Source organism: Trinickia sp. Z7 (genome assembly GCF_056498045.1).
The window spans coordinates 1-56,753 of sequence record NZ_JAUEQW010000023.1; the positions used below are offsets into that span (position 1 = coordinate 1).

The 56,753-nt window shown below is 63.8% G+C and carries 52 protein-coding genes and 1 pseudogene; 30 read left to right on the top strand and 23 right to left on the bottom strand.

What is annotated here, in order from left to right; genetic code table 11:
* Positions 1-317: 317 nt before the first annotated feature.
* On the bottom strand, positions 318-1,607 hold the full coding sequence (locus QQS38_RS24600) for an SGNH/GDSL hydrolase family protein (RefSeq protein WP_479647959.1): 1,290 nt from the start codon (positions 1,605-1,607) through the stop codon (positions 318-320).
* Between the two features lie 184 nt (positions 1,608-1,791).
* Complete coding sequence (locus tag QQS38_RS24605; protein ID WP_479647960.1) at positions 1,792-1,974, bottom strand: hypothetical protein; 183 nt, start codon at positions 1,972-1,974, stop codon at positions 1,792-1,794.
* Between the two features lie 196 nt (positions 1,975-2,170).
* Between QQS38_RS24605 and paaA the strand changes: the two genes are divergently transcribed.
* The 7 genes from paaA to QQS38_RS24640 all read left to right on the top strand — a co-directional run bounded on the left by paaA (position 2,171) and on the right by QQS38_RS24640 (position 7,728).
* The gene (gene paaA / locus QQS38_RS24610; protein WP_479647961.1) at positions 2,171-3,169 is read left to right on the top strand and encodes a 1,2-phenylacetyl-CoA epoxidase subunit PaaA; all 999 of its coding nucleotides are present in this window, start codon (positions 2,171-2,173) and stop codon (positions 3,167-3,169) included.
* Between the two features lie 56 nt (positions 3,170-3,225).
* Positions 3,226-3,510, top strand: a complete 285-nt coding sequence (gene paaB / locus QQS38_RS24615; RefSeq protein ID WP_479647962.1) for a 1,2-phenylacetyl-CoA epoxidase subunit PaaB — start codon at positions 3,226-3,228, stop codon at positions 3,508-3,510.
* A gap of 7 nt (positions 3,511-3,517) precedes the next feature.
* Entirely contained in the window at positions 3,518-4,321 is an 804-nt protein-coding gene (paaC, locus tag QQS38_RS24620) for a 1,2-phenylacetyl-CoA epoxidase subunit PaaC (RefSeq protein ID WP_479647963.1), read from the top strand.
* 39 nt (positions 4,322-4,360) lie between these two features.
* Entirely contained in the window at positions 4,361-4,927 is a 567-nt protein-coding gene (gene paaD, locus QQS38_RS24625; RefSeq protein ID WP_479647964.1) for a 1,2-phenylacetyl-CoA epoxidase subunit PaaD, read from the top strand.
* Between the two features lie 4 nt (positions 4,928-4,931).
* A complete protein-coding gene (gene paaE / locus QQS38_RS24630; RefSeq protein ID WP_479647965.1) occupies positions 4,932-6,020 on the top strand; it encodes a 1,2-phenylacetyl-CoA epoxidase subunit PaaE in 1,089 nt (362 codons plus the stop codon).
* 170 nt (positions 6,021-6,190) lie between these two features.
* Positions 6,191-6,799 carry a TetR/AcrR family transcriptional regulator gene (locus QQS38_RS24635; protein ID WP_479647966.1) on the top strand — a complete coding sequence of 203 codons (609 nt, stop codon included), beginning with the start codon at positions 6,191-6,193 and terminating at the stop codon, positions 6,797-6,799.
* A 257-nt stretch (positions 6,800-7,056) separates the two neighbouring features.
* Complete coding sequence (locus QQS38_RS24640; RefSeq protein WP_479647967.1) at positions 7,057-7,728, top strand: GNAT family N-acetyltransferase; 672 nt, start codon at positions 7,057-7,059, stop codon at positions 7,726-7,728.
* 158 nt (positions 7,729-7,886) lie between these two features.
* On the opposite strand, the gene QQS38_RS24645 is transcribed toward QQS38_RS24640, so the two are convergent.
* Positions 7,887-8,378 carry an Lrp/AsnC family transcriptional regulator gene (locus QQS38_RS24645; protein WP_325339995.1) on the bottom strand — a complete coding sequence of 164 codons (492 nt, stop codon included), beginning with the start codon at positions 8,376-8,378 and terminating at the stop codon, positions 7,887-7,889.
* A gap of 162 nt (positions 8,379-8,540) precedes the next feature.
* Between QQS38_RS24645 and hppD the strand changes: the two genes are divergently transcribed.
* Positions 8,541-9,638 carry a 4-hydroxyphenylpyruvate dioxygenase gene (gene hppD, locus QQS38_RS24650; RefSeq protein WP_479647968.1) on the top strand — a complete coding sequence of 366 codons (1,098 nt, stop codon included), beginning with the start codon at positions 8,541-8,543 and terminating at the stop codon, positions 9,636-9,638.
* A gap of 77 nt (positions 9,639-9,715) precedes the next feature.
* Here the strand turns inward: hppD and QQS38_RS24655 are convergent, their stop codons facing one another.
* A complete protein-coding gene (locus tag QQS38_RS24655) occupies positions 9,716-10,030 on the bottom strand; it encodes a hypothetical protein (protein WP_479647969.1) in 315 nt (104 codons plus the stop codon).
* A gap of 409 nt (positions 10,031-10,439) precedes the next feature.
* Here QQS38_RS24655 and QQS38_RS24660 point away from each other — a divergent pair, with 409 nt between their 5' ends.
* Positions 10,440-14,030 carry an indolepyruvate ferredoxin oxidoreductase family protein gene (locus QQS38_RS24660; protein WP_479647970.1) on the top strand — a complete coding sequence of 1,197 codons (3,591 nt, stop codon included), beginning with the start codon at positions 10,440-10,442 and terminating at the stop codon, positions 14,028-14,030.
* 153 nt (positions 14,031-14,183) lie between these two features.
* Here QQS38_RS24660 and QQS38_RS24665 read toward each other — a convergent pair whose 3' ends face one another.
* Positions 14,184-16,454, bottom strand: coding sequence for an NADP-dependent malic enzyme (locus tag QQS38_RS24665; protein WP_479647971.1), 2,271 nt, complete (start codon positions 16,452-16,454; stop codon positions 14,184-14,186).
* Between the two features lie 307 nt (positions 16,455-16,761).
* Between QQS38_RS24665 and QQS38_RS24670 the strand changes: the two genes are divergently transcribed.
* Positions 16,762-17,448, top strand: coding sequence for an orotate phosphoribosyltransferase (locus QQS38_RS24670; protein ID WP_479647972.1), 687 nt, complete (start codon positions 16,762-16,764; stop codon positions 17,446-17,448).
* A 63-nt stretch (positions 17,449-17,511) separates the two neighbouring features.
* Here QQS38_RS24670 and QQS38_RS24675 read toward each other — a convergent pair whose 3' ends face one another.
* A complete protein-coding gene (locus tag QQS38_RS24675) occupies positions 17,512-18,324 on the bottom strand; it encodes a response regulator (RefSeq protein WP_479647973.1) in 813 nt (270 codons plus the stop codon).
* A 181-nt stretch (positions 18,325-18,505) separates the two neighbouring features.
* Here QQS38_RS24675 and QQS38_RS24680 point away from each other — a divergent pair, with 181 nt between their 5' ends.
* The 5 genes from QQS38_RS24680 to QQS38_RS24700 all read left to right on the top strand — a co-directional run bounded on the left by QQS38_RS24680 (position 18,506) and on the right by QQS38_RS24700 (position 23,143).
* Positions 18,506-19,117 carry a YbhB/YbcL family Raf kinase inhibitor-like protein gene (locus QQS38_RS24680; RefSeq protein ID WP_479647974.1) on the top strand — a complete coding sequence of 204 codons (612 nt, stop codon included), beginning with the start codon at positions 18,506-18,508 and terminating at the stop codon, positions 19,115-19,117.
* Between the two features lie 151 nt (positions 19,118-19,268).
* Positions 19,269-20,216: an N-acetyl-gamma-glutamyl-phosphate reductase gene (gene argC, locus QQS38_RS24685; RefSeq protein ID WP_479647975.1), complete on the top strand. Its 948-nt coding sequence runs from the start codon at positions 19,269-19,271 to the stop codon at positions 20,214-20,216.
* A gap of 442 nt (positions 20,217-20,658) precedes the next feature.
* Positions 20,659-20,838, top strand: coding sequence for a hypothetical protein (locus QQS38_RS24690; RefSeq protein ID WP_479647976.1), 180 nt, complete (start codon positions 20,659-20,661; stop codon positions 20,836-20,838).
* Positions 20,839-20,955: 117 nt separating this feature from the next.
* Positions 20,956-22,185: a DUF2957 domain-containing protein gene (locus tag QQS38_RS24695; RefSeq protein ID WP_479647977.1), complete on the top strand. Its 1,230-nt coding sequence runs from the start codon at positions 20,956-20,958 to the stop codon at positions 22,183-22,185.
* 103 nt (positions 22,186-22,288) lie between these two features.
* A complete protein-coding gene (locus tag QQS38_RS24700; RefSeq protein WP_479647978.1) occupies positions 22,289-23,143 on the top strand; it encodes an OmpW/AlkL family protein in 855 nt (284 codons plus the stop codon).
* 215 nt (positions 23,144-23,358) lie between these two features.
* On the opposite strand, the gene QQS38_RS24705 is transcribed toward QQS38_RS24700, so the two are convergent.
* Positions 23,359-23,802, bottom strand: coding sequence for a response regulator (locus QQS38_RS24705; RefSeq protein ID WP_479647979.1), 444 nt, complete (start codon positions 23,800-23,802; stop codon positions 23,359-23,361).
* Between the two features lie 512 nt (positions 23,803-24,314).
* Here QQS38_RS24705 and QQS38_RS24710 point away from each other — a divergent pair.
* Together QQS38_RS24710 and QQS38_RS24715 are read left to right on the top strand one after the other, a co-directional pair.
* Positions 24,315-24,776: a DUF2844 domain-containing protein gene (locus QQS38_RS24710; protein WP_479647980.1), complete on the top strand. Its 462-nt coding sequence runs from the start codon at positions 24,315-24,317 to the stop codon at positions 24,774-24,776.
* Positions 24,777-24,787: 11 nt separating this feature from the next.
* Entirely contained in the window at positions 24,788-26,038 is a 1,251-nt protein-coding gene (locus QQS38_RS24715; RefSeq protein ID WP_479647981.1) for a DUF3443 domain-containing protein, read from the top strand.
* A gap of 6 nt (positions 26,039-26,044) precedes the next feature.
* On the opposite strand, the gene QQS38_RS24720 is transcribed toward QQS38_RS24715, so the two are convergent.
* Positions 26,045-26,974, bottom strand: a complete 930-nt coding sequence (locus QQS38_RS24720) for a LysR family transcriptional regulator (RefSeq protein ID WP_479647982.1) — start codon at positions 26,972-26,974, stop codon at positions 26,045-26,047.
* A 96-nt stretch (positions 26,975-27,070) separates the two neighbouring features.
* Between QQS38_RS24720 and QQS38_RS24725 the strand changes: the two genes are divergently transcribed.
* Complete coding sequence (locus tag QQS38_RS24725; protein WP_479647983.1) at positions 27,071-28,342, top strand: MFS transporter; 1,272 nt, start codon at positions 27,071-27,073, stop codon at positions 28,340-28,342.
* Between the two features lie 43 nt (positions 28,343-28,385).
* Here QQS38_RS24725 and QQS38_RS24730 read toward each other — a convergent pair whose 3' ends face one another.
* A complete protein-coding gene (locus QQS38_RS24730) occupies positions 28,386-29,030 on the bottom strand; it encodes a LysE family translocator (RefSeq protein WP_479647984.1) in 645 nt (214 codons plus the stop codon).
* A 156-nt stretch (positions 29,031-29,186) separates the two neighbouring features.
* Positions 29,187-30,056 carry an NAD(P)-dependent oxidoreductase gene (locus QQS38_RS24735; RefSeq protein WP_479647985.1) on the bottom strand — a complete coding sequence of 290 codons (870 nt, stop codon included), beginning with the start codon at positions 30,054-30,056 and terminating at the stop codon, positions 29,187-29,189.
* Positions 30,057-30,172: 116 nt separating this feature from the next.
* Between QQS38_RS24735 and QQS38_RS24740 the strand changes: the two genes are divergently transcribed.
* Together QQS38_RS24740 and QQS38_RS24745 are read left to right on the top strand one after the other, a co-directional pair.
* Positions 30,173-30,934, top strand: coding sequence for a Mut7-C RNAse domain-containing protein (locus QQS38_RS24740; RefSeq protein WP_479647986.1), 762 nt, complete (start codon positions 30,173-30,175; stop codon positions 30,932-30,934).
* Positions 30,935-31,522: 588 nt separating this feature from the next.
* A complete protein-coding gene (locus QQS38_RS24745; protein ID WP_479647987.1) occupies positions 31,523-33,178 on the top strand; it encodes an Nramp family divalent metal transporter in 1,656 nt (551 codons plus the stop codon).
* Between the two features lie 95 nt (positions 33,179-33,273).
* Here the strand turns inward: QQS38_RS24745 and QQS38_RS24750 are convergent, their stop codons facing one another.
* Both QQS38_RS24750 and QQS38_RS24755 read right to left on the bottom strand, forming a co-directional pair.
* Positions 33,274-34,296 carry a class I fructose-bisphosphate aldolase gene (locus QQS38_RS24750; protein WP_479647988.1) on the bottom strand — a complete coding sequence of 341 codons (1,023 nt, stop codon included), beginning with the start codon at positions 34,294-34,296 and terminating at the stop codon, positions 33,274-33,276.
* Positions 34,297-34,654: 358 nt separating this feature from the next.
* The gene (locus QQS38_RS24755) at positions 34,655-35,566 is read right to left on the bottom strand and encodes a DMT family transporter (RefSeq protein ID WP_479647989.1); all 912 of its coding nucleotides are present in this window, start codon (positions 35,564-35,566) and stop codon (positions 34,655-34,657) included.
* Positions 35,567-35,755: 189 nt separating this feature from the next.
* Between QQS38_RS24755 and QQS38_RS24760 the strand changes: the two genes are divergently transcribed.
* Positions 35,756-36,727: a helix-turn-helix domain-containing protein gene (locus QQS38_RS24760; RefSeq protein WP_479647990.1), complete on the top strand. Its 972-nt coding sequence runs from the start codon at positions 35,756-35,758 to the stop codon at positions 36,725-36,727.
* Here the strand turns inward: QQS38_RS24760 and QQS38_RS24765 are convergent.
* Complete coding sequence (locus QQS38_RS24765) at positions 36,661-37,569, bottom strand: LysR family transcriptional regulator (protein WP_479647991.1); 909 nt, start codon at positions 37,567-37,569, stop codon at positions 36,661-36,663. The two genes, QQS38_RS24760 and QQS38_RS24765, sit on opposite strands and share 67 nt — an antisense overlap.
* A gap of 125 nt (positions 37,570-37,694) precedes the next feature.
* Between QQS38_RS24765 and QQS38_RS24770 the strand changes: the two genes are divergently transcribed.
* The 3 genes and pseudogenes from QQS38_RS24770 to QQS38_RS24780 all read left to right on the top strand — a co-directional run bounded on the left by QQS38_RS24770 (position 37,695) and on the right by QQS38_RS24780 (position 40,888).
* Positions 37,695-38,339 carry a glutathione S-transferase family protein gene (locus tag QQS38_RS24770; protein WP_479648011.1) on the top strand — a complete coding sequence of 215 codons (645 nt, stop codon included), beginning with the start codon at positions 37,695-37,697 and terminating at the stop codon, positions 38,337-38,339.
* A gap of 44 nt (positions 38,340-38,383) precedes the next feature.
* Positions 38,384-39,388, top strand: a pseudogene (locus QQS38_RS24775) (pyridoxamine 5'-phosphate oxidase family protein); the annotation flags it as partial.
* A gap of 192 nt (positions 39,389-39,580) precedes the next feature.
* Complete coding sequence (locus tag QQS38_RS24780) at positions 39,581-40,888, top strand: Nramp family divalent metal transporter (protein ID WP_479647992.1); 1,308 nt, start codon at positions 39,581-39,583, stop codon at positions 40,886-40,888.
* A gap of 37 nt (positions 40,889-40,925) precedes the next feature.
* On the opposite strand, the gene nirK is transcribed toward QQS38_RS24780, so the two are convergent.
* The 3 genes from nirK to QQS38_RS24795 form a co-directional block, all read right to left on the bottom strand.
* Positions 40,926-42,443: a copper-containing nitrite reductase gene (gene nirK / locus QQS38_RS24785; RefSeq protein WP_479647993.1), complete on the bottom strand. Its 1,518-nt coding sequence runs from the start codon at positions 42,441-42,443 to the stop codon at positions 40,926-40,928.
* Between the two features lie 424 nt (positions 42,444-42,867).
* On the bottom strand, positions 42,868-44,169 hold the full coding sequence (locus QQS38_RS24790) for a DNA topoisomerase IB (protein WP_479647994.1): 1,302 nt from the start codon (positions 44,167-44,169) through the stop codon (positions 42,868-42,870).
* A 102-nt stretch (positions 44,170-44,271) separates the two neighbouring features.
* Positions 44,272-45,051, bottom strand: a complete 780-nt coding sequence (locus QQS38_RS24795) for an SDR family oxidoreductase (protein ID WP_479647995.1) — start codon at positions 45,049-45,051, stop codon at positions 44,272-44,274.
* 129 nt (positions 45,052-45,180) lie between these two features.
* Here QQS38_RS24795 and QQS38_RS24800 point away from each other — a divergent pair, with 129 nt between their 5' ends.
* Positions 45,181-45,585 carry a winged helix-turn-helix transcriptional regulator gene (locus QQS38_RS24800; protein ID WP_479647996.1) on the top strand — a complete coding sequence of 135 codons (405 nt, stop codon included), beginning with the start codon at positions 45,181-45,183 and terminating at the stop codon, positions 45,583-45,585.
* Between the two features lie 42 nt (positions 45,586-45,627).
* Positions 45,628-46,767 (top strand): carboxylesterase family protein, encoded by a 1,140-nt coding sequence (locus QQS38_RS24805; protein ID WP_479647997.1) that lies wholly within the window; start codon positions 45,628-45,630, stop codon positions 46,765-46,767.
* A gap of 22 nt (positions 46,768-46,789) precedes the next feature.
* Here the strand turns inward: QQS38_RS24805 and QQS38_RS24810 are convergent, their stop codons facing one another.
* Both QQS38_RS24810 and QQS38_RS24815 read right to left on the bottom strand, forming a co-directional pair.
* The gene (locus QQS38_RS24810; protein WP_479647998.1) at positions 46,790-47,476 is read right to left on the bottom strand and encodes a glutaminyl-peptide cyclotransferase; all 687 of its coding nucleotides are present in this window, start codon (positions 47,474-47,476) and stop codon (positions 46,790-46,792) included.
* 10 nt (positions 47,477-47,486) lie between these two features.
* On the bottom strand, positions 47,487-48,707 hold the full coding sequence (locus QQS38_RS24815; RefSeq protein ID WP_479647999.1) for a helix-turn-helix domain-containing protein: 1,221 nt from the start codon (positions 48,705-48,707) through the stop codon (positions 47,487-47,489).
* A gap of 155 nt (positions 48,708-48,862) precedes the next feature.
* Here QQS38_RS24815 and QQS38_RS24820 point away from each other — a divergent pair, with 155 nt between their 5' ends.
* From QQS38_RS24820 to mctP, 4 genes are all read left to right on the top strand, one after another.
* Positions 48,863-49,627: a DUF899 domain-containing protein gene (locus QQS38_RS24820; protein ID WP_479648000.1), complete on the top strand. Its 765-nt coding sequence runs from the start codon at positions 48,863-48,865 to the stop codon at positions 49,625-49,627.
* An 8-nt stretch (positions 49,628-49,635) separates the two neighbouring features.
* Positions 49,636-50,265 carry a DUF2182 domain-containing protein gene (locus QQS38_RS24825; protein WP_479648001.1) on the top strand — a complete coding sequence of 210 codons (630 nt, stop codon included), beginning with the start codon at positions 49,636-49,638 and terminating at the stop codon, positions 50,263-50,265.
* A gap of 227 nt (positions 50,266-50,492) precedes the next feature.
* Entirely contained in the window at positions 50,493-50,690 is a 198-nt protein-coding gene (locus QQS38_RS24830) for a DUF3311 domain-containing protein (RefSeq protein WP_325339967.1), read from the top strand.
* Complete coding sequence (gene mctP, locus QQS38_RS24835; protein ID WP_479648002.1) at positions 50,687-52,183, top strand: monocarboxylate uptake permease MctP; 1,497 nt, start codon at positions 50,687-50,689, stop codon at positions 52,181-52,183. The genes QQS38_RS24830 and mctP overlap by 4 nt, the downstream gene beginning before the upstream one ends.
* A gap of 103 nt (positions 52,184-52,286) precedes the next feature.
* On the opposite strand, the gene QQS38_RS24840 is transcribed toward mctP, so the two are convergent.
* The 5 genes from QQS38_RS24840 to glnH all read right to left on the bottom strand — a co-directional run bounded on the left by QQS38_RS24840 (position 52,287) and on the right by glnH (position 56,578).
* Positions 52,287-52,856, bottom strand: coding sequence for a carboxymuconolactone decarboxylase family protein (locus QQS38_RS24840; RefSeq protein WP_479648003.1), 570 nt, complete (start codon positions 52,854-52,856; stop codon positions 52,287-52,289).
* Between the two features lie 38 nt (positions 52,857-52,894).
* A complete protein-coding gene (locus QQS38_RS24845; RefSeq protein ID WP_479648004.1) occupies positions 52,895-54,250 on the bottom strand; it encodes an aspartate aminotransferase family protein in 1,356 nt (451 codons plus the stop codon).
* 105 nt (positions 54,251-54,355) lie between these two features.
* Positions 54,356-55,084, bottom strand: coding sequence for a glutamine ABC transporter ATP-binding protein GlnQ (gene glnQ / locus QQS38_RS24850; protein ID WP_479648005.1), 729 nt, complete (start codon positions 55,082-55,084; stop codon positions 54,356-54,358).
* Complete coding sequence (gene glnP, locus QQS38_RS24855) at positions 55,081-55,737, bottom strand: glutamine ABC transporter permease GlnP (protein ID WP_479648006.1); 657 nt, start codon at positions 55,735-55,737, stop codon at positions 55,081-55,083. Before glnP ends, glnQ begins: the two co-directional genes overlap by 4 nt.
* A 79-nt stretch (positions 55,738-55,816) precedes the next feature.
* Positions 55,817-56,578, bottom strand: a complete 762-nt coding sequence (glnH, locus tag QQS38_RS24860; protein ID WP_479648007.1) for a glutamine ABC transporter substrate-binding protein GlnH — start codon at positions 56,576-56,578, stop codon at positions 55,817-55,819.
* Positions 56,579-56,753: the final 175 nt, after the last annotated feature.

A 56,753-nucleotide genomic window follows, 5' to 3' on the forward strand; every position in this document is an offset into this window, starting at 1 on the left:
CTTATCGGCCAGATCCGAAGACCCAACCTCGCGTTCGCCATCAAGCGCCCACACTTATCGACTGTAAATTTTTAAAGATCGCGTCGCTCAACCAACCAGCACCGAAAGAAGCCTTTCTAGCACCGCCCGTCTTGCGTTGCTGCGTCAGCAGCAGAGAAACGAGATTATGCAGAGTCTTTCACATCGCGTCAACTGTTTTTTAGCACTTCGCTTAAAACTCGTTGCCGCCGGCGCTCGTTTCATCGCCGCCCCTCAGAGGAGGAGGCGAATAGTAGGTCAAACACGGCCCCATGACAAGGGTATGACGCATCTTTTTTCTAACGGCGCGCCGCCGTTGCGAACAGCGCCAACGGGATCGCGGCAGCCATCGCGGAATACCCCTCGTCGCTCGGGTGAATGTGATCTCCGCTGTCGAATCGTCGCTGCAAGCGCTCGGGATGCACGGGGTCGCGCAACGCGGCATCGAAGTCCACCACGCCGTCGAAAGCCCCACTGCCGCGGATCCAACCGTTCACGGCGGTGCGCACCGCTTCGCGCGCCGGCGGCAACGAAGCAGGAAGCAATGTCGCACCGAAAATGCGCACGCCTCTGCGGTGCGCCCGCTCGATCAACCGCAGGTAGCCGTCCGTCAGATCGCGCACGCTGACCGAGGTGTGCGGGAAGTCGCAATCGAGGCCCGCGCGCGGCGGCATCGACGCAAAGTTGATGTCGTTGATGCCGATCAGCACGATGACCGCCGTCACCGCGGCGTGTCCCAGTGCATCGCGCTCGAACCTGCGCTCGAGCGCCTCGCCATAGCACGGCGAATCGCTCAACAGCCGGTTGCCGCTGATCCCCAGATTCAGAACCGCGGTTCGATCGGCGCCGGCTTGCTCGAGCCGGCGCGCGAACGCGTCCGGCCAGCGGCGATTTCGATTCAGGCTCGAGCGCAGCCCGTCGGTGATCGAATCGCCGATCGCAGCAATCGCGCCCGCGCTGGAGGTCTGTACGTCGACGTCGAGGGCGCTCACCCAAGCGGATTCGGTGAATTTGCGCGGGAACGCATCTGGCGCGACGTCCGCCGAATGATCGCCGGGCGTCGACACGTAGTTGATCTGGTTGGCGACGCGATGCCAGGCCGTCATGATCTGCGAGGGTCCTGCGACCAAACTGATCGCGTACGCCTCGCCGGCCGTCAACGTGGTCGAAATCGGGTCGCTGTCGGCTTCCGCTCCGGGCTTCAAGGTGATCGACGGTTTGCCGCCGAAAGTCACGCGCACCGAAGTTCCGGGGCGCGTGGACGCACCGCCCGCCGACTGCGCCAAGGCTACGGCGGAGAGCATGAGCGGCGCCCTACCCAGTGCGTTGCTCAAATGGACGCGCACGCTGCGTCCAGACACCGTCGGATAGACGATCTGCCGGACCGTTCGACCGGCAACGTCCGGGGTGCGGTAGAGCGGCGGCGGATCCGACAAATCGGGGATCGATTGAATCGCGCTCGCCCAAGCGGTCACCCAACCGCCAGAGCGCGGGGCCGCGAGCGCCGAACCGTCAAGGCAAGCGACGATGAGCGCAATCGATGCGATCGCGCGAGCGCGCCACCGTTTCGGACGAGAAGTGAAAGCCATCGAGATCGGATGGAGAAGCGTTGAGGTAGCGCGGATTGTGCCTGAGGGACGAAACCTGCGGTAGGCGCGCGGGTCCTAGCTGAGCAATCGGCGGTCGATGGACGGTCGATGGACCGGCCACGGCATCCCAATGTCGCGCGGCACGAGCGGGCCCCGCCCGCCCGCGCGCTCGCGCAGGACGCCATCACGGCGAATGCCGCGCGATGATTTGATAGCCGGGCTCGGCGTTCTCGTGAGCGGCGCGCTCGGCCTCCTCATAAGAGAGAAAGCGCTCGGCTTCTTCGATTGAAGGCGTAAAGCCGATGTCGCCATCCTCTCCCGGGCCCAAGTACTGCTCGCCGCTTTTCACGAAATAGACGGTGGTCATGGTTGCAATGCAGTCATCACGACGGAGGAAGTGCTTTCAGTTCAGTCTAGCAGCCGCCATGCCCTCCGTCGCGAATCGCCGCCACTCTTCCGAGCAACTCGGCATCCGCATTACCCCTAACGAAATAATTTATTAACCGACCGGTCGGTTGGTTTATACTCGCGTCAACGTACAACTCAGGACGGGACCGTTCCCCATGTATACGCAATCCCTCGACATTCCGGGCAATGTGGCGCCGCTCGATGCGGGCGCGAGCACGCCCGAGCAGCAGCGCTTCGACGCCGTCATCGGCGCCGACGGCAAGATCGAACCGCAGGACTGGATGCCCGACGCCTATCGCAAGACCCTGGTGCGGCAAATCTCGCAGCATGCGCATTCGGAGATCGTCGGCATGCTGCCCGAGGGCAACTGGATCTCGCGCGCGCCCAGTCTGAAGCGCAAGGCCATTTTGCTCGCGAAGGTGCAAGACGAAGGCGGCCACGGGCTTTATCTGTATAGCGCATGCGAAACGCTCGGCGTCTCGCGCGACGAACTCGTCGACGCCCTGCACAGCGGCCGCGCCAAGTATTCGAGCATCTTCAACTACCCGACGCCCACGTGGGCCGATGTCGGCGTCATCGGTTGGCTCGTCGACGGCGCCGCGATCATGAATCAGATTCCGCTGTGCCGCTGCACGTATGGCCCTTACGCCCGGGCAATGATCCGCATTTGCAAGGAAGAGTCGTTCCACCAACGTCAAGGCTACGATGCTTTGCTCGCGATGATGAAAGGCACGAACGCTCAGCGCGACCTCGTGCAGCAAGCGGTCGACCGGTGGTGGTGGCCCGTGCTGATGATGTTCGGCCCGAGCGACAAGGATTCGGTTCACAGCAATCAGTCGGCGAAGTGGGGCATCAAACGCATCTCGAACGACGATCTGCGGCAGAAGTTCGTCGATGCCACGGTCGAGCAAGCCAAAGTGCTCGGCGTCACGCTGCCCGACCCCGACCTCAAGTGGAACGAGGCCCGCGGCCATTACGACTACGGCGAGATCGACTGGGAGGAATTTTGGCGCGTCGTGGGCGGCGACGGCCCCTGCAACAAGGAGCGCCTCGCCACGCGCGTCAAGGCGCACGAGGACGGCGCGTGGGTGCGCGAAGCGGCCCTCGCCCATGCAGACAAAGCCCGCCGCCGCGCGCGACAAGCGGCGGCCTGAGGCGTCGCGCCTCACGGGAAGCGCGTTCGTTCTATCAAGTATCCAGGAGTGAATCCATGAACAAGGAATGGCCGATTTGGGAAGTGTTCGTGCGCAGCAAGCAGGGCCTCGACCATAAGCATTGCGGCAGCCTGCACGCCGCCGACGCGTCGATGGCGCTGCGCATGGCGCGCGATGTCTACACGCGGCGCCAGGAAGGCGTGAGCATCTGGGTCGTGCCGGCCGCTGCAATCACGGCTTCGAACCCGAGCGAAAAGGCCGATCTGTTCGAGCCGGCCGGCGACAAAATCTACCGGCACCCGACGTTCTATACGCTGCCCGACGCAGTCAACCACATGTAAGAGAGTCATGACGACCACGCCCGAACATCTTTCCTACGTGCTGCGGCTCGCCGACAATGCGCTGATCCTCGGTCAGCGCAACGCCGAATGGTGCGGACACGGGCCGGTGCTCGAAGAAGACATCGCGCTCGCCAATATGAGCCTCGATCTCATCGGCCAAGCGCGCATGCTCTACTCGCACGCCGCGACGCTCGAGCACGCGCTCACCGGTTCGAAGAAGACCGAGGACGACTACGCGTACTTTCGCGCCGAACGCGAGTTCGCCAACTACACGTTGGTCGAGCTGCCCCATTGCGGGCCGCTCAGCGGCACGGCCCGCAGCGATCGCGATTACGCGGTGACCATCGTGCGCAATTACCTCTACACCGCCCTGATGGCTCATATCTGGAGCGCGCTGGAACGCTCGAAGGATGCGCAGCTCGCCGCGATTGCATCGAAGTCGATCAAGGAAACGCGCTATCAGCTCGAACATGCCCGCGAATGGCTGATCCGGCTTGGCGACGGCACGGACGAATCGCATCGGCGCGCGCAAGCGGCGCTGGACCATTTGATGCCTTACATGCGCGAGTGCTTCACACCTGACGCGCTGGAAGACGCCGTCGCGGCAACCGGTATCGGCGTGCGCGCCGCCGATTTCGAATCGAACTGGCAGCGCGATGTGCAAGCGGCGTTGGAAGAGGCCACGCTGACGCTACCCGAGCCGGTGCAACACGTGACCACCGGCAAGCACGGCGAGCACTCCGAGCACATGGGATTTCTGCTCGCGGAAATGCAAAGCCTTGCCCGCCAGCATCCCGGCGCGACCTGGTGATCGAGCCCATCCCACATTCGCCCCGTTGAGGTCTGTCCAATGTTACGCAGCCCCGATCACTTCGAACGCGCCGCCTCGAGCCCGCCCCCGAACCAGGACGTAGCCCTTGCTCGCGCTTGGGCGGTGCTCGAATCGGTGCCGGACCCGGAAATTCCGGTCGTATCGATCAGAGAACTGGGCATTTTGCGCCGTGTCGAGCGGGCCGAAGATGGCGCGGTCGAAGTCGTCATTACGCCGACGTACTCGGGATGCCCCGCTATGGCGCACATTGCCGAGGATATCGGGCAAGCGCTCGATCGCGCCGGCTTGACCCCGCATCGGATCAAAACGGTCCTCGCGCCGGCATGGACGACTGACTGGATCACGCACGAGGCGCGCGAGAAACTGCGCGCGTACGGCATCGCGCCTCCCGGCGGCCAGTGCGGGCGCGCGCCTGCCCATGAGCAAGCGGTCCGCTTCGTTCCGCGCCCCGTCACCGCCCCCGCCTGCCCGCGCTGCGGCTCGGCCCACACGGAGCGCTTGGCGCAGTTCGGCTCGACAGCGTGCAAAGCCCTTTACCGCTGCCTCGATTGCCGCGAACCCTTCGATTACTTCAAACCCTACTGAACCCATGTCGACCCCGCAATTTCATTCGCTGCGCATCCGCGAGGTGCGGCCGGAAACCGCCGACGCGGTTTCCGTCTCGTTCGAAGTGCCGCCCGAACTGCGCGAACAATACCGCTTCACGCAGGGGCAATTCGTGACGCTGAAGGCGCACGTCGATGGTGAGGAAACGCGGCGCTCCTATTCGATCTGCGTCGGCGTCACCGACTACGACCGCGACGGCGAATTGCGCATCGGCATCAAGCGCGTGCGTGGCGGCCGCTTTTCCAACTTCGCCTTCGATACGCTGCAAGCGGGTCATACCGTCGAAGTCATGACGCCCGATGGCCGCTTCTTCACGCATCTGAACGCCGAACAAGGCAAGCAGTACGTGGCTTTCGCCGGCGGCTCCGGTATCACACCCGTGCTCGCGATCGTGAAAACGACGCTCGAGGTCGAGCCGCGCAGCACCTTCACGCTGATCTACGGTAACCGCAGCGTTGACTCGATCATGTTCGCGGAAGAGCTCGAGGATCTGAAGAATCGCTACATGAACCGCTTCGTCCTGTACCACGTTCTGTCCGACGACATGCAGGACGTCGAGCTATTCAACGGCGTTCTCGATCAAGCGAAATGCGCCGCGTTTCTCGACACGCTCTTACCCGCGCCCGCCATCGACGAAGCGTTCATCTGCGGCCCCGCACCGATGATGGATGCGGCCGAAGCGGCGCTGAAGGCGGCGGGCGTGGCGCAATCGAAGATTCACGTCGAACGGTTCGGCACGCCACTGCCGCAAGCGGGCGCCCCTGTCGTCGAGATCACGGACGACACGCCGGCCGCCGAGCTCGAGATCGTCATCGACGGCAATCGCCGCAAGATGCGGCTGCCGTATCAAGGGGCGAGCCTGCTCGACGTCGGCTTGCACGCCGGTCTCGCGCTGCCGTATGCCTGCAAGGGCGGCGTGTGCTGCACATGCCGGGCCAAGGTGCTCGAGGGGGAAGTCAAGATGGATAAGAACTACACGCTCGAAGCGCAGGAGCTTCGCGATGGCTTCGTGCTGACGTGCCAGTGCCATCCCGTTAGCGAACGCGTCGTCGTCAGCTTCGACGAGCGTTGAAGTTCGGACCGGCCGCGTGCTTCACTCAGCCGCGTTTCGCTTAAACTAGCGCCGCGGCGGTCCGAGGCCGCGCTAGCGGCGGCTCACCCGCCGCTAGCGTGCAAAGCAACGATCAATACGCTTCCAACGCGACTCTCGCGCCTGGGCCGGCCCCCAACGACCACACAACCATGGCCCGTACCCGAGCACCCGATCACGATACTCAGCGCGAGCAGATTCTCGAACTCGCCGCCAACGCCTTCGCACAAACAAGCTATCCCAGCACGTCGATGGCCGAGCTGGCAGCGGCCAGCGGCACGTCGAAAGCACGGCTTTATCACTACTACGAAAGCAAGGAAGCGATCCTCTTCGATCTGCTCGACCGCTACACCAAGCGGCTGATGCTGATCATCGCCGAGGTGGAAGGGTCGAGCCAACGGCGCGGGCTGTCCGAGCGCGAAACGTTCGCCGAACTCGTGCGGGCGTTTCTGATCGAGTACGAGACCTCGCACAGCCGGCACGTCGCGCTGCTCAACGACGTCAAATACCTGGTGGAAAGCCAGAGGGAAGTCATCCTCGATCGTCAGCGCGACATCGTCGCCGCGTTCGCCCGCCAACTCGCGCGCGCGTACCCCGGCCGCGTCACCAAAGACAACCAGACAGCGCTCACCATGATGGTGTTCGGGATGATCAATTGGACCTTCACTTGGCTCAAGCCGGGCGGGCGCCTAGGCTATCGCGAGTTTGCCGATCAAGTCGTGCAGGTCCTGGAGCACGGCCTCGTTCCCGCAGGCGAGTGACCGGGGTCACGGGGCACACGCGGTCAACGCTGCAGCGCAGCATTAAAATCTTCACATCACATCGGTCAAAATGACGCGACGCGTCGCCGCAACACAGCATTTTATACCTATAATTCAAGGACTTAGGCGGACATTGGCAGCCGGATAGAGGATCGCCTCGGGGTTGCACTCGGGTTTTCCCTAGTGCTACCCATGCGCATCGGGTAGAATTCGCATTGCGTCGCAGCAAGAGACGCACGACGAAAGGAGAATCCACGATGAACCCGCAGCCCTCTACTCGCACCGCCGCGTCGACCGAGCAGCACGAGCGCCGTGCGCATGCGGCGCATCGTGAGAACGTGCTCGTGCGCGAGTTGACGGCAGGCGACCGCGATCAGCTGTTGACGCACTTTCTCGCGCTCAACGCGGACGATCGTCTCCTGCGCTTCGGCCAGGCAGCGCCCGATCATGTGATCGAACACTATGTGCAATCGATCGATTTCACGCGCGACAAGGTCTTCGGCGTCTACGATCGCGGGCTCGCACTCGTGGGCGTGGGCCATCTCGCCTACTTGCCGGCCGAAGGTGAAAATCGCACCGCCGAGTTCGGCGTGTCGGTGCTCGAAAGCTCGCGCGGGATGGGCGTCGGGTCCAAGCTGTTCGCGCGCGCGGCAATGCATGGCCGCAATACGCGCGTCACGACGCTCTATATGTATTGCCTGTCGCGCAACACCACGATGATGCACATCGCCAAGAAGGCCGGGATGAAGATCGAGTATGCATACGGCAGCGCCGATGCTTACCTGACGCTGCCGCCGGCCGATCAAACCAGCATCATCACCGAGATGCTGCAAGAGCAAGCGGCACTATTCGACTATGCGATCAAGCGCCAAGCCCGCAATACGGCGCGCATCATCGAGGCGATGATGCCGGCCGAGGCACTCGCCTAATCGAGCGACTCGCTTCGCCGCTCCCGCTCGAGCTGGTTCGAACCTGTTCCCCCTGCGCACTGCTCTCCCCTGTGCGGTGCGCGCGACGAGGCGGCTTACGCCGCCTCGCCGCCCCTCCCTTCCAAACAGGCACACCCCGGCCAGCCGGCGCCGATCGCTCATAGGATCGGCAAAGCGGTCGTTTCTTTGAACGATTCCAAAGCGAAACTCGTCTTAACGTCGATTACCGACGGATGATGCAGCAGTTGATCCTGCACGAAGCGCGAAAAATGGATCATGTCCTTGACCTGCACGCGCAACAAGTAGTCCATCTCTCCGGTCATCGCATGGCAGGCGACCACTTCCGGCCATGATTGCACGGCCGCTCGAAAGAGCTCGGCGTGCGTCGTGCCGGCATGGCCCGTCGCGCCGCCGCGTTTCTCCAAGCGGACGTTGACGTAAGCGAGCAACCCAAGGCCCAGCTTTTGCGGATCGAGCAGTGCGACGTAGCCGCGTATCACGCCGGCTTCCTCGAGCCGTCGAATACGCCGAAGGCAAGGGCTCGGCGAGAGGTTGACGCGTTCCGCGATGTCTTGGTTGGATGCGCGCCCGTTTTCCTGCAAAAAGGCGAGGATGCGCCTGTCGACGGCATCCAATTCGATCTCAGCCATTTTTTTATTCCTCTTGGGTTTATTGAGACAGAAAGTTGCGCAATCGTAGTCGACGCAGAACGAGTTCGCAAATTTTTGTTCGGACCGTCGCTATACACTTGCGTCTATTCTTCGTGGCCTGCGACGCTAGGCCACACCAAGACCCGAACGACGGAGACAAGCATGCAGGTTCAAACGTGGGATAACCCTGTCGGCACGGACGGCTTCGAATTCATCGAATACACGGCGCCCGATCCGAAGGCGCTCGGCAAGCTGTTCGAACAAATGGGCTTTACGGCAATTGCTCGCCATCGGCACAAAGACGTCACGCTGTACCGACAAGGCGAAATCAATTTCATCATCAACGCAGAGCCCGATTCGTTCGCTCAGCGCTTCGCGCGGCTGCATGGGCCGTCGATCTGCGCCATCGCGTTCCGGGTGCAGGACGCCGCCAAGGCCTATAAGCACGCGCTCGACCTCGGCGCTTGGGGCTTCGACAACAAGACCGGCCCGATGGAGTTGAACATCCCCGCCATCAAAGGAATCGGCGATTCGCTGATCTACTTCGTCGATCGTTGGCGCGGCAAGAACGGTGCGCCGGCCGGCAGCGTCGGCGATATCGACATCTACGACGTCGACTTCGAACCGATTCCGGGCGCGGCGTCGCGTCCGGTCGGCCACGGCCTCACCTACATCGATCACTTGACGCACAACGTCCACCGCGGACGCATGCAGGAATGGGCGGCCTTCTATGAGCGGCTGTTCAATTTCCGCGAAATCCGCTATTTCGACATCGAAGGCAAGGTGACGGGCGTCAAATCCAAAGCGATGACCTCGCCCTGCGGCAAGATCCGCATTCCGATCAACGAGGAAGGATCGGAGACGGCCGGTCAGATTCAGGAGTACCTCGACGCTTATCACGGCGAAGGCATTCAACATATCGCGCTCGGCTCATCCGACATCTATCGCACCGTGGACGGACTGCGCTCCACCGGCATCAAGCTGCTCGATACGATCGATACCTACTACGAACTCGTCGATCGTCGCATCCCGGGCCACGGCGAGCCGCTCGACGAACTCAAGAAGCGCAAGATTTTGATCGACGGGGAAAAAGGCGATCTGCTATTGCAGATCTTCACCGAGAACCAAATCGGCCCGATCTTCTTCGAGATCATCCAGCGCAAGGGCAACCAGGGTTTCGGGGAAGGCAACTTCAAGGCGCTGTTCGAGTCGATCGAACTCGATCAGATCCGCCGCGGGGTCGTGCAGGACAAGGCCTGAGGGGTTGGATGCGCGACGGCGTAACGCCGCCGCGCTCTGGAGGGGATACGCCGCGGCTACACAGCGCGGCAATGCGATCACATCAGGGCGATGGGCATCGTATTCGCGGCAGCGCCCGCGTCTTCACGCTTGGCCGCAGCCGCTTCGACGCTCGAGGCATGCGCGCGGCTAGCCCGCGCAATCGGCCGCGCCGCGAACGGCGTGCGCGACGCCTTCCCCTCGCCGAGCGACGCGGCCCAAGCTTCGGCCGGGCTCGCGCCGATGCCGGCCTGCGCCATCGTGCGCGATACGGCCGCCGCGATCACGCCGGCTTGCGCCTGGCGCACCGGCAAGCTCATCGCGAAAAAAGCCGCGGAAATCATGAGGAAGGTCTGAACATGTCGCTTTTCCATCTGTACTCCTTATATTTAAGGGCGCCATGGCATGCCATCCGCCAAGGACGCCTCGCGCAGCCATCGATCCCAGCGTCGGTCGGAGCGCGTGCCCGCCAATGAGCGGCGGGTGGGGAGATTAGACCAGGTCGGCCAAGCTCGCTCCACCCTTTAAACAACACGTTACCGGCGTTACAGAAGGAAACGCCCGCGTGACACAGCGGCGTCACGCACCATTTTTGAGATATAGGACCACCGGGGAAGTCTTGTCAGATAAGCGGTGGCACTATTTTTGACTACTGCGGCGGGTTTCCACCAGTGCTACCATCGCAAAAAATCCGCCAATATGGCGGCCCCGGCCGAAGCATCCACAAGATGCGCCAGGCTGAGACGTTTTGGTGATCCCAAACAGGGTTGAGGAGTCAACATAATGAATGCCCCGCTGGACGCAGGTCAGCGAGCCTCGCTCGAAGCTGCGCTATCTTCCGTCACGCTCGACGACAAATACACGCTCGAACGCGGCCGCGCCTATATGAGCGGCATCCAGGCGCTAGTGCGTCTGCCCATGCTGCAACGCGCGCGCGATCAAGCCGCCGGACTCAATACGGCCGGGTTCATCTCCGGTTATCGCGGCTCGCCGCTCGGCGGTCTCGACCTCGCCCTGTGGAAGGCCACGCAGCATCTCACTTCCAATCATGTCGTGTTCCAGCCCGGGATCAACGAAGATCTCGCCGCGACGGCCGTCTGGGGCACGCAGCAAGTCAATCTTTACCCCGGCGCGAAATACGACGGGGTGTTCTCGATGTGGTACGGCAAAGGCCCCGGCGTCGATCGCTCCGGCGACGTGCTCAAGCACGGCAACTCGGCCGGATCCTCGCGCCACGGCGGCGTGCTGGTGCTCGCCGGCGACGACCACGCGTGCAAGTCTTCGACGCTCGCACACCAATCCGAACATATCTTCAAAGCGTGCGGCCTACCCGTCCTGTTTCCGTCGAACGTTCAGGAATACCTCGATTTCGGCCTGCATGGATGGGCCATGAGCCGTTACTCGGGCCTGTGGGTGGCGATGAAATGCGTGACGGACGTGGTGGAATCGTCCGCTTCCGTCGATATCGATCCGCATCGCATGCAGATCGTGCTGCCGACCGATTTCATCATGCCCGACGGCGGCCTGAACATCCGCTGGCCCGATCCGCCGCTCGTGCAAGAAGCGCGGCTGCTCGACTACAAGTGGTACGCGGCGCTCGCCTATGTGCGCGCGAACAAGTTAGACCGGGTCGAGATCGACTCGCCGCAGGCGCGCTTCGGCATCATGACGGGCGGCAAAGCGTATCTGGACGTGCGCCAGGCGCTCGTCGACCTTGGCCTGGACGACGAGACCTGTGCCCGCATCGGCATTCGGCTCTATAAGGTGGGCTGCGTCTGGCCGCTCGAAGCCCAAGGCGCGCAAGCCTTCGCACGCGGGCTCGACGAGATTCTGGTCGTCGAAGAGAAGCGCCAGATTCTCGAATACGCGATCAAGGAAGAGCTGTACAACTGGCCCGACGCCCAGCGCCCGCGCGTGTTCGGCAAGTTCGACGAGAAGGACGGCGCGGGCGGCGAGTGGTCCGTGCCGATGGGCAACTGGCTGCTGCCCGCCCACTACGAGCTTTCGCCCGCGCTGATCGCGAAGGCGATCGCCACGCGTCTCGAAAAATTCGAATTGCCCTCCGATGTGCGCGAGCGCATCGCGGCGCGCATCGCCGTGATCGAGGCCAAGGAGAAAGCGCTGGCCAAGCCGCGCGTCACGGCCGAGCGCAAACCGTGGTTCTGCTCCGGTTGCCCGCACAACACGTCGACGAACGTGCCCGACGGCTCGCGCGCGATGGCAGGCATCGGCTGCCACTACATGACGGTCTGGATGGACCGCAATACGAGCACGTTCAGCCAAATGGGCGGCGAAGGCGTGGCCTGGACGGGCCAAGCGCCGTTCACGAATGAAAAGCACGTGTTCGCCAATCTCGGCGACGGCACCTACTTCCATTCGGGACTGCTGGCGATTCGCGCGGCGATTGCGGCGAAGGCGAACATTACCTACAAGATTCTCTACAACGACGCGGTGGCGATGACGGGCGGCCAACCCGTCGACGGCGTATTGACGGTGCCCCAGATCACGCATCAACTTGCCGCGGAAGGCGCAAAGAAGATCGTCATCGTCACCGACGAGCCGCAGAAATACCACGGCACGACGCTGCTTGCCCCGGGCGTGACGATCCACCATCGCGATCAGCTCGATGAGGTGCAGCGAGAGCTGCGCGAGATCGAAGGCACGACCATCCTCATCTACGATCAGACTTGCGCGACCGAGAAACGCCGCCGCCGCAAGAAAGGCGAGTTCCCCGATCCGGCGCGGCGCGTCGTCATCAACGAAGCGGTCTGCGAAGGCTGCGGCGACTGCTCCGTCCAGTCCAATTGCTTGTCGGTCGAGCCGCTCGAAACAGAACTGGGCACCAAGCGTCAGATCAATCAATCGAGCTGCAACAAGGACTTCTCGTGCTTGAAGGGCTTTTGCCCGAGCTTCGTGACGGTGGAAGGCGGGCAGTTGCGCAAGCCCAAAGCGGTCGGCGCGAAAGCCAGCAGCGATCTGCCGGCGATCCCCGAGCCGGCGCTGCCCGAAATCGCACGCCCGTACGGTGTGCTCGTCACGGGCGTGGGCGGCACGGGCGTCGTGACGATCGGCGCGCTGCTCGGCATGGCCGCGCACTTGGAGCAAAAGGGCGTGACCGTGCTCGATGTGACCGGGCTCGCGCAAAAGGGCGGCGCCGTGATGAGCCACGTGCAAATCGCCAATACGCCCACCGACATCCATGCGACTCGGATCGCGATGGGCGAGGCCAACCTCGTGATCGGCTGCGATGCGATCGTGACGGCCAGCGACGAATGCACCTCGCGCATGAAGGTCGGCCAGACGCGCGTGGTCGTCAACAGTTCGAAGACGCCGACGGCCGAGTTCATCAAGAATCCGAACTGGACCTTCCCCGGCGCGAGCACGGAGCAAGACGTGCGCGCGGCCGCCGGCGAGCAGGTCGATCTGATCGATGCGAATCGTTTCGCCGTCGCGTTGCTTGGCGATGCGATCTACACCAACCCGTTCGTGCTCGGCTTTGCATGGCAGCGCGGGTGGCTGCCGCTCTCGCATCGCTCGCTCGTGCGCGCGATCGAGCTGAACGCCGTTCAAGTGGAGAAGAACCTCGCCGCGTTCGAATGGGGCCGGCGCGCGGCGTACGATTTGGCGAGCGTCGAGCGCGCGGCCAAGCCTGCTGCGGGTGAGCAGGACGCGGGCGCGACGGTTATCTCGCTGCATACGAAGAAGTCGGTCGACGCGCTGATCGCCAAGCGCGTCGAACTATTGACCGCCTACCAGGATGCGGCGTACGCCGAGCGCTACGAAAGCCTCGTCTCGCAAGTACGGGCGGCCGAACGCGCGCTGAACGACGGCAGCGCCGTGAGCGAGCCTTTGACGGAAGCCGTCGCCCGCAATCTGTACAAGCTGATGGCGTACAAGGACGAGTATGAAGTCGCGCGCCTGCAGACGGATCCGGCGTTCCTTGCGAAACTGAAGGAGCAGTTCGAAGGAGATTGGAAGCTGAACTATCATCTCGCGCCGCCGCTCCTTGCCAAGAGGGACGCCAAGGGCCACCTCGTGAAGAAGCAGTACGGCCCGTGGATGCTGTCCGCATTCAAGCTGATCGCGAAGATGAAGTTCCTGCGCGGCTCGGCCTTCGACCTGTTCGGCAAAACGGAAGAGCGTCGCACGGAGCGGGCGTTGATCGGCGAGTACGAGGCGCTCGTGCGCGAGTTGATCGCTGGGCTCAAAGCCGAGAACGTCGCACTCGCGATCGAACTGGCGAATCTGCCCGATGCGATTCGCGGCTACGGGCACGTGAAGGAAAACAACCTGAAGGCGGTGCGAGTGAAGTGGAACGAGCTCATCGCCAAGTGGCGCAAGCCTGACGGCGGTGCAACGCGCCACGCGGCGTAAGGTGCGCCCATAGGGCCATCGGCGTCGACCGGCGCGCCGATCGGCACGAAACGAAATGGCGGCTGTCCTCACGGACAGCCGCCATTTCGTTTGGCTTCGGCGTTCGGGCGTTCGGGCGTTCAGGGCGGTACCGGCCTGCTCCCCCTCGGTCCGTTACTGCGCCCGCACGTTCGCCGCCGCGACCGCCGTCATGTTGATGATCCGCCGCACCGTCGCCGCGGGCGTGAGGATATGCACGGGCTTATCTGCGCCGAGCAGGAACGGCCCCACCGTCACGCCTTCGCCGCCGACCATCTTCAATAGGTTGTAGGCGATATTCGCGGCCTCGACGTTCGGCATCAACAGCAGGTTCGCTTCGCCCGTGAGCGTCGTGCCCGGGAACGACTGCTTGCGGATGACTTCGGACAACGCCGCATCGCCGTGCATTTCACCGTCGACTTCGAGGTGCGGCGCGCGCTCCGCGATCAACTTGCGCGCGGCAGCCATCCGCTGCGATGTCGACGACGGCGCACTGCCGAAGTTCGAGTTCGACAACAGCGCGATTTTCGGCACGATACCGAACCGCTCGATTTCGCGCGCGGCCAGAATCGCCATATCGGCCAACTGCTCGGCGCTCGGCGCTTCGTTGACGTACGTATCGCAGATGAACAGATTGCGGCCCGGCAACATCAGCAGGTTCATCGCCGCATAATGCTCGGCTTGCGGCGCGCGGCCGAGCACTTGCTCGATGTACTTCAAGTGGCTGTGATAGGTGTCGATCATGCCGCAGATCATGCCATCGGCTTGGCCCAGGCGAATCAGGATCGCGCCGATCAGCGTGTTGAACTTGCGCATCGCGGCCTTCGCGATCTCGGGCGTGACGCCGTCGCGCGCGCCGATCTCGTGATACAGCTGCCAGCTTTGCGTGAAGCGCGGATCGTCCTCGGGATCGACGATCTCGAAGTCGGCGCCGACCTTCAGCTTCGAACCCATTTTCTTCAAGCGCATTTCGACGACCGAGGGCCGGCCGACGATGATCGGCTTGGCGATTTTCTCCATCAGCACGAATTGCGCGGCGCGCAGCACGCGCTCGTCCTCGCCTTCGGCGAAGACGATGCGCGCGGCATTCTTCTTGGCCGCTGCAAACACGGGCCGCATGACCATACCGGTGCGATAGACCGTCGTGCCAAGTTGCTCGCGATAAGCGTCCATGTCCTGAATCGGACGCGTGGCCACGCCCGAATCCATCGCGGCTTGCGCGACGGCCGGCGCAATCTTGATGATGAGACGCGGATCGAACGGCTTCGGAATCAAGTACTCAGGGCCGAATTCGAGCGAATGGCCTTCGTACGCCTTCGCCACTTCGTCGCCCTGATCCGTTTCTTCAGCCAGTTCGGCGATCGCGCGCACGCACGCGAGCTTCATCTCTTCGGTGATCGTCGTCGCGCCGACGTCGAGCGCACCGCGGAAGATGAACGGAAAGCACAGGACGTTGTTGACCTGATTCGGATAATCGGAGCGACCCGTCGCGATAATGGCGTCGGGGCGCACGGCCTTCGCGTCTTCGGGACGAATCTCGGGCTCGGGGTTGGCGAGCGCCAGGATGAGCGGCTTCACGCCCATCTCCTTGACCATCTCGGGCTTGAGCACGCCCGCGCTCGAGCAGCCGAGGAAGACATCGGCCGATTTGATCGCATCGGCCAGCGTGCGTGCGTCGGTCACGGCCGCGTAGCGCGCCTTCGACGGATCGAGGTTGCCGCGGCCTTCGTAGATGACGCCCTTCGAATCGGCGACGAGCACGTTCTGCTTGGACAGCCCCAGCTTCACGAGCAAGTCGAGACAAGCGATCGCGGCTGCACCGGCGCCCGAACAGACGAGCTTGACCTTCGACAGTTCCTTGCCCACCACTTTCAAGCCGTTCAGGATGGCGGCCGATGCAATGATGGCCGTGCCGTGCTGATCGTCGTGAAAGACGGGAATTTTCATGCGCTCGCGCAGCTTCTGCTCGATATAGAAGCACTCGGGCGCTTTGATGTCCTCGAGATTGATGCCGCCGAGCGTGGGCTCGAGCATGGCGATCGCCTCGACGAGCTTGTCGGGGTCGGACTCGGATAGTTCGATGTCGAACACGTCGATGCCCGCGAATTTCTTGAAGAGGCAACCTTTGCCTTCCATGACGGGCTTGGCGGCGAGCGGGCCGATGTTACCTAGGCCGAGCACCGCCGTGCCGTTCGTCACGACACCGACGAGGTTGCCGCGCGACGTGTACTTTTGCGCGTCGAGCGGATCGGCGTAGATCGCCTCGCAGGCCGCCGCCACGCCCGGCGAGTACGCAAGCGAGAGGTCGAGCTGGTTCGACAGCGGCTTGGTGGGCGTGACCGAGATTTTGCCGGGCTTGGGGTTCTGGTGATATGCGAGGGCGCTTTGCTTCAGTTGTTCGTCCATATTCGAGCCTGCGAGACATAATTGAATTTGGCCGGCACGCTCACGCCGGGGCCGCGCCGGGCAAGCCGGCAAGGTAGCGACTGCGACAGTCGATGCTAGCGCCGTTTGGGCGCGGCGCCGCGCCTGCCGGGGGTAAGGCAGACGGCGCGAGAGCGTTTCGCGGGGCGCCTAGTGTACACCCCCTAATCTCGGTTTCCAGCGGGCGGGGTTCGGAAGTCGGGTAAAATACACGCCTACGCGCGCAGCAAACACGCCTGCGCCAACGGGCAAACCGCCCACCTCACGCCCATCATCCAAGGATTCGCCCATGACAGGCCTCGATCGCCAAACGATCTCCGATACGACCGCCAAGATTCTGCTCGAAGTGCAAGCCGTGCATTTCAACGCCGAAAAGCCGTTCATCTTCACCTCGGGGTGGGCCAGCCCCGTGTACATCGACTGCCGCAAGCTGATTTCCTACCCGCGCGTGCGCCGCGCCCTGATGGAAATGGCCGAAACGACGATCTTGCGCGATGTCGGCTACGAGCAGATCGACGCCGTGGCCGGCGGCGAAACGGCCGGCATTCCGTTCGCCGCGTGGATCGCCGACCGCATGATGGTGCCGATGCAGTACGTGCGCAAAAAGCCGAAGGGCTTCGGCCGCAATGCTCAAATCGAAGGGCATCTGGAGGAAGGCTCGCGCGTCTTGCTCGTCGAGGATCTGACGACCGACAGCCGCAGCAAGATCAACTTCATCAACGCACTGCGCACCGCGGGCGCGCGCGTCAATCACTGCTTCGTGCTGTTTCACTACAACATCTTCAAGGAAAGCGTCTCGGTGCTCAAAGACATCGACGTCGACTTGCACGCGCTCGCCACATGGTGGGACGTGCTGCGCGTCGCAAAAGCGTCGGGCTACTTCGATTCGAAAACGCTCGACGAAGTCGAGAAGTTCCTGCACGCGCCGGCGGAGTGGTCGGCCGCGCACGGCGGCGCAACCGCCGCACCGCAGTAACGCAGGCCAATGCGCGTGAGGCGCCCCGCCTCACGCAACGCTCAGCGGCCGCCGACGTACGCGCTACGCGCGCGCCGCTCGCTTCATTCTTCGCACCTCGCATCGGCCCTTCGGCCCGCCGCGCTCTCCAAGCGGGTCCGCGCGCCAGCGCCCGCGGCGGTGTACCGGCTCGCCGCGCGCGAGGCCGCCGTGACTCAAGCCGTTCACACGGGCGTATTCGATGAGTTGCGCATCGCCCGTCAAACCCAGTTTGCGCAACGCCGTCATCTTGTGCGAGCTGATCGTCTTGATGCTGCGATTCAATTGATGGCCGATTTCGCTCACGCTGAGCCCCGACGCGAATAGGCGCACGACTTCGATCTCCCGCGGCGACAACGCCGGCAAGGCAGCCACGCCGCCGCCGGCCGATGCCCGCTCGAGCGCCATGCGCAGCGACGGGCTCACGTGGCGCAGCCCACGCATCGCTTGGCGCACCGCCAAGCCGATATGCGAAAGGTCGTCGCACTTGCCGACGACGGTCACCGCGCCCGCATCGAACAGGCGGCGCAACAGCGCGCCGTTGCCGAGCATGGTCAGCACCACGATGCGCAGGTCGGGAAAATGCCGCCGCAAATAGCCGATCAGCGCGAGACCGTCGCCGTATCGGCCTCCCGGCATGGAAAGGTCGGTCACGACGACATCGGCCGGCGCGCGCCGCAGCATCTCCACGAGCTCGGTGGATTGGCGCGCCTGCCCGAGCAGGACGATGTCGTCGAAGGCATCGAGCGCATGGCGCACGCCGAGCAAGATGATGGGATGATCGTCGGCGACGACGACGCGCGTGGGCCGCATTGCCTGCGCGCCGCGTGAAGGAAGTGTCGAAGCGGATTCGTTCATTTGACGATGACGATGGATTTGCGAGAGGTTCGCTCGCCCGTGCCGCCTGTGCCGAACGCACGCGTGGCTGCCACCGGCGAGGGACGACGATGTTAGACTGGCTAACGCACTGCGGCATGCTTTCGTCGAAAAATGGGCCGCATGCGGTCTCTGCTCTCGCCGTCGACCGGGGAATCGGCTCATGCGCAATCACAGCGAAGTCGTCGCATCGGTATTCGCCGGGCTGCTGCCGCCTAGGCGGGCTGCCGTAGGCATCGCTGCGCTGTGCATCGCCTGGTGCGCTACGCGCCTGAGCCCCGCCGCCGCGCAAAGCCCGTTCACCGTGACGAGTAGCGATTTGCACGAGGGGGCCTCGGCCCCGATCGCGCAGGTCTACGATAAGGACGACTGCAAAGGCGGCAACGCGTCGCCGCAGCTGTCGTGGCACAACGCGCCGCCCGGCACCAAAAGCTTCGCCGTCACTCTTTTCGATCTCGACGCCCCCGGCCCCGGATGGTGGCATTGGGCGGTCGCCGAGATCCCGAGCACCGTCGGCTCGTTGCCGGCGAATGCGAGCGCCTCGGGCGCCATCAAGCGGATCGGCGCCATCGAGGCGCGCAACGATTACGGCGAGACCGGCTACGGCGGCCCTTGCCCCCCGCCCGGCAAGCCGCACCGTTATGTCCTCACCGTGTTCGCGCTGAACACCGCGGACTTGCGGCTAGGTCCGGCTCGCCACGCGCTGATGTTCGATCACGAGATCAACACGTCCGTGCTCGCAAAGGCCCAGTTGACCGTGACCTACGGGCGCTGAGCGCGATTGTCCGCTCATGCGTTCGCGCCGGCTTCTGGCGGCAACGTGCCGTTTCGCGCCAAAATTGCTCCGCAACTCCCGTTAACCCTTAAAATCATGCTTTCGCGCCACGAACGGGCGCCATCTCAACCGGCCACATAGCGAGATCGAAATGAGCACGAAAGTTTTTGTCGACGGACAGGAAGGCACGACGGGTCTGAAAATTTTCGAATACCTGTCGCGCCGTACCGACGTCGAAGTGCTCCGCATCGAGGAATCGAAGCGCAAGGATATCGATGAGCGGCGCCGCCTCATCAACGCCTCGGACGTCACGTTCCTGTGCTTGCCCGATGTCGCCTCGCGCGAATCGGCGGGCCTCGTCGAGAACACTCACACGGTGCTCATCGATGCCAGCACGGCGTTTCGCACCCATGCCGATTGGGCCTACGGCCTGCCCGAACTCACGCGTGCCCAACGCGAGCGCCTGCGTACAGCCAAACGCATCGCGGTGCCGGGCTGCCATGCATCGGCGTTCGTGCTCGCAATGCGCCCGCTCGTCGACGCGGGCCTCGCCTCGCCTGATTTCGCCGCGCATTGCCATTCGATCACGGGATATAGCGGCGGCGGCAAAAAGATGATCGCCGACTACGAAGGCGCGGCCAATCCGAAGCTGCAAAGCCCGCGGCCCTACGCCCTCGCGCTCGGTCACAAGCATCTGCCCGAAATGGCGGCGCACACCGGCTTGAAGACGGCGCCGATCTTCACCCCTATCGTGGGGCCGTTTTACAAGGGCCTTGCCGTCACGACGTATTTCTCGCCAAGCCAGCTCGCCAAGCGCGTAGGCCCGCGCGACGTGCGAGCGCTGTTGGCCGAATACTACGCGGACGAAGCGTTCGTGCGCGTCGCACCGTTCGATGCCGATGAAAACCTCGACGCAGGCTTCTTCGACGTGCAGGCAAGCAATGACACGAATCGCGTCGACCTGTTCGTCTTCGGCAACGAAGAACGATTCGTCACCGTGGCACGGCTCGACAATCTCGGCAAGGGCGCCTCGGGGGCGGCCATTCAATGCATGAACCTGAGCATTGGCGCGGATGAACACGCCGGGCTGCTAGCTTGATAAGCGGCACGCAAGAACGTGCAATGAAGCCGGCCGTAATGCCGGCTTTTTTATTTGACGCGCTGCAATAGCGCATCGATATGTATCGAGAAGCGGCGCACTCATATCTTCCATGAAGATTCAAATCGGCTTACATCGCTGATGAGCGGGCATTGATGGGGCAGCAATAACTGCTCCATTCATCTGATTGTTTCGGCATCACATGCCGCACGGGCGCCCGTGCGCCACTGAGCGAACTCGTCGCCGCATCCTCCCTTCCCTGCAAACCACGTGCTGAGTCACGCCGAACGCCGCTTTGCATGCACGCGCTTGAAACGCTCTTTTTGTTTCAATATGCCGCCGCATGCCTTATCCCATCTCGTTTTTATCGATTCACGGTTTTTTGAATTAGCTTTTTTAGACGGCTTTATCAATTGACACAAAAAAGATGCGCGAGGACATTATGTCGCATAACGAGATCAGGGAGACGACCGGCAACACCCACGCCGGCTCGACGAAGCACGCGGCCAAGCGGCCGCGGCTGGGTGGCGCCCGCCTGCCGGAGCGCCGCATGCTGCCTTCCCCGTTCGTTTGTTTGGAACGCTGCCCGAGCGCGTCGGCCTGCCATTCGCAAGCGACGTGAGCGCATACGCAAGGAGGAATCGCGCGACCTATCGCAATCAGTTAGCAGTGCGAACTAAATCAAGCGGCGGCCGACAGGGAGCCGGGCGCCCGATAACGATAAGCATGGAGGAACGATATGAATCCGAACACCCTTTTTGCGCTGGCGCTCGTCGCGCCCTTTCTGGCCGCATGCGGTGGTGGCGGCGGCAGCGGCAGCGCCGTTACCGGTGGCGCGAATGCCGCGGCTGACCGGCTCTGCCCCGCATCACTCGACTACAACACGGTGTTCACGGGCGGCGGCGGCGACGGCGAGCTCGTGAAGATGCAGATCGACACCACGAAGATGACGTGGCAAGTGACCTATGTCGAATCGGCGATTCCCGCCACGACGGGCACAGTGTCGCCGTCCCGCGCAGGCACGTCGCAAAGCGGCACGCTCGCGCCGGAGACTTTGCTGCCGACGCAAAAGCAGAACGAGTGCGCCTTCTACCTGCAGGGCGCGAGCTTGGACCCGAACAAGCCCGCTCGCATCTTCGTCGGGCAAGGCGTGCTTGGCGGCACGATCCCCGGCAAGGAGATCCAGTACAGCGGGATCGTCGGTTTCGGCGCCGTGTCCGACAACAAGTTCCCGTACTTTCCGTACATCGGCTTTTCGTCGATCGAGACGAATCTGGCCAACGTGGCCGGCGCCTACAACCAGCTCGGCTATCACATCATTCCCTCGCAAAACTATGCGACGGTGCCCGTGGACGCGAAGATCGTCATCAACGCCGACGGCACGTGGAGCGAAACCGACAACGCGGGCGTGAACGCCGGCAAGACGCAGCAGGCGGGCACGAACTGGGTGCAGTCGAGCGATGGCAGCGGCGCATTCGAGAGCGACGCGTTTCAAAGCCAAGCCAAGCCGACGAACGCAGTCTCGCCGGCGGGCAAGGGCTTCATGATCGTCGGCAAGCTGCGCAATCAACTCGTGCCGATCCTGATTCGGACCGGATACGCCAACCCCTCGACCTTCACCGCCGACGACGAATCAGGCATCACCATCCTCGCACCGCAAACGCCCATCGCCGTCAATACGCAAAACGGGCAATACATCGGCGTCGATAGCCAGTTTGACTATCGCGCCACCGCGCTCGTGGGCACTCAAGCCACGATGCTCGATCCGTATCAGGCCGCCAACGCATCGATCGCCACGCCGCTCGATCTGAGCTTTGCCAACGCCGTTCCGGGCGTCGTGCTATCGGCCGTGACGGGTTCGTCATCGAGCGCGGCCACGGGCAAGCTCATCTTCACGGGCGGCGTGTTCGGCTATCTCTACAACGAGAATTCGTCGCCGTACTTCACGATCAACGCGTTCGTTCAATAGCGGAACGCGCCGCGCAACACGAAGTCGACGCATGCGCCGGCCGGCCCGTTCGCGGGCGAAGGGCGGCGCGCGATCGAAAAAAAACGAAGACAGGGAGGAAACGATGAAGACGAAAAAGAAGCTGGGCAAGTTCGCGCGCGCCGCCGCTGGCGTGGCGTTGCTTGGGACCGTGGCGAGCGGCGCATATGCACAGAAGGCGGGTGAGAACGTCGTCACGCTCGGCTGGTTTCACATCATGCCGCAAGACTCGAGCACGCCGATGACAACCTATGTTTCGCCGCAGCCCATCGATACGCCGCTGCGGCTGCCAAGCGCATTCACTTCGCAGGGAACCGGGCTGTCGACGAACAACGCGGACACGCTCGGCCTCGTCTTCAGCCATTTCCTCACGGACCACATCGCGCTCACGACAGTCGCCGGCGTGCCGCCGACGTTCAAGATCAGGGGCCGCGGCTCGATCGTCCCCCCGGGCCCCGCCGGCGCGCTCGGCACGGAAAATCTCGACGACCCGGCCAACGAGCCGATCGTCAAGAGCGTGCGCCAGTGGAGCCCCGCGATGATGATTCAGTATTACTTCAATTCGGCGACCGCGCGGTTTCGGCCCTTCGTCGGCATTGGCATTTCGTACAACTTTTTTACCAATCTGGAACTCAACCCGAACTTCGTCACGTCGACGCAGAACAACCTGGGTTCGGTGCTAGCCGCAGGCGCGGCGCGACCGGGCGTCACGAGCGTTTCGGCGAAGGCGTCGCCATCCTGGGCCCCCGTGTTCAACGCGGGCGCTTCGTACGACTTCACGGAGCATTGGGGCGTGAGCGCATCGGTGACTTATATCCCGCTGAAGTCGCGCTCGACCGTGTACGTGCGAGCGGCCGACGGCACGTTGCTGGGCACGACGCAAGCCCAATTGACCGCCGATCCGATCATCACCTATCTCGCGCTTTCGTATAAGTTCTGACGCGCGGGGCGACGCGGGTGGCGCTTGGCGCTGCCGGGCGAATTCAGCGCACGTAAAAAAAGGCCCGCCTATTGGCGGGCTGAATCCATATCAGAGGAGACATGGAGGAGACAACTTCACTCTAGCAAACCGTTTGATGCATTGCAACACAGTCGCTGCGCTGGCTGCCGGGCAGCGTTGCCGTTGCGCAACATAGGACGTTCACGGCGCAAAGATCACACCAGGGTCATCGATAGCAGAAAGCCCAATTGGTCCACGCCGACGGGCTTGACGAGATGAACGTCGAAACCTGCGGCCAACGCCATGTCCCGGTACTGCGGCTGCCCCCAGCCCGTCAGCGCAATCAATAGCAATGACGAGGCCCCGGCCAATTCACGCAGACGCCGTGCCGCGGGCAGGCCATCCAGCATCGGCGCGCCGATATCGATCAAGGCGGCATCGGGCGGCGCGCGCCGGGCAATCTCGAGCGCCTCGGCAATCGAGTGCGCCTCTACAGCGTCATAGCCCAAGCTCTCGACCAAGTTGACCAGCATGCGACGCGCAGCGTCGTCGGCATCGGCAACGAGCACGCGCTTCGGATGCGCTACCGCGCTCCCGTCGCCCGTGCCTTCCGCTCCGCTCGCGACTGTCCCTCGTGCGCCGTACCAATCGGACTTCATTGCTTCATCCTTTGCACAGTGCTCGTCGCAACCCACGGACCCGGGGCCGCGGAAGCATTCGTCTGGTGATTCGCGTTGTCACGGATGTCGTACTGCTCGATCAAACGAGCGTTTGGTGGGAAAGTTCAGCGCTCGGTTAAAAATAAGGGTTTCTGCTCAGTTAGGCAAAAAAATTTTCAATCGCGCGGCAAAGCGTCGCTCCATCCGCCCCCATCGAGCGCGGCAATGCTGCGACTGCGCTCGCACGCCTTATGGCGCAACAGGTGCCTGTGATCGCGTCCACGCACGCCGGCCTGTTCCAACCCTATTTTCCGTACATTCGAACAGCCGTTTCACCGCTCGCGGACGCTGCTCCGGCCTAAAGTTCGCCGTTGCGCGTCCGTTCACCTCACTGGTTACGAGAGCGAACGTGCGCCGCGCAGACGAACGCAACTTGCGCGGTTGCACGCCAGTGCGAACCCGGTCGACGCGTGTCGCCGGCCGTTCTCCGCATCACCAGCGAAGGAAATGCAGTGAAATCGCATGTGTATACGAACGCCATTGCCGTGGCGCTCGCCGCGGCCGGATTCATCGCCGCACCGGCCGCGCAGGCCACACTCGGCCAGCGCATCGATAGCGTCTCGGCCGACGCAACACGCCTCTCAGCGATTGCGCACGCAAGCAGCGTGCAAGCCTCCTACACGCTTCACACGATCACGCTGCCGTCGGGCACGGTCGTGCGCGAATACGCCGGCGCCGACGGCATCGTGTTCGGGGTGGCATGGGACGGCCCGACGCTGCCCGATTTGAGAGCCACCCTCGGCGCTGCGTTCGACCGGTTCACGCGTTCGGGTCCGACACGCGGCGGCGGGCCGCTTGCCGTGTCGGCGAGCGATTTGGTCGTCTATTCCAGCGGGCATTTGCGCGCGTTCTCGGGACACGCGTACCTGCCGCAAGCACTCCCGGCCGGCGTCGACGCCAGCGTCGTTCATTAGGAGTGCTGACGATGTTGCGATTTTCGATCTTGAAAGCGATGACGGCCGCGGCGGTACTGCTGATCGCCTGCTTGACCGCGGCCTGCGGTGGGGGCGGTTCCGGCGGCAACAACTCGGTCAGCAATACCTCCGCTCAAACATCGGCCCCCACGGCCGCGCTCGCGGCCAATGTCGCGGCGATCGCGGTCGACCATGGGGTGGCGGGCGTCCCCAACATGCCGTTCGTCAGCGTCACCGTCTGCGCGCCGGGCGGCGCGAATTGTCAAACGATCGACCACGTGCTGGTCGATACGGGATCATGGGGCCTGCGCGTGTTCGCTTCGCAGTTGCCCGCATCGGTCTCGCTGCCGCAGCAAACCAGCGAAAACGGCGGCGCCCTCGCCGAGTGCATGCAGTTTTTCGATGGCTACACCTGGGGCTCGGTCCGCATCGCCGACGTGCAAATCGGCGGGGAGCGCGCCGCGTCGCTACCGATCCAAGTGATCGATGCCAATTACGCGGCCGTGCCGGCGAGTTGCTCAAACACCGGTGCTGCGCGCAATACGCCGAGCACGCTCGCGGCCAACGGCATTCTGGGGATCGGTGTATTCAAGCACGACTGCGGCGCGGCGTGCGCCAACCAAGCGATCGCGGGCACCTACTACGCGTGCTCGGGCACGAGTTGCGTGCCGACCGCCATTGCGCAAGCACGGCAGGTCGCCAACCCCGTGCCCTACTTCGGCGCGGATGGCAACGGCGTCATCGTCAGCCTCCCGGCCGTGCCTAGCGGCAGTGCGACGAGCGTGGCGGGACAGTTGATCTTCGGCATCGGCACGCAAAGCGACAACACGCTCGATGCCGCCGCACACGTGATCGGGGTCGATCCAGCGCGCGGCGTGTTCACGACGACCGAGAACGGCACGACATACTCGGGCAGCATCATCGATAGCGGCTCCACCGGCCTATTCTTCGCCACGAACCAGATGCCCGCTTGTGCGAGCCCGAATCAGAGCTACTACTGTCCCGCCGCCACCGAGCAGTTCAGCGCGACCAACGTCGGGACGAACGGCGTCGCAAGCACGGTCGGATTCAGCGTAGGCAACGCCGCGCAGATCTGGCAAGCGTCGGGCGGTGCAGCGGCGATGCCGCTGTTCGCGGGACCTGCGTTCGTCGGCTCCCAAGTGTTCGATTGGGGCCTGCCGTTCTTCTATGGACGCAACGTCTACACCGCCATCGAGCAACAGGCGACGCCGGCCGGCACGGGACCGTACTTCGCCTATTAAGGCGCGCTAACGCCGATCGGGTTGCGCGAGCACGTCCATCAGCGCCTCGCGCAACAAGGCCATCGGCCGCACGAGCCGGCCCGGCAACGTGCCGTGCACCAACCAGACGTTCAGACCGCCCGAAAACTCGGGCGCCTCGATCGCCTGTAACGCATCTTTGTGGGCGCTGGCGGCAAGCTGGCTCGGCGTGACGATGCCCAACCCCACGCCACGCGCCACGAGCGAAAGCTGCAATTCGGAGCCGAACGCCTCCACCGCCACTTCGAATCTCAGCGACGCGGCGCCAAGCGCGCGGCCCAGCGCCGAGCGCATGCCGCATCCGTCCTGATTGAGCACCCACGGATGTTGCGCGAGTTCGGCCAGCGTAAGACGCGGAGCGCCTCGTCCGCCACGCCCCTTGCGCGGCAGTTGCATCGAGCGCGCAGCGACGATGACCGTCGGTTGCACGGCCAGCAACGTTGCGGTGACCGTCTCGGGCATCGCAGCCGCGGCCGGCGCCATGATGACCGCCGCATCCACTTCCGCCCGCAGCGCCCGCTCGAGCAACGCAGGCGACCAGGCCGCCGTCACCCGCAACGTGAGGCGCGGAAACGCCGCGCGCAAGCGGTCGATCGGCTGCTCCAGCGCAAGCTCGGACAGGAACGGCGGCACGCCGATTTTCAATTCGCCGGCAGGCTCGCTGCCGGGCGCGGCAACGGCCAGCAAATCGTCCACGCTGCGTAGCACCGCGCGCGCCAGCGCATAGACTTCCTTGCCCGCGCCAGTGGGCTTCATCGGCTTGCTCTGCCGATCGAGCAGCGCCACCCCCAGCGTCGTCTCGAGGTTCTGCACGCGCCGCGTCAGCCCAGGTTGCGTCACATGCAACTTCTGGGCGGCGCGCACCATCGATCCGCTATCGACGACTTCGACGAACGCTTGCAAGTCTCGCGTGTTCAAAACAACTCCGCATAATCATTATCGACATATTTCAATTGTCGCATACATCGCGCGAGCCTACGATGGCCGCTCATCAACCGTCCGGTCACCTCCCATATGAATCGGCCTGCCCCCTCTCCAGAGTTTTCCTGCCCGAGCGCTGCACACGCAGAGTCGGATCGCCAAAGCGCGCATCGACTGACCATGCCGCTGACGATCTTATTTGCCGGCGCGGTCGGCATCATCGTCATGGACCTGTTCGCGGCGCAGCCGCTGATCGGTCCGATTCAGCGCTCGCTCGGCCTGCCCGCCTCCTTGACCGGCGCCATCGCGATGCTGCCCCAACTGGGCTACGCCCTGGGCCTCGTTCTACTCGTGCCGCTCGCCGATCTGCTCGAAAACCGGCGGCTCGTGGTGCGCACGCTGGCCACTTGTGCGGCACTGCTAGGCGTCGCGATGCTGGCACACGACAGCCTCGTCTTTCTCGCGGCGCTGTTCCTGGCCGGCGCCAGTTCGAGCGTGATTCAGATGCTGGTGCCGATGGCGGCGTCGATGGCCTCGGAGGCTCGGCGCGGACGCGCCGTCGGCAATGTCATGAGCGGTCTGATGCTCGGCATTTTGCTGTCGCGGCCGCTCGCGAGCGTCATTGCCGGTTCGATCGGCTGGCGCGCCTTCTACGGAGTCGCGGCTGCCGCCGATGCGGTGCTCGCGCTCGTGCTCGCCGCGCGCTTGCCGCGCCACGCGCCGCTCGTTTCGACGACGTACGGCGCGTTGCTGCGCTCGCTATGGACGCTGCTCGCATCGGAACGGGTACTGCAGCGGCGAGCCGTATCGGCAGCGCTCGTGATGGGCGCATTCAGCGCGTTTTGGACCGCGATCGGCCTGCGCCTTGCACGCGGTCCTTTCGATTTCAACTTCTATGACATCGCCTGGTTCGCACTTGCGGGCGCGGCCGGCGTCGTGGCGACGCCGCTCGCCGGCTTGGCCGGAGACAAGCGCTTGGGCCGCACCGCGCTTGTCATCGGCCATACGAGCATGTTGATCGCGCTCGTGGCGAGCGGCATCGTCGGCGCCGGGTGGTTCGGCTTCGACGCAAGCGCCCATAAGGGCCTGGCCGTCGCATTGCTGGTGGCGGGGGCGGCCACGCTCGACGCCGGTGTCGTCACCGATCAAACGCTCGGCCGCCGTGCGATCAATTTGTTGAACCCTGCCGCGCGCGGCCGCCTCAACGGACTTTTCGTGGGTATCTTCTTCATCGGCGGCGCTGTGGGCGCATCCGCGGCCGGGGCGGCCTGGGCGTGGGCGGGGTGGAGCGGCGTCTGCGTCGTCGGACTGGCCTTTGCGGGCACGGCGTTCGTGCTGGGGCTGTTGCCCGGGGCGCACGAATAGCGGGCGCTATCCGTGCCGTGCCCGTGGGGAATCGATGGGCGAATCAGTGGCGAACGAGCGCCATCATCGCGCCGAAGCCGACGAACACGCCGCCCGTCAGTCGATTGAAGGCCCGGGCGACGCGTCCGCTCTTGAGCGTGGAGCCGATGCGCGCACCGCACAGCGCGTAGACGAGATACCAACTGACTTCGATCACCGCGAACGTGGCGACGAGGACACCGAACTGCGGCAATGTCGCCTTGGATGCGTCGATGAACTGCGGCAGCAGCGCCGCGGCGAACAGTATCGCCTTCGGATTGCTGCCTGCGACGAGAAAGCCGTTGCGGTAAAGCGCGCCGAGCGAGCGCTCGCGTTTCGTTGCGCCTTCTTGCACCGGGCCTTCATCGGCGTTTGCCGTAGCCGGTACCGTCGCACGCCATGATTTCACGCCGAGATAGACCAAGTACGCGGCGCCGATCAACCGCAGCGCGTCGAACATGGTCGGCCACGCCTTCAGGAATACGCCGAGACCGGCGGCCGAGACCGACAACATGATGACCAGCGCGGAGAGGCATCCGGCCATCGTCGCCGTTGCGCGACGCAGGCCGTGCTGCGCGCTGTGCGTCATCACGACGAGCATGTTCGGCCCGGGAATGGCCGAAATCACGAAAACCGTAGCGACGAACAACCACCAGGTGTGCAAATTCATGATGCGAGGCTTCCCAAAAAAGGCGCAAAGCGTCGATTATGCGCGCGATCTCATAGCCATGCATGCGCTCGCGCATCGGGGTTCGCCGCTGGGCCACGAGCAGCGGGTGTGCTCGCCTCGCCGCGCATCGCCTCGCCTCGCCCCGCATGCGAGCAATCAGCGTCCTGCGCGCCGCGCGGCCACCTCGCCGAGCACGGCAAAGTCTTTCTCGCCCTCGCCTCGCGCCATGACTTCGAGCAGGTTGTCGCGCAGCAAGCTGCCGATCGGCATCGGCGTGCAATTCGCCTCGGCCGCGGCGAGTGCGAGCCGAACGTCCTTCAGGCCGAGCCGCGCCTTGAACAAGGCCGGCTCGTAGCGCCGCTCCGCGATGAGCTTGCCGTAGCCCGCATACACCGGTCCTGGGAACACGCTGGACGTGATGACGTCGAGGTAGTCGGTTACCGCCACGCCATGTGCGGTGACGAGCGACGCAGCCTCGCCGAGCGTTTCGATGGCCGATGCGAGCGTGAAGTTGGCCGCGAGCTTGATGACGTTGGCGTGTTCCGGCAAGGAGCCGATGCGCCAGGTCTTTTGCCCGATCACGTCGAACACGGGTTGCACGCGGTCGATCGCTTCGGCCGGCCCCGCCGCGATGATCGTCAGCTTCGCCGCGGCCGCCACGTCGGGCCGTCCCATGACGGGCGCCGCCACATAATGGATGCCGCGCGCGGCATGATCGCGCGCCTGCGCTTGCGCGAGCGCGATCGACACCGTGGACATGTTCACATGGACGAGCCCGCGCGGCGCGTGCTCGAGCAACGCCGCATCCACCACGTCCAGCACGGCGGCATCGTCGGCAAGCATGGAGAAGACGGCGTCGCCCGAAAAAGCGGCCGCCGGCTCGTCGACGATGCTCGCGCCGAGTTCCGCGAGCGGGGCGGCCCGTTCGCGCGTGCGGTTCCAGACGCGCACTTGATGACCCGCTTTCAGCATGTTTTCGACCATCGCGTGGCCCATGTTCCCCAAACCAATAAAGCCGACATCCATCGCTTGCCCCCTCGCCGAAAGGAAAAAAGCGCAGTAAAGCACGATTGCAGCAAATTTGCCGGCAGCGAGGGGGCGCCCGCCATGCATACGGGCGCAGCCGGTGCGATACTCGTTCGATGCCGACGGTCACCGCCACGTTCCGGTTTTACGAAGAGCTGAACGAGTTCCTCGCGCGGCCGCTGCGCTCGCGCGCGTTCAGCTGCGTTTGTGCGCGCAACGCCACGACCAAGCACATGATCGAGGCCCTGGGCGTGCCGCATACGGAAGTGGAATTGATTCTCGTGAACGGCGAATCGGCGGGATTCGATCGCGTGCTCGCGGATGGCGATCGCGTGGCCGTCTACCCCAAGTTCGAGGCGCTCGACGTGACGCCGCTGCTGCGCGTGCGCGAACGGCCGCTGCGCACGATACGGTTCGTGGCCGATGCGCACCTGGGCGGCCTCGCGCGGCTGCTTCGTCTGGCCGGTTTCGATACGCTGTACGACAATCATTTTGCCGACGACGAGATCGAGTCGCTCGCCGCCTCGCAAGAGCGCATCGTGCTCACGCGAGATCGCGAGTTGCTCAAGCGCCGCACGATCACGCACGGCTGCTACGTACGCTCGCTCAAACCGCAAACGCAACTGCGGGAAGTCATCGATCGACTCGACCTGGCCGGGAGCGTGCACCCGTTCCGGCTATGCCTCACTTGCAACGCGCCGCTGCGGCGGATCGATCGGGCGCAAGCCCAAGGCCACGCCCCGGAAGGCGTGCTCGAGCGGCATTCGCAATTCGTCACTTGCGACGTATGCAAGCGCGTCTTTTGGGAAGGGTCGCATTGGGAGCGGATGCGCACGGTCGTCGATGCGCTCGTCTCCCCGCCTCACCCCGGCCCGTGAAAACGGGGGGACATCGCTTCGACGAAGCCGCGCGATTCGAGGCCACCTGTTGCGCCGATCCAACATCGCCGTCGCATGCCGCGCCGGGTCGAGCCCGCTCAATCTTCAGGAGAACGAAGCATTCTTGGCGCTCCAACACACGCACGGGCGCGAAAAAATTGAGGTGGCACCAAACTCGCTTATTGACGCATCTTCGATGCAACAACTAAAATTCAACCAATTCCACAAATGGGGCATATGCCTTGGACAGTTGCAGTAGTCGACCTTCGAACAGTATTTCCGCCTGATCGGCACGACGTCCGCTAATGCTTCCCTAAGCCGCCGTCCTGCCAGCAGGCAGACGGTGCGCGCCGCAGTTTCTCCCTAGTTTTCCGCGCATCGATTTTCGAATGGCCACCGCGCCGTTCGGACGCCGCCGCGCGTGCAACTCACGCCAGCGCGTCCGTCGGTTCGAAGCCGCGAGCGGCTTGCGCTCGTGGCTACGCACGCACACGCCGGCCCGCGCTCGCCACAAGCCAAAGCGCGCGGCCGCCGTGCCGATGAACACGGTCGTACGCGCCTTGCGCGAGCGCTAGAGAGAAAGTAGAAATGTCCACACCCATCAACGTTTCGCCCACCCGGGGCGCCGTGCTCGACGACGCGCACGTCGGCGACATCAAAGGGGCCTTCGGGACAATTGCTCACCACGACACGGCGCCGCGCCGCGGGTGGTCCGCCCGCCTGCGCACCTTGCTCGCGATCTTGGGCCCGGGGCTCATCGTCATGGTCGGCGATAACGACGCCGGCGCATTCGGCACGTATACGCAAGCCGGTCAGAACTATGGCACGACGCTGTTGTGGACGCTCGCGCTATTGATTCCGGTGCTGTACGTCAACCAGGAAATGGTCCTGCGGTTGGGCGCGGTGACGGGCGTCGGGCACGCGCGCTTGATCTTTCAGCGCTTCGGCAAGTTCTGGGGCGCCTTCAGCGTCGTGGATCTGTTTCTGCTCAATGCGCTCACGATCGTCACCGAATTCATCGGCATTACGTTCGCACTCGGCTTTTTGGGCGTGCCCAAAGTACTCGGCGTGTGCATCGCGGCCGTATTGACGATGGCCGCCGTCAGCACGGGCGACTTCCGCCGCTTCGAGCGGTTCGCCATCGTGCTGTGCGTGCTCAGCCTGCTGCTCGTGCCCGTGCTCGTTTCGATCCACCCGCCCGTCGGCACGATCGCGCGCGATTTCCTCGTGCCGAGCTGGCCCAAGCACGCGAAGCTCTCCGACGTCATGCTGCTCGTGATCGGCATCGTGGGGACGACCGTCGCGCCGTGGCAATTGTTTTTTCAACAAAGCTACATCATCGATAAGCGCATCACACCGCGCTTCATGAAGTACGAAAAGATCGATCTGTGGATCGGCATCGGCTTCGTCGTGGTGGGCGCCGTCGCGATGATGGCGTTCACGGCCGCGCTGTTCGCCGGACACCCGGAATTCGGTCAATTCACCGATGCGGGCGGCGTCATTGCGGGGCTGCACAAGTATGTCGGCGAAACGTCGGCCACCATCTTCGCCGTGGCTTTGCTCGACGCTTCCATCATCGGGGCCGCCGCCGTTTCGCTGTCGACGGCGTATGCGATCGGGGACGTCTTCGGCATTCGCCACTCGCTGCATCGCAGCGTGGCCGACGCCAAGGGCTTTTACGTCGTCTACTTCGCGATCATTGCGTTCGCGGCGGCTCTCGTGTTGATGCCGGGCAGCCCGCTCGGCCTGCTCACGGTTGCCGTGCAAACGCTGGCCGGCGTCCTGCTGCCTAGCGCCACGGTCTTCCTGCTTTTGCTATGCAACGATAAAGCGGTGCTCGGCCCCTGGGTGAATTCGCAACGGTTGAACGTGTTTACGGGCGCGGTAGTCGCCGTCCTGGTCGTGCTCTCGATCATCTTGACCGCGGCAACCGTCTTTCCCGACATCTCGTCCGAGGCGATCGTCGCTATTCTCGCCGGTGGCGCGTTGCTGTTCGCGACAGCGTATCTCGGCACGCAAGCGTGGCGGCGAATGGCACATGGCCGGGCCGACGAACAGGTGGCAACCGCTCCCGCCCCGAGCGAGCTGGCTCATCGCAGCACCTGGCGCATGCCGCCGCTGCATGAGTTGCCGCCGCCCGTGCTCACGCTCACGACGCGCCTATGGATGGGGGCGCTGCGCGGCTACCTCGTCGTTGCCGTTGGGCTCGTCGTCGTCAAAGTCGTGCAGATGGCGATGCATTGAGGGGGGTGAGCGCTGCTGAGCGAATCGGCCGCAATCATCGAGCAAGGCGAAGCCATCGGCTTCGCCTTTGCTTTTTCTATGGTGCGACCGCCGCCTCAGCCCGTGGCTTCGTCCTTCGCGGCATAGCATCCGCGCGCGGCGGCGCTGTTCAATTTCGCACGCTTGAGGAGCGCCTGCTGCGCGATGCCGATGTTGGCAGCCTTGCCGCGCCAAGCCTCCAGCGGCGGCTCTTGGAGCGCGCGACCATAGGAAAAGCTGAGCGGCCATGGACGGCGGCCGGTCCGATTGATCGCATCGAGGTGAGCGCTCGCGTGCACCGGTGTTTGCCCGCCCGATAGGAAATAGATGCCGGCAACCGCCGGAGGCACCGTGCGCCCGAGGACCGACACCGTGCGCTCAGCCACTTCGCTCACGCCGGCTTCTCGCGCGGCATCTTTGCCGGCCAAGACCATGCTCGGCTTGAGCAGCATGAGCTCCAACGCCACGCCATGCCGGTGCAGCGCGTGAAACACCTCGTGCAACACCGCTTCGGTCACTTGCGCGCAGCGATCGATCGAATGAGCGCCATCCATCAGCACCTCGGGTTCGACGATCGGCACGACGCCCGCTGCCTGGCAAATGGCGGCGTAGCGCGCCAGAGAATCGGCGTTGGCTTCGATGGCCAGCCGGCTCGGCAACGTGTCCGACACGTTGTACACGGCACGCCACTTAGCGAATCGGGCACCCTGCGCCTTGTATTTCTCGAGCCGAGCGGCGAGGCCGTCGAGCCCTTGCGTGATCTCGTCGCCTTCGGCATGGGCGAGCGGGATCTTGCCCGTATCGACCTTGATGCCCGGGACGATGCCCTGCCTTGCGGCGAGGCTCGGTAGCGGCTCGCCATCGGCGGCGCACTGGCCGAGCGTTTCTTCGTAGAGGATGACGCCGCTGACGTATTGAGCGAGGCCCGGCGTCGACAGCAAGAGTTCGCGCCATGCACGGCGGTTCTCTTCCGTCGATTCGACGTCGATGCCTTTGAACCGCTTCGCGATGGTGGGGCCGCTTTCATCTGCGGCCAATAGGCCTTTGCCGGTTTGCACGATGGCGTCGATCGTGGCTTGCAGTGCGCTGTCCGTTTGCATCGTCTGCTCCTCCTTGGGCGAAAAAGCGTCGTGCGCCGAACCGAGCGCGCGCGACGCCTCGTTCCCAGTGTGCGCGGCGCGGCACGCATGCGCCAGCCGTCGATGTGCGCTCGGCCGCTTTTGGCCGTTTGAATGAGCGAGCAATCGCAGTGCCCGCACCCGCAGGCGGGCGCGGCATGCAAGGAGCGCAGGCCAACCGCTTCGCGCCGGGAATGTTGCCGGTGCGGCGTAAAAAAAGACCGCGGACCGGCGAGCCCGCAAAGGCAAGCCGGCCCGCGGTCGGACCGAAATCGACCATCTGCGCCCCATCGGCGTTCGCAGGCTCGCCGAGCGCCCCGCTGAACCGGGCCTGCCCCGCTCAGCGCGCCGGCGCGCGGCGGGCCCCCTTCAAGAACGGCAACTGACGAAACACGTTGAATGCAATCAGATTGCCCAGCACGACGAGCGCAAGGCCGATCGCCGCCGGGGCCGACCAGCGATAGCCTTCGAACACCGTCGATACCGCCAGCGCGACGAAGGGGAAAAGAACCGTGCAGTAGGCCGCGCGTTCGGGTCCGATCCGGCCGACGAGCGTCAAATACGTGGTGAAGCCGATCACCGAGCCGGGCACGGCCAAATATAGCAGCGCACCGAAATAGCGCGGCGTCCATTCGGGTTCAAACGAGAAGCCCGCCGCGAGGCTGCCCAGCGTCAACACGCAAGCGCCGATCAGCATGGCCCAGCCGTTGGTCACGCTCGGGTGCAGGCCCATCGACTGCATCCGGCTGGACAGCAGATTTCCGGCGGAAAAGCACATCGTGCCGACCAAGGTGATCGCAAGCCCCAGCCACATCGTCTTGTCGCCCGCGTGGTCCGCGACCTGAGGCGCGAACAGGAAGAGGATGCCGATGAGGCCCAGCATGGCGCCGACGATCGCGCTCGGCTGCAGCGCACGGCCCATGAACAGCCGCCCGTTGACTGCATTGAACAGTGGCGCGGTCGAAAACACGACCGCGACGAGGCCGCTCGGCACGATCTGCTCGGCGTAGTAAAAGCACAGGAAGTTGCAGCAAAACAGCGCCAGCCCCTGCGCGAACAACAGCGGCCACGCGGCCCGGGGCGGGCGCATCGGCCGGCGCGTCATGCGTACGATCGCGAGCATGACGATCGCGGCGAGAATGAAACGGAACGTGATCGAGACGGGCGGCGCCACGACGCCGGTCTGCCACTTGATGGCGATCCAAGTCGTGCCCCAAATCAGCACCGTGGTCGAATAGAGCAGCAAGTTCATGAGGCCCTCAGGTACGGTCGAAGGTTTTGCAACGGGCCGGTATGCCCAAGCACTTTCACTATGCAACGGCGGCGCGCGATCCGCGTTGTCTATCCTTGCGGTTTTATTCCCGCGCATCGCGCGGCGGCGGGCGCGAGTACGCCGCTTTCTCTATACTCATGCGGTCATGATCCGATTCGTATCGCCGCCGTGAACGCGAGCCCCTTCGCCCCTGCCCCGACCGACGCCTCGTGCGTCGAAGCGCCGCCGTTCGGGATGCATTCGGTCGGACTCACGCTCGCGAACGCGAACGCCACGCTAGAGCGGTTCGCATGGTTGGGCGATCGGCTGGCCGCCGCCGTGTGGCGGCGCGACATCGTCGAAGACGAAACGGCCTACGACCGGCCCGGCCATCACACGCTTTCGTGCTACTTGAACGGCGGCTATCGCACCGAGCGGCAAAAACTGCCCGGTCAGTACGGTGCGCCGGCTCGGCTGTGCGCGCTGCCGGGCGACCACGAATCGCGCTGGTGGGTGCGGGGCCACATGCATTTCTTCCATCTGTACTTCCTGCCCGAGCACTTCACCCGGCGCGCCGTGCAAGAGCTCGATCGCGAACCGCGCGAACTGACCCTGGCCGATCGCACCTACTTCGAAGACGCCCATATCGCCGCGCTATGCCGCTGCCTCGCGGCGCAATCGTGGGATGCCCCCGACGACCGCCTGCGCGCGAACGAAGCGGCCCACGAAATCCTGAGCCTATTGCTGCGCAGCCAATCGGTGCGCCGCAGCGACGCCCCCGTCAAGGGAGGCCTCGCGCCTGTCGTGCGACGACGCTTGCGCGAATACATCGATGCGCACTTGGGCGACACGATTACGCTCGGCGACTTATCCGAGGTCGCTTGCCTGTCCGAGTTTCACCTGTCGCGCATGTTTCGGGCCTCGTTCGGCGCGCCGCCGCATGCCTGGATTGCGGCTCGGCGCGCCGACCTCGCGCGGCAATTGCTGCGCACGACGATACTGCCGCTCGACGAAATCGCCGAACGAGCCGGGTATGCCGATGCAAGCCATTTCGGCCATCGGTTTCGTGCGGCCGTCGGCGCCTCTCCGCTCGCCTATCGGCGAGCGCTCAAATGCGACTTCAACGCTTCGATGACGGCGGCCACTTTCGGCGAAGGCTGACGCGCCGACGGGTAGACGGCTTGAATCGCGGCAGGCTCGCCCGCCCAGCGAGGAAACAGACGCACGAGCCGCCCGGCCGCCAGGTCATCCTCGATCGAAAAATCGGTGAGGAGTGCGAAGCCTGCGCCCGCGAGCGTGGCGGCGCGGCAAGCGTTGGCCGTATTGGCAACGAACACCGGCTTGCAGCGCAAGCGCAAGCGCTGCCCGGCCGCGCTCGACAACGCCAGGGTATTGGGATGTGGCATCGTCGATAACGACACGAACGGCATCTCGCTCAAGCCGCTCGGCGATTTGGGCAACTTGTGGTGCGCGAGGAATTCGGGGCTGGCGACGAGCCATCGCAAATACTGCCCGAGCCGAGCCGATCGATAACTCGAATCCTTTAGGTTTCCTAAGCGAATCGCTACGTCGATCCGCTCGGCGACCACATCGGCGTATCCGTCCGCGCACATCAATTCGATTTGCAACTGCGGATGCGCGCGCTGCAGCCCCACCAATGCCGGCGCCACGACGAGCGCGCCGTAGTCGATCGGCGATGCGATACGCACCGCTCCGCGCAGCGGCCCCGGTGTCGTGGCGATGGCGGCGAGGGCATCGCTTGCCGTGCGCAGGCAAGCCCGGCTCGCTTCATACAGCGTGCGCCCCGCCTCGGTCAAACTCGAGCGCCGCGTCGTGCGCACGATCAGGGTCGTGCCCACTTCCGCTTCGAGGCGCTGCATATGCGTGCTGACCATCGTCTTGGCGAGCCCGAGCCGCTCGGACGCCGCGCTCAGCGAGCCGCTCTCCACCACAGCGGCGAAAACGACGAGACGATTGAGATTGATATCGCGCAATTGCGGCATGAGCGATTGTCCACTTTTGATGGATTGTGATTAGTCGATTATCCGTCTTATGCGGCAAATCCGGTTGCGATACGCTTCGCATGAAGTCAATCGATCTTCCCTCTTTTTCTCGCAAGGACAGCCCCATGCCGCTCGCTCGCCCCGACCGCCCCATCCGCCTTCACTCGATGCGCCTTTCGGGTCATGCCCATCGCGCGAAGCTGTGTCTGAGCCTGCTGGGCCTGCCGTTCGAAACGATCGAAGTGGATCTTCGGGCAGGCGAGCAACGCACTCCAGCCTTTCTAGCGATGAATCCCTTCGGGCACGTGCCCGTGATCGAAGACGGCGAAACGGTCGTGTTCGATTCGAACGCGATACTCGTTTACCTGGCGAAGCGCTATGCCGATGCATCCTGGCTGCCCGAGGATCCCATCGGCGCAGCGCAGGTCACGCAATGGCTCTCCCTCGCGGCCGGACCGATCGCTCATGGACCGTGCGCGGCCCGTCTCGTGAAGGTGTTCGGCAATGACCTCGATTACGACACCGCCGTGCGCACGGCGATCAAGCTGTTCGACGTAATCGAACCGATGTTCGGCACGCGAGCCTTCGCCATCGGCTCGCAGCCGACGATCGCCGACGTCGCGGCGTACACCTATATCGCCCATGCGCCGGAGGGCGGCATTTCGCTCGCGCCGTATCCGAACGTGCGCGCTTGGCTCGCACGGGTGGAAGCCCTGCCCGGCTTCGTCGCTATGCCGCCATGCACGCCCGCGCCGACGGCGCATTCGTAGAACCGATAGGTCGCCGCCCCCCCCTACACGAGGACGCTTGCGCCATGAGCACCGAAACGCACGAACGCCGCCCCGTCATGCCACCGCCCGGTTGGGACCTCGACGAAGCACCGTTCCACACTGGTGAGATCGCCGTGCAGACTCGCGCAGGCGTTAGAGAGAAAGCCGAAATAGGCGGGCGGCGCAGCATACGCCGCTATTTGCCGGAACAGCACCGGCAGTTCTTTGCGCAATTGCCGTTCATCGTCCTGGGCGGCATCGATGCCCAAGGGCAGCCCTGGGCCACGTTGCGCATAGGCGAGCCCGGCTTCGTCTCCGCGCCCGATGCGACGACGCTGCGCATCGCCGGCCAGCCGCTCGAGGGCGATCCGCTCGCCCGCGCTTGGCAGGCGGGCGCCGCGTTGGGGGGCCTCGGCATCGAGCCGCCGACGCGCCGGCGCAATCGCATCAACGGCGTAGTGACCGCGGCCGACGACGGCGTGCTGACGGTGAAAGTGCGTCAAAGCTTCGGCAATTGCGCCAAGTACATCCAAAGCCGCACGCCGACTCGTGTCCAACCAGGGCGTCCGGCCGCCGAGGGCGCTTCCGAGCGCCGGGCCGCAACGCTCGATGCGGCCGACCGGGCCCTCATCGCGAGCAGCGATACGTATTTCATCGCCACCCGCAGCACGCTGGCCGACGATACTGCGTCGCAAGGCGTGGACGTGTCGCACCGCGGCGGGCCGCCGGGGTTCGTCCGCATCGAGAACGAGCGCACCTTCGTCACCCCCGACTATCGCGGCAATCAATTCTTCAATACGCTCGGCAATCTTTCCGAAGACGATCGCGCGGGGCTGCTATTTATCGACTTCGACCGTGGCGACTTGCTCTATGTCGCTGCGCGCGCAGAAATCATCTGGGAGGGCGCCGCGCTCGAGACCTTTGCGGACGCGCAGCGGCTCGTCCGGTTCACGGTGGAAGAAGTGCGACGCAGTCCCGCATCGCTGCCGTTTCGTTGGTCGGCGGTCGAATATGCGCCGCAGTTCGCATTCGCTAACGGGGCGTCGACGCCGTCGAGCAAGAACTGAACGAGAAAAAGCACGCGACCGAGGCGCCCTCGGACTAGCGGCAGGCAGCAGGCGGACCAGCAGACGGGCAGTGCAGGCCGTAGCCCCGTATGAGCATCATTTATAAAAACAATTATCATTTACATATCGATAGCTTTTATCATGACCACCAGAAACTAGGGAACGAGGTGCGTCATGACGACTGCGCAAATGCAACTGGGAATGAGCGGCCGCGCGACGCTGGCGATCGGCGAGGTCGTCGCCGATCGCGGCGGGCGCAGCCCCTTCACGCGGCTGCGCGCGGCCCTGCTGTTTGCAGGCCCCGCTGTCGTCGCATCCATTGCCTACGTGGACCCCGGCAATTTCGCGACCAATTTGCAGGCGGGCGCCAAGTACGGCTATTCGCTCTTGTGGGTCGTGCTGGCGGCGAACGTCGTGGCGATGTTGTTTCAGGCGCTCTCGGCCAAACTGGGCATCGTCACGAACCGCAATCTCGCTGAAATCAGCCGCGCGCATTTTTCCGCGCCGGTCGTGTACGCGATGTGGGGCGTCAGCGAGATCGCCGCCATGGCGACCGATCTTGCGGAATTCCTCGGCGGTGCGCTCGGCTTGTCGCTGCTGCTTCACGTGCCGCTCATCGTCGGCATGGCGCTCACGGGCATCGTCACCTATGCGATCCTCGCTGCCCAAAGGCGGGGCTTTCGCCCGCTCGAGCTCATCATCGGCGCCTTGATCGGCACCGTCGCGCTCTCCTATGTGATCGAGTTGACGCTCGTCGACGTGAACTGGAGCGAAGCGGCGCGCGGTACCTTCTTACCGCACCTGCAAGGCGGTGGCGCACTCTCGCTCGCTGCCGGCATATTCGGCGCGACGGTCATGCCGCACGCGATCTACCTGCACTCGGGCCTCACGCAACATCGCGCGAGCGCTCGCAACGATGCGGCGCGCGGCAAGCTGCTGCGTTTTTCCAATCGAGAAGTAATCGTTGCCCTGTCGGTTGCCGGGCTCGTGAACATGGCGATGGTCATCATGGCCTCGAGTGCGTTTCACGCCGGCCATGCCGATGTTGCCGAGATCGAGACCGCCTATCGGAGCCTCACGCCGCTGCTCGGCGCAGGCGCCGCCGCGGTGTTCCTCGTATCGTTGCTGGCCTCGGGCATTTCGAGTTCGGTCGTGGGGACGATGGCGGGACAGATGGTGATGCAAGGCTTCGTCGGCTTCCACATTCCCGTCGGGCTGCGCCGCCTTTTGACGATGGCGCCCGCTTTCGTCGCCGCCGCACTTGGCGTGCAAGCAACCGATGCGCTGCTCTACAGCCAGGTCGTGCTCAGCTTCGCATTGCCGGCGCCGATGATCGCGCTCGTGATCGTGACGAGCCGCCGGGACATCATGGGCGAATTCGTCAATACCGCGGGCGTGACGACCGCCGCGATCGCCGCGACGGTCGTCATCCTCGCCCTGAACGTCGTACTCCTGCTGCAAACGTTCGGAGCGCTCGGCTAGCCCACGCTAGGCCGGGCCTAGGCGTGAGTCGCCGGACTCACTGCGCCGACCCCACGTGATAGACCACCGGATCGGCTTTGCCCCCGACTTCGAGCAAGCCGACGAGGCCCTTGCCGGCGCGCGTGAGCGCATGGTCGACGAGCATGTACTTGCCCGGGTACTGCATCTTCATTTCGACGATCGCCGCGCCGCCCGGCGGCACGATCGTCGTTTGGACATCGTGCTTGGCGCCGCTCAACGAACCCTCTTCATAGACGGTATCGAACACCCCGCCGATGATGTGGAACGAGGACATCTTGTTCGGACCGCCCACGCCGAAGTACACGCGCACCGTCTGACCCACGTCGGCCACGAGCTTGTGGGTCTTCGTCAGCGAACCGACGGCGCCGTTGAACACGTAGTATTCGGGCTGCTCGGCGGATAGCTTGGCCATGTCGACTTGTTGATGCACGTGCGTGCCGAACGGTTTGCTCGTGTAGATCTCGCCCTGCATGACGTAGTACTCCTTGTCGACCTTGGGCAGACCGCCCTCGGGCTCGATCAGGATCATGCCGTACATGCCGGCCGCGATGTGCTCGGGAACGAGCGGCGTGGCGCAGTGATAGACGTACAAGCCCGGGTGCATCGGCTTGAACGTGATCGTCTTTTGCTGGCCCGGGGCGACCTGCGTGTCGCCGCCGCCGCCCATGCCGCCCATCACCGCATGCAAGTCGATCGAGTGATTCATCTTGCTCGTCGGCGCATTCGCGAGCGTGAGCTCCACCGTGTCGCCCACTCGCGCGCGCAGCATCGGACCCGGCACCTGCTTGTCGAAGGTCCAATAGGTGAAGGTCGTGCCGTCGTCGAGCTTGCCCGTCACTTCATCGGTTTCGATGCGGTATTTCAGCGTTTGCGGCGCGCGAGCGCCGATCGGGGACGGCACGGCCGACGGGTCGCCCGCGATGCTGACGGCGTCCGCTTTGGCCGGCAAGGCAGGGGCCGCCGAAGCAGCGTAGACGGCGGGCATCGGCATCGCATGCCCGTCCATGCCGCCGTGGGCGGAGGCCGGTTCGACCCCGCCGACATCGCCATGTGCGGCCGGGGCCGGGGATGCGGCAGGGACCGCGGCGGCGGTCACGACGAGCTTGCCTTCCATGCCGGCTTCCTTATGACCGGCCACGCTGCAAAAGTACGGGAACTCGCCCGCACGCGATGCCACGAAACGCAACGTCGTCGGGCCGCTCGCGCCGCTGAAGCGCTTCGATTCGACGTTCAGGTCGGGGAACGTGATGTCGTGTTCCGCGCCCTCCTTGCTTGCGATCGCGATTTCCACCGTATCGCCGACTTGCACTTTGAGATCCGGATCGGCCTTGCCTTGCTCGTCTTCATAGACGAGCTTGCCGTCGGCGATATTCGTGCGAAGTACGAAATGTTTAACGTTGCTTTGTTTGGCTGATTTAGCGGCGTGCGCGGAAACTGCAGTGGGGGTGGCAGCGAAACCGGCGGTGCTACCGCCACCCATGATCAATGCGACGGCAAAGCAGATTGGCGTAATAACACGGAATTTGCACATCATGTGCTCCATAACCGATGGTCTGTTTTATGACCGGCCCGAGACATGGCCTGCGGTCTACGCGTGCCTTGCGGTTCGATGCCGGCGCTGGTTTGGCGAGTGATCCCGGCCTTGCCGGGTATCGCCTGTTCAAACGCAATCGATTGAGGCGCTTCGCCGCGTCCGTTGCACGAACCCGCGTCGCTTTCGAATGCATGAAAACAGTTCGAATTCCCAATTGATTTCCTCGGCATGATTGCCACGGGAATTCAGAATGCATTACTCGATTCGTCGATCGACTCTCGACGTTTCTTGCTGCCTGTCTTCATGTATTCCAATGTAGTCAAACGAACGGTAAATGAAATTGATGGTTATCAAGCGAAAACACCGAACGAGTTCCAACGGTATTGGAACCCGATCGCACGCTTCGTATTGACGCCGCCAAGCGTTACGGGTGGCGGCGATTCGGACTTGTGCGCCGTTTCGCCACAGCGCGCGATTTGGCGAGTAATTTGACGAGCCGTACGTCGTCTCGCGGGCTCGAATCATCGCGGCTCGAAGCGCAACGAGAGCCTTGTTTGCCGTTGGCACACTCGGCGGATCGCGGGTTGCGTTTGCCCGCCGCTTCCCGCTCGCGCGCCGCTCGTTTCGCACGACGTGATTTGCGTGCGAGCAGCGCGGCGAATGCCGCCTCGTCCGCCCTCAAACCGCGCCGCGTTCTAACCTTCGGCAGTTCGCCAAGCTCGCCGGCTTCGAACGCGTCGATGACGGCGGGGTGGATGTAGCAGCGCCGGCAGACCGCAGGCGTATTACGCAGCGTCGCCGCGACGTTCTTGACGGTTTCGACCAGATGCTTGCGGGCGTGGGCCGCGCTGCGCGGCTCGATCTGACGCAGGGCGGCCAGAGCGAACACGCTGCCGGCCCATGTGCGATAGTCCTTCGCCGTGAAATCGGCGCCGCTCGCTTCGCGCAGGTAATCGTTGATGTCGGAGGACCCAACGGGCCGGTGCTCGCCGTCTTCATCGAGGTACTGAAACAGTTCCCGCCCCGGCAAGTCCATGCATTGTCGAACGATGCGGGCGACACGCGGGTCGTCGACGTCGACCTCGTGCTCGACACCGCTTTTGCCGCGAAACCGAAAGCGCAAGTGCCCGGCGCGCACGGCTGCGTGCCGCTTGCGCAGTGTCGTGAGTCCGAACGACTGGTTCGCGCGCGCATACTCCGCGCTGCCCACGCGCACGAGGGTCACGTCCAGCAAGCGCACCACGGTCGCGACCACTTTTGCCCACGGCATGCCCGGCAGGCGCAGGTCGCGCGCCACGTGCACGCGAATTTTCGGCAACGCGTCGCCGAAGGCGGCCATCCGGTCATACTTGGTTGCATCGCGGATCTCGCGCCAGCGCAGGTGGTAGCGGTACTGCTTGCGCATGCGCGCATCGCGCCCGGTCGCTTGCAAATGGCCTAGCGGGTCGGGGCAGATCCACACGTCGGTATAAGCGGGCGGCACCGCGAGCGCATTGATGCGTTTGATTTCCGCTTCGTCGTAGATACGCCGCCCCTGCGGGTCGAAGTAGGCGAAGCGCCCGCGCACGAGCTTGCGCGTGATGCCCGGACGGCGGTCGTCGACATAGCGCAAGTCTTCCGGCAGCTCGACCGGGGGATCGACAGGCTCGGGCGCGTCGCAGCTCGACGGGCTGCGTGACGACGCAGGCGCCGGCAAACGACTCGAACCGCGAGAAGGCTTAGACATGGCGCAACGCAAGGACGGGGTGTTGAGCGCGCTTCACGCAAGCTGCGTGCCACCGGTGCGCGCGCCGCCGATCCGTCTGCCGTCCGGGCTTGCGCCCGGAACTCAGCCCAGATGCCCCGCGCCGAAGCGGTCGTTGAACGTATGGAATTGCTCCATATATTTCTCGTAACCCTGCTCGGCGGCAAAGCGCAGCGGGTAGACGCGCTTGACGAGCACTTCGCGCGCGTTCGGCTGCGTTTCGAGAATGCTCATGACTTCGTCGATGAACTCGGCAAGCGGCATGGCGTGCGGATCGTTCGCCTGCTGCTCGCCCATCAGTTCGGTGGCGACATACGGCGGCACGATTTCGATGACGTCGACAGACGTATGACGCAGTTGATAGCGCAGCGCGTCGCTGAACGCGTGAATCGCGGCCTTCGTCGCGCTGTAGGCCGGCGTATGAGCGAGCGTCAGAAACGCCAAACCCGAAGACACGGTCAGCACCGTCGCGTGCGGCTGGCGTTTCAGTTGCGGCAACAGCGCCGCCGTTAAGCGCATCGGCGCGAGCAGATTCGTCGCAATCGTCGCCTCGGCGGTCGACAGCGCCACCTCGTCCGCAGCCCAGTCTTCCATCTGCATGATCCCGGCGTTGTTCAGCACGGCATTCAGTTGCGGATACTCCTCTGCCATGCGCGCCGCAAACCGCTCGATTTCCTTCGGGTCCTGCACATCGAGTTGCGCCGTCTTCATGCCGGGGTTCGCCTGCGCCACTTTACGCAGCGCATCCTCGCGCCGGCCGGCGATGATGACTTGATTGCCGCGGCGATGAAACGCTTCGGCCAAGGCGCGCCCGATGTCCGAGCCACCGCCCGTAATGAGAAGGGTGTTTCCAGTCACTTGCATGATGTCTCTCCCGTGGTTGACCGACGGCAGAATAGCGCCAATACTCTCACTTAGGAAGTAGGCACCGTTTTGTACCGTACGAACACAGAAGTAACCAACTTACCACCCTTGAAACTCAACGATATGAGCGTGAAAAAGCAAAAGCAAACGGGGCGCGCCGTCGTCTTCGAATCGCCAACGGGCAAGTCTTCGACGCCCGAAATCGACGATGTCGTCATGGAAGTCATCGGCAAAGTCGCGGATAAATGGACCATGTGCGTGCTCGAGGTGCTCGCGCAGAACGGCGTCTTGCGGTTCACGCGCATCGGCGAGTTCGTCGGCGGCATCAGCCAGCGCATGTTGACCAAGACATTGCGGCAGATGGAAGAGGACGGCTTCGTCACGCGCACCGTCTATCCCGAAGTGCCGCCGCGCGTGGAATATCAACTGACCGAACTCGGCGAGAGCCTATGCGCCGCGTTTTGCGGTGTCTGGTTGTGGGCGGAAAAGCATTACGCGCAACTGCAAGCGCGGCCGAAGCGAGCCAAGGCATGAGCAGCCGCGGCGCGGCGGCGCCGACGCTGCGTTTCGCTATCTGTGGTCAATGCGTCCTGTTTTAGCTCAATTCGCGCTCAAGCCCCTGTAAATCACGAAGATCGAGGTGCTCGCCATCGGCAAGCGCACCGCAATTCGCATCGATCCTTCGAAAGGGGCACAACGACCGGCGCAATGGCCGTAAGCGCGCACATGGCCGCGCCCTCCTCGCGTGGGCTATTCGCGCGGGCGATGGGGGAAAGCGGAGGTGCGTTCGCGCCCAATGGCTTCTGGCGGCGAGAGAAGGCGGAAAAGGTCACCCGCAGCTTGGCCACCCGCCTCGGCGCGGATTCGCTCGCGGCGCTGCGGGCGGTATCGGCCGAGAAGCTGCAGGCCGCTATGGGCACGCATCGCGAACCGCAGCCGTTTTTTTGGCCGAGCATCGACGGTTATTTCCTCACCGACACGCCGGCAGCGGTCTTCGAAGCCGGAGGTCAAGCGCCGGTTCCATTGCTCGTCGGCTCGAATTCTCAGGAGAGTCACTTCCGCACGGTCTACGGTCCACTCGCACCGACGCCCGAGAATTGGACGGTGATTCTCAGCGCCGTGTTCGGCAACGAACTCGCGCAAGCGCGCGGGTTCTATCCGGGCAACGACGCCGACGAGATCGATCGCTCCGCCGCGGTGCTCGCCAACGACCTGACGATGAGCCACAGTACCTGGCGCTGGATGGATCTGCACCGGCAGACCGGGCGCGCCCCCGTGTATTTCTATCTGTTCACGCAGCCGCGCCCGCCGGCGGTGGCATCGAGCGCCAAAGAGGCCGAGGGCGAAACTCCTTCACCCAGCACCGGCGCTGCGCATCGATCGGAGATCGTCTATCTGCTCGGCAATCTCGACGAGGACCCTCGTTATCGCTGGACGAGAGACGATCGCGCCGTCGCGCAAATCTTTTCGAGCTACACCGAGCAGTTCGTGAAGACGGGCAATCCGAACGGCGTCTACGATAGGCAAGCGGATTTCATGCGCCTCGAACGGGGGACGAGCGTTGCGCGCGCGCCGCATTGGCCGCCCGTGCGGCAGGAACGGGACGGATTGACCCGGCAAGCGATCGGCAAGGACACGGTCACCGTGTGGGATGCGGGCGCGGAGCGGCAAGCCCTGATCGAACGCATCATGAAAGCGCGGCCCGGGGCGAATTAAGGGCGCACCCGCCGCGCGCCAATCAATCGCTTGGCCCATCCACGGCGCTGCTCGAAGCGCCGTCATGCACCGCCCTTCGCACTGGACGGCGCACCACTCTTACCTTTGCGCTCGTCCCGCCACCGCAAAAGAACTGCGCGCCACCGTCGGATTCGAGGCCCGAGACGATTACGCTCGGCGGCATCTCGAGCGCCTCGATCACTTCGCCTGTCTGCGCATCGACATGGCGGATTTCGCTCTGCTCGTCCTCCCATGTGCCATGCCACAGCTCGCCGTCGACCCAGGTCACCCCGGTGACGAATCGATTCGATTCGATCGTGCGCAGCACCGCGCCCGTTTCGGGGTCGATTTGCACGATCTTGCGCTCGGCATAGCGTCCCAGCCAGAGCGAGCCTTCGGCCCATGCCAGCCCAGACGTGCCGCTGCCCAGCGGCGCCGCAATGGTGCGCAACACGAGTCCCGTCGCGGGATCGATCTGGTGGATCGAATCGCCGTCCACCTGATAGATGTGCTTGCCGTCGAACGCCGTTCCCGCATGCGCGGGCACGTCGAGCGCGGGTTGCGCTCGACCGCTCACGGGATCGAGCACGCATAGCTTATCGCCTGCGGCAAACCAAACTCGATGGCCGTCATAGGTCACGCCGGCGACATGCTCGACTCCCGGCAATGGGCCGTATTCCTGAACAATTTCAGCATTCGATCGGTTCATCGTTGGCATCCTAAAGGTTCGATAGCGGCGAGGGGAGTAACAATGTCGTCGCGAATCCAACGACGGGCGGCGTCATCCACCGACGCGCCCGCCCCTCGCCTACGGCTTGAATTTTCCCTGACGAGGCCAGCGCATCGAGCGCACGCTGCACCGATCGCTGGCTCGCACCCAACGCCAGCGCCAAGGCGGAACTCGACCACGACTCGCCGTCGGCCAGCAGCGCAAGGACCGCCGCATGTTTCTCGTCGAGGGGACGCGCCAACACCACGACATCGCTCGCACCGCGCGGCATCAGGGCAAATCCGCGTTTGGTCGCCGTCACGTCTGCGAGCGGCCCGAGCAACGCGCGCAAGCGGCCGATTTCCACGCGCAATCGCACACGGTGCGACTCGTCGATCGACCTCGCTCGGAACGCGTGAGCGATCATGGCTTCTCTCGGGACGTCCTGCGGCCAGGCTTCGGCCAGAACGCGCACGAGCGCGAACAACACCGGCCGTGTGGCGAGCGTCACCGCCGTATCGGCATCGCGCACGGCATGGCGGCACGCGTCGACGATAAGACGCCGAGGCGAAGCCAATGCCTGCACTTGCTCGAGCGTCAGCGTGCGCGCGTGGCCGCGTGAAATCAAGCGCGCGACCGGGGCCGCGAGCGCAAGCGAGACGCTTTCTACTTCGGCGATCAACGACGCGATACCCGATGCACGCGCGGCTCGGGCAGCGCGTGCGAGCGCTTCATGTGCCGCCGTTGCTTGCAGGCGGCGAATCGCAACGCCCGCCGCGAGCAATTCCGACGATGCCCGCAAGGCGGGGGGAAGCGGACCGGATAAGCCGGCGGCCAGCGCGCGCTGTGCATCGTCGATGCGACCGAGCAGCAGCGATCGCCTCGCGGCAAGATTGCGCGCGTGCGCGGCGTTGAGCCGATCGCCGTGTGCTTCGAGTGTCGCGCGCGCCGCATCGAGCGACTTCTCGGGCCAGCGCAAATCGCGCGCAGCCAGTGCGACTTCGGCTTGCGCCACGACGCATCGCGCGCGCGCCAACGCGTGCTTCGGCCCGAACGCACGTGCGGCGCTGCGCAATAGCACCTTGGCGCGAGCAAGATCGCCCAGTTGCGCCATGGCGATGCCGCGCAGGGCGAGCGCAGGCGCGTCCTCGCGCTGCGACACGCAGTTCAGCGCGCGCAGCGAATCACCCGCGGCAAGTGCGCGCGCAGCGGCGGCAATCAGCAAATCCATTCGAATCCCGCCACAGTTGTCACTCCCACCGTTCGACATCGCTCGTTAATCTAGCACGTGACATGTCCCGACATGTAGCCGCCCGCCAACGCGAAAACGGCACGCCCTGCGACGGCGGCGCGACCAACGAACACCTTATCGAACGGAGCCGAATCATGACGACACACGCAATCGGAACACGCGACGAGTGGCTCGCCGCCCGTCTCGCCCTGCTCGATGCAGAGAAGGCGATGACGCGTCAAAGCGACGAGCTTGCACGCCAACGACAAGCGCTGCCATGGGTGCGCGTCGACAAAGATTATCGCTTCGACACCGAGCGAGGCACGGTACCGCTCGCCGATCTTTTCGAAGGCCGCTCGCAACTGCTCGTCTATCACTTCATGTTCGGGCCGGACTACAAGGCGGGATGCCCGTCGTGCTCGTCGATCGCCGATACGTTCAATGGCTTTCGCGTTCATCTGGCCAATCACGACGTCACGCTCACCGCGGTTTCCCGCGCTTCCCTCGACAAGCTCGCGGCGTACAAGCGGCGCATGGGCTGGACGTTTCCGTGGGCGTCTTCACACGGTAGCGACTTCAACTTCGATTTCGATGTCTCGTTCACTCAAATGCAGCAACGCGACGGCGATATCGAATACAACTATCAGCGCGGCAAGCACGCGATGGATGCGGAACCCGCACCGCCGCCTGTCGAGCAGTTCGCTCGCACCTGCGGGACCGATGCGAAAACCTACTCGCGAGACCGGCCCGGCATGAGCGCCTTCGTGCTCGAGGAGGGTGTCGTCTATCACACCTACTCGACGTATGCGCGCGGGCTCGACGCGATGTGGGGCATGTATCAGTGGCTCGATCGCGCACCGCTCGGCCGCAACGAGACGGGCGTTTGGTGGAAGCGGCACGACGAGTACGCAATGCGGTGAGGCCTGCGATGGGTGAGCTGCCGATGCCGGGGGATTGGTCGCTCTCCACGATGTGGATGCCGATGTGCGGGCAAACTTGGCTCGATGCCGCGGCGGCGTTCACCTTCACGTGGAGCGCGATGATGGTGCCGATGATGCTGCCGTCGCTCGCGCCTGCATTGCTGTCGTATTGGAAGCGGGTTCACGCCCGGGGCAGAGGCCGGGCCACACGCGCGACGGTGTTGGTCGCTGCGAGCTATTGCAGCGCCTGGGCCGCGCTCGGCGCGGCCGTGTTCGTCGTCGGCGCGGCGGTCGCGGCAAACGTCATGCGATCGAGTGCGTTGGCGCGAGCCATGCCGGTCTGCTCCGGCATCACCGTCGTGCTCGCAGCGGTCCTTCAGTTCACCGCCTGGAAGGCGCGTAGAGTCGTGTGCCGCGAAAACGTTTGCCGGTATGGCGGCTTCGACGCGCACTACGCGAGCGCTGCGGTGCTGCATGGGTTTCGTCTCGCGCTTCACGATGGGTATTGCTGCGCCAATTTCATGGCGGCGCTCTTCGCCGTTGGCGTCATGAATCCATTTGCAATGGGCGTGGTAACGATGGCAATGACGGTGGAACAGTGGTCGCGATGGCGTGTGCGCCGCGTCACCCCTACGTAATCCTACTTAGCACCCTTAAGTAGTTATGCGCTTGCGGTCCGCATACCGAGCGCAAATACTACGCCCGTCAATCGCAATGCGATTTGCGTGGGCAAACACCCGCCTTTTCCGCATCGAAACATTGCGCTTGGCTCGATTCATCCCACGATAGTTCAATAAAGACAGAGAGTGGGCGGCATTCGGTCGTAACGCGCCCATTGCCTCATCGTCGACCCCTAAGGAGCATCATGGAGACCTCCACCGCCCCACGCCGCGCGTGGCTACCGCTGATTTTGCTGTTGCCATATTTCGCCCTGCTGTGGCTGCCGTTCTATAGCGACGGCCGCCCTGCGCTGCTCGGCTTCCCGTTCTTCTACTGGTACCAATTCCTCTGGGTGCCCATTACCTCGCTGTTGATGTACGCCGTCTACCGGAGCGCCAAATGACCGAACCCACTTCGATCAATACCACCGCTCTGGTGATCTTCGTCGCATTCTTTGCGCTCATCACGATTCTCGGTTTCGTCGCGGCTCGCTGGAAACGCGGCGACCTCACGCAATTGCATGAATGGGGGCTTGGCGGCCGCCAATTCGGCACCGTCATCTCATGGTTTCTCGTGGGCGGCGATTTCTACACCGCCTACACCGTCATCGCGGTGCCCGCGCTCGTGTACTCCGTCGGCGCGTATGGCTTTTTCGCCCTGCCTTACACGATCGTCGTCTATCCGTTCGTGTTCGCCGTCATGCCGAAGCTGTGGCAAGCGTGCCACCGCGGCAACCACATCACCGCAGCCGATTACGTTCAAGGCGTGTTCGGCGGCAAGTGGTTCCCCGCTGCCATCGCATTGACCGGTATCGTCGCCACGATGCCCTACATCGCGCTTCAGCTCGTCGGCATGCAAGTGGTCATCAAGAGCTTGGGCGTGACCGGCGAATTGCCGCTCATCGTCGCGTTCGTGATTCTCGCGCTCTACACCTATGCGAGCGGTCTGCGTGCGCCCGCGATGATCGCGTTCGTCAAAGACATCATGATCTACATCGTGGTGATCGTCGCCGTCTGCTGGATTCCCTCCAAGCTCGGCGGCTACGGCGCGCTGTTCGATATCGCGGACAAACACTTCGCAGCCAAGGGCGGCGCCACGGGCATCTTGCTCAAGCCCTCGCAGTTCACGGCCTATGCAACGCTCGCGCTCGGCTCCGCGCTCGCCGCCTTCATGTATCCGCACACGATGACGGGCGTGCTCTCGTCCAGCTCCGCCGCGACCGTCAAGAAGAACGCGATCTTCCTGCCCGCCTATACGGTGCTGCTCGGGTTGATTGCCTTGCTCGGCTACATGGCGATCGCAGCCGGCGTGCACGTGAAGTCGCCCTCCGACGTGGTGCCGGCGCTGTTCCTCACGCTGTTCCCGTCGTGGTTCGTGGGCTTCGCGGCAGCGGCCATTGCGATCAGTGCGCTCGTGCCGGCGGCGATCATGTCGATCGGTGCGGCCAACTTGTTCACGCGCAATCTGTATAAGCCATTGATCGCCCCCAATGCGACGCCGCAAAAAGAAGCATCGAACGCCAAGCTCGTGTCGCTCGTCGTGAAGTTCGGCGCGCTGCTGTTCATCATCGCGTTGCCGACGCAATATGCGATCGACATGCAATTGCTCGGCGGCGTGTGGATCTTGCAGATCTTCCCGGCCGTGGTGTTCTCGCTGTACACGCGCCGCCTCACGACGCCGGGCCTGTTCCTCGGCTGGCTGGCGGGGATCGGGCTCGGCACCACGCTCGCCGCGATGCAAGGGCTGAAGCCCGTTTATGCACTGCATTTCGGGGGGGCGACCTATCCGACCTACATCGGCTTGATCGCGTTGGTGGTCAACGTGGTCGTGACGCTCGCCGTATCGGCCGTGACGGCGAAAGATAGCGCCGCACAAGCGAAAGTCGCAGTGAGATAAGGATCTCGATCCGCGATCGGAGCTGGGCGCTTGGCGGCCGGCTCCGATCGTGCGCCCATACGGCGACATCGTTGAGAATTTCGGCCGTTGTCGGTGGCAGTCATCACTCGGCGAATGGCAGCGGCTGATCGTCACTCGCTCGCATCGAGAAGACATTCAACGTCATGGCGACCAAGGCGTAATAGCCCAGCAGCCCGACGAGATTCACGGTAGTTTCGTGGCCGAACCGTTGGGCGGCTTTTGCGAACGTGGTATCGGAGACGCGCTTCGCGTCATAAAGCTCGATGGTGAAGTCGTAGATCAGTGCTTCGTCTTGGTCGGCGAACGTGGGACGGCGACCTCGAAGCAGAGCATCAGCCACTTCGGCGGAGATGCCCGCTTCGATGGCGATCGAATAATGGATCTGCCATTCGGCCTGCGCTCGCCATTGCGCGGCGGTGACGAGGATCGCAAGCTCCGAGAGCCGGAGCGGAAGGCCTGTCCGGTACCGGCAAAACGCACCGAGGCGCTGCGCATGCTGCGCGAGTTCGGGACTCGCGATCCACGCGAGGAACGGACCATCGAGGTTGCCCCGCGGCCCCGACAGGATTTCGTCCAAAACGGCCTGCTGTTCGGGGGCGGCGGCCGCCCGATCGAATTCGGGCAGGCGTGCGGGCTTGCGTTCTGCATTCATGGCGCTTCCCTCGTGACGCGATACGGCCTCAGTATCGCTCACTTGGCACGCTTCGTGGCCGAGGTACGGGTGCCCGCCAGCGCAGCTTCGATTGCATCGCCCAGACGCTCCACGATTCGTTCGATGTCGTGTGAAGTGCAGATGAATGGCGGTGCAAGCAAAACATGATCGCCATTCTTGCCGTCGATCGTGCCCCCCATCGGGTACGCCATCAAGCCGCGGGCCATCGATTCGTGTTTGATCGCCGCATGCAGCTTGTGCTGTGGATCGAAGGGTGCTCGACTGGCCCGATCGCGCACCAACTCGACGCCGACGAAGAGTCCGCGCCCGCGGATATCGCCGACATGAGGATGATCGCCTAAGCGCTCGCGCAACACCGAGCGCAGCTGCTCGCCGCGCGCGGCCACGTTTTCCAGCAGCTTGTCCTCTTCGATCACGCGCTGCACTTCGAGCGCGGCGGCGCAGGCCGTCGCGTGCCCCATATAGGTGTGCCCGTGCTGAAAGAAGCCCGAGCCGCCGACGATCGCATCGTAAACGCGATCGCTCACGAGCGTCGCCCCGATCGGTTGATAGCCAGCGCCGAGCCCTTTGGCGATCGTCAGCAGATCGGGGGCGATGCCCTCCTGCTCGCACGCGTATAGAAAACCCGTGCGCCCCATGCCGCACATCACCTCATCGAGGATCAACAATACGCCGTACTTGTCGCACACCGCCCGAATCTTGCGGAAGTATTGCGCCACCGGAGGCACCGCCCCCGCCGTCGCGCCCACCACGGTTTCCGCGACGAACGCAGCTACGGTAGCGGGGCCGAGTTCGAGAATCTTTTGCTCGAGTTCATCGGCGAGACGCTGTGCATAGGCCTCGTCGGTTTCCCCCTCGTTCCTGAAGCGATACGCAAAACAGGGGCTGACATGATGCGTGTCGATGAGAAGCGGCAGGAATGGCTCGCGACGCCACGCGTTACCGCCGATGGCGAGTGCGCCGAGCGTATTGCCGTGATAGCTCTGTCGACGCGCGATGAAGTGCTTGCGCGCCGGCTCGCCGATTTCGACGAAGTACTGACGCGCGAGCTTGAGCGCCGCTTCTATCGCTTCCGAACCGCCCGAGACGAAATACGCATGGCCGATGCCTGCCGGCGCGGCTTTGACCAAGTGCTCGGCGAGCGCCTCCGCTGCTTCGGTGGTGAAGAACGAGGTATGCGCGTAGGCAAGCTGACGAGCTTGCCGCTCGATCGCTTCGATGACGCGCCTATGGCTATGACCGAGACACGACACGGCGGCGCCGCCGCTTGCATCGATGTAGCGCTTGCCGGACGAATCGATGATTTCGATGCCATCTCCCGCCACCGCGACGGGGAGGGACATCTTCGGCATCCGATGGAACACGTAAGACATGTAGCACCTCATGAATCAACCATGAAAGACAGGCGCGACGCTTACCGCACGCCACAGCACGGAACGAAACGAAACCCGTTCGACCCTGCGTGCGTGCGAGACGCTTCAAGCGACGTGCTTCAAGAAATTCTGCAACCGCTGGGTCGGCGGCCGGTCGAGCAACGCGGCCGGCGGGCCGTCTTCGACAATGACGCCTCCATCCATGAACAATAAGCGCGTGCCCACTTGACGCGCAAAGCCAACTTCATGCGTCACGACGATCATCGTCATGCCTTCGGTCGCCAGATCCTGCATGACCTTCAACACCTCATGCCGCAATTCGGGATCGAGGGCGGAAGTGGGCTCGTCGAACAGCATCAACTTGGGCCGAATGGCGAGCGCACGCGCGATGGCGACACGTTGCTGTTGTCCGCCGGATAGCTCCGAGGGGTAGTGGCCGGCCCGCTCCGCGAGGCCCACCTTGCGAAGTAGCGCCAAAGCCTGCTCGCGCGCCTCGGTGCGAGCCGCCCCGCGCACTTGCATGGGGCCGAACATAACGTTCTCGAGCGCGGTCATCTGCGGAAACAGGTTGAATTGCTGAAAGACCATGCCCGCTTCTAGTCGAATGCGATGGATGTCGGCAGCGCGCCCTTTTACGCTCAGCCCATCGACCAGCAGGTCTCCACCCGAGATCTTTTCGAGCGCGTTGATGCAGCGAAGCATCGTCGATTTTCCGGACCCGGACGGGCCTAGCACGACGACAACTTCCCCCGCATCGATGCGAAGATCGATATCCTTCAGAACCGTTAGGTGCCCAAAGCTTTTGGATACCGATTTGAATTCGACCATGCTCATAGGATGCGCATCCTTCTTTCGACGGTTCGGAGCACGAGCGTCATGACACCCGTCAGAACGAGGTAAATGCAGGCGACCGCCGTCCAGACCTCCACCGCGCGGAAATTGCCGGCGATGATCTCTTGACCCTTTCGCGTCAGCTCGCCGACGCCGATGACGATGAACAGCGACGTATCTTTAAGGCTCACGATGCATTGATTGCCGAAGGGCGGAATCAGCCGTCGAAATGCGAGCGGGCCGACGATCTTCAACAACACGCGCGGCATCGATAAGCCCATCGCCAAGCCCGCTTCGGTGAAGCCGCGCGAGATCGAGAGAAAGGCGCCGCGCACGACTTCGCCCAAATACGCGCCTGAGTTCACGGCGATCGCGATAACCGCCGCGGTGAGACCGTCGATGCGGATGTGGGCCAACAACGGCAGAGCAAAATAGAGAAACATGACTTGCACGACGATGGGAGTGCCGCGAATCAGCTCGATATACGTTTGCGCCGCCAGATTCACGACGAGCGGACCGTAGGCGCGAGCTAGCCCCGCGAATAGCCCGATCGCCGATCCGCCGACGAGGCCCAAGATGGCGATCCATACCGTGAGCTTCACGCCGTCGAGCAGCTCCGGCAGTGCGCCCCAAATTACCGACCAATCGAAATCCACTGCTTGACTCCCCATTGGAAGAGAGAGCGGCGCACGCTATGCACCGCATGTTGTCCGACGATCACGCTGACGCTGCGCATCAGGACTTCGGCGGCTCCGAGCCGAACCACTTCCGGTAAAGCGTGGCGTAGCGGCCGTCGGCTCTCACGCGCTGGATCTCGGCGTTCACTTTGGCAACGAGCGGGCTTCCCTTCGGGAAACCGATGCCGTACTTGTCGCCGCGCACGGGCGTGCCCGCCACTTTCACCTTCCCTTTGCCGGCGGTGTTGACGAAGAACTGAACGTTGGGTGTGTCGTGCATCGCAGCATCGACCCGGCCCGCTTCGAGCGCCATATAGGCTTCGTCGGTGTTGGGGAATTGGCGGATCTCCGCGGGCTTCAGGTGCGCCTTGATCCAATCGATCGTGGCCGTGCCTGTTTTGGCGGCGATGATCTTGCCGTTCAGATCGTCCATCGAGTGAACGGTCGTGTTGTCGATGCACACCATCGCCGCTAGACCGCTGTCGTAGTACGGATCGGAGAAGTCGATGACTTTCTTGCGTTCTTCCTTGATGGTCATACCCGAGAGCGCGACGTCGATGTTATGCGTCTGCAACGCTGGGATAAGACCGGCGAAGTCCATCGGTTGGAGCGTGTACTTTACGTTCAGGTCTTTCGCGATTTCCGACCATAGGTCGATGTCGAAACCGACGTACTTGTCGCCTTGCTTGAACTCGAACGGCATGAACGACGTATCCACGCCGACCGTTAGCGTACTGTCCGCACGCGCGGGTGCGATAGCGACTGTTGAAGCGAACAGCGTTGCAGCGATCAACGACATCAAAAAAGAACGACGTGCCATGGTGGCCTCCACTGCCAGATGAACGGCTGCGCGCGGTTGTTGCGGCTCCAGGTTGCGGATGCTCGTGCTGGCTGGTACCGGTGCAATCCACGCGCTTCGAAAGAGACAAGCCTTTGCTGCAACGAAGTGAAGGGCTTGCTGCGAGGCCGGTTGTATCGGCATCGCAACACACGAT

Excerpts from the sequence above, each read along its gene's own strand:
- QQS38_RS24600 (WP_479647959.1), bottom strand. The coding sequence starts at position 1,607 with ATGGCTTTCACTTCTCGTCCGAAACGGTGGCGCGCTCGCGCGATCGCA.
- QQS38_RS24605 (WP_479647960.1), bottom strand. The coding sequence starts at position 1,974 with ATGACCACCGTCTATTTCGTGAAAAGCGGCGAGCAGTACTTGGGCCCG.
- paaA (WP_479647961.1), top strand. The coding sequence starts at position 2,171 with ATGTATACGCAATCCCTCGACATTCCGGGCAATGTGGCGCCGCTCGAT.
- paaB (WP_479647962.1), top strand. The coding sequence starts at position 3,226 with ATGAACAAGGAATGGCCGATTTGGGAAGTGTTCGTGCGCAGCAAGCAG.
- paaC (WP_479647963.1), top strand. The coding sequence starts at position 3,518 with ATGACGACCACGCCCGAACATCTTTCCTACGTGCTGCGGCTCGCCGAC.
- paaD (WP_479647964.1), top strand. The coding sequence starts at position 4,361 with ATGTTACGCAGCCCCGATCACTTCGAACGCGCCGCCTCGAGCCCGCCC.
- paaE (WP_479647965.1), top strand. The coding sequence starts at position 4,932 with ATGTCGACCCCGCAATTTCATTCGCTGCGCATCCGCGAGGTGCGGCCG.
- QQS38_RS24635 (WP_479647966.1), top strand. The coding sequence starts at position 6,191 with ATGGCCCGTACCCGAGCACCCGATCACGATACTCAGCGCGAGCAGATT.
- QQS38_RS24640 (WP_479647967.1), top strand. The coding sequence starts at position 7,057 with ATGAACCCGCAGCCCTCTACTCGCACCGCCGCGTCGACCGAGCAGCAC.
- QQS38_RS24645 (WP_325339995.1), bottom strand. The coding sequence starts at position 8,378 with ATGGCTGAGATCGAATTGGATGCCGTCGACAGGCGCATCCTCGCCTTT.
- hppD (WP_479647968.1), top strand. The coding sequence starts at position 8,541 with ATGCAGGTTCAAACGTGGGATAACCCTGTCGGCACGGACGGCTTCGAA.
- QQS38_RS24655 (WP_479647969.1), bottom strand. The coding sequence starts at position 10,030 with ATGGAAAAGCGACATGTTCAGACCTTCCTCATGATTTCCGCGGCTTTT.
- QQS38_RS24660 (WP_479647970.1), top strand. The coding sequence starts at position 10,440 with ATGAATGCCCCGCTGGACGCAGGTCAGCGAGCCTCGCTCGAAGCTGCG.
- QQS38_RS24665 (WP_479647971.1), bottom strand. The coding sequence starts at position 16,454 with ATGGACGAACAACTGAAGCAAAGCGCCCTCGCATATCACCAGAACCCC.
- QQS38_RS24670 (WP_479647972.1), top strand. The coding sequence starts at position 16,762 with ATGACAGGCCTCGATCGCCAAACGATCTCCGATACGACCGCCAAGATT.
- QQS38_RS24675 (WP_479647973.1), bottom strand. The coding sequence starts at position 18,324 with ATGAACGAATCCGCTTCGACACTTCCTTCACGCGGCGCGCAGGCAATG.
- QQS38_RS24680 (WP_479647974.1), top strand. The coding sequence starts at position 18,506 with ATGCGCAATCACAGCGAAGTCGTCGCATCGGTATTCGCCGGGCTGCTG.
- argC (WP_479647975.1), top strand. The coding sequence starts at position 19,269 with ATGAGCACGAAAGTTTTTGTCGACGGACAGGAAGGCACGACGGGTCTG.
- QQS38_RS24690 (WP_479647976.1), top strand. The coding sequence starts at position 20,659 with ATGTCGCATAACGAGATCAGGGAGACGACCGGCAACACCCACGCCGGC.
- QQS38_RS24695 (WP_479647977.1), top strand. The coding sequence starts at position 20,956 with ATGAATCCGAACACCCTTTTTGCGCTGGCGCTCGTCGCGCCCTTTCTG.
- QQS38_RS24700 (WP_479647978.1), top strand. The coding sequence starts at position 22,289 with ATGAAGACGAAAAAGAAGCTGGGCAAGTTCGCGCGCGCCGCCGCTGGC.
- QQS38_RS24705 (WP_479647979.1), bottom strand. The coding sequence starts at position 23,802 with ATGAAGTCCGATTGGTACGGCGCACGAGGGACAGTCGCGAGCGGAGCG.
- QQS38_RS24715 (WP_479647981.1), top strand. The coding sequence starts at position 24,788 with ATGTTGCGATTTTCGATCTTGAAAGCGATGACGGCCGCGGCGGTACTG.
- QQS38_RS24725 (WP_479647983.1), top strand. The coding sequence starts at position 27,071 with ATGAATCGGCCTGCCCCCTCTCCAGAGTTTTCCTGCCCGAGCGCTGCA.
- QQS38_RS24730 (WP_479647984.1), bottom strand. The coding sequence starts at position 29,030 with ATGAATTTGCACACCTGGTGGTTGTTCGTCGCTACGGTTTTCGTGATT.
- QQS38_RS24735 (WP_479647985.1), bottom strand. The coding sequence starts at position 30,056 with ATGGATGTCGGCTTTATTGGTTTGGGGAACATGGGCCACGCGATGGTC.
- QQS38_RS24740 (WP_479647986.1), top strand. The coding sequence starts at position 30,173 with ATGCCGACGGTCACCGCCACGTTCCGGTTTTACGAAGAGCTGAACGAG.
- QQS38_RS24745 (WP_479647987.1), top strand. The coding sequence starts at position 31,523 with ATGTCCACACCCATCAACGTTTCGCCCACCCGGGGCGCCGTGCTCGAC.
- QQS38_RS24750 (WP_479647988.1), bottom strand. The coding sequence starts at position 34,296 with ATGCAAACGGACAGCGCACTGCAAGCCACGATCGACGCCATCGTGCAA.
- QQS38_RS24755 (WP_479647989.1), bottom strand. The coding sequence starts at position 35,566 with ATGAACTTGCTGCTCTATTCGACCACGGTGCTGATTTGGGGCACGACT.
- QQS38_RS24765 (WP_479647991.1), bottom strand. The coding sequence starts at position 37,569 with ATGCCGCAATTGCGCGATATCAATCTCAATCGTCTCGTCGTTTTCGCC.
- QQS38_RS24770 (WP_479648011.1), top strand. The coding sequence starts at position 37,695 with ATGCCGCTCGCTCGCCCCGACCGCCCCATCCGCCTTCACTCGATGCGC.
- QQS38_RS24780 (WP_479647992.1), top strand. The coding sequence starts at position 39,581 with ATGACGACTGCGCAAATGCAACTGGGAATGAGCGGCCGCGCGACGCTG.
- nirK (WP_479647993.1), bottom strand. The coding sequence starts at position 42,443 with ATGATGTGCAAATTCCGTGTTATTACGCCAATCTGCTTTGCCGTCGCA.
- QQS38_RS24790 (WP_479647994.1), bottom strand. The coding sequence starts at position 44,169 with ATGTCTAAGCCTTCTCGCGGTTCGAGTCGTTTGCCGGCGCCTGCGTCG.
- QQS38_RS24795 (WP_479647995.1), bottom strand. The coding sequence starts at position 45,051 with ATGCAAGTGACTGGAAACACCCTTCTCATTACGGGCGGTGGCTCGGAC.
- QQS38_RS24810 (WP_479647998.1), bottom strand. The coding sequence starts at position 47,476 with ATGAACCGATCGAATGCTGAAATTGTTCAGGAATACGGCCCATTGCCG.
- QQS38_RS24815 (WP_479647999.1), bottom strand. The coding sequence starts at position 48,707 with ATGGATTTGCTGATTGCCGCCGCTGCGCGCGCACTTGCCGCGGGTGAT.
- QQS38_RS24820 (WP_479648000.1), top strand. The coding sequence starts at position 48,863 with ATGACGACACACGCAATCGGAACACGCGACGAGTGGCTCGCCGCCCGT.
- QQS38_RS24825 (WP_479648001.1), top strand. The coding sequence starts at position 49,636 with ATGGGTGAGCTGCCGATGCCGGGGGATTGGTCGCTCTCCACGATGTGG.
- QQS38_RS24830 (WP_325339967.1), top strand. The coding sequence starts at position 50,493 with ATGGAGACCTCCACCGCCCCACGCCGCGCGTGGCTACCGCTGATTTTG.
- mctP (WP_479648002.1), top strand. The coding sequence starts at position 50,687 with ATGACCGAACCCACTTCGATCAATACCACCGCTCTGGTGATCTTCGTC.
- QQS38_RS24840 (WP_479648003.1), bottom strand. The coding sequence starts at position 52,856 with ATGAATGCAGAACGCAAGCCCGCACGCCTGCCCGAATTCGATCGGGCG.
- QQS38_RS24845 (WP_479648004.1), bottom strand. The coding sequence starts at position 54,250 with ATGTCTTACGTGTTCCATCGGATGCCGAAGATGTCCCTCCCCGTCGCG.
- glnQ (WP_479648005.1), bottom strand. The coding sequence starts at position 55,084 with ATGAGCATGGTCGAATTCAAATCGGTATCCAAAAGCTTTGGGCACCTA.
- glnH (WP_479648007.1), bottom strand. The coding sequence starts at position 56,578 with ATGGCACGTCGTTCTTTTTTGATGTCGTTGATCGCTGCAACGCTGTTC.